At 45.6% G+C, this 40,502-nt stretch carries 38 protein-coding genes and 1 pseudogene; 16 read left to right on the top strand and 23 right to left on the bottom strand.

The features are described 5' to 3' along the window. A partial coding sequence (locus DMB44_RS09520; RefSeq protein WP_237265185.1) for a hypothetical protein occupies positions 1-227 on the bottom strand: 227 nt, incomplete at its 3' end. Then, positions 224-808, bottom strand: coding sequence for an IS607 family transposase (locus tag DMB44_RS00275; protein ID WP_110640066.1), 585 nt, complete (start codon positions 806-808; stop codon positions 224-226). The genes DMB44_RS09520 and DMB44_RS00275, both read right to left, overlap by 4 nt. A 633-nt stretch (positions 809-1,441) precedes the next feature. Between DMB44_RS00275 and DMB44_RS00270 the strand changes: the two genes are divergently transcribed. Beyond that, positions 1,442-2,197, top strand: coding sequence for an enoyl-CoA hydratase/isomerase family protein (locus DMB44_RS00270; RefSeq protein ID WP_110640065.1), 756 nt, complete (start codon positions 1,442-1,444; stop codon positions 2,195-2,197). A gap of 25 nt (positions 2,198-2,222) precedes the next feature. Here DMB44_RS00270 and purH read toward each other — a convergent pair whose 3' ends face one another. After that, positions 2,223-3,698 (bottom strand): bifunctional phosphoribosylaminoimidazolecarboxamide formyltransferase/IMP cyclohydrolase, encoded by a 1,476-nt coding sequence (gene purH, locus DMB44_RS00265; RefSeq protein ID WP_110640064.1) that lies wholly within the window; start codon positions 3,696-3,698, stop codon positions 2,223-2,225. Positions 3,699-3,832: 134 nt separating this feature from the next. On the opposite strand from purH, the gene DMB44_RS00260 reads away from it, so the two are divergent. Then, entirely contained in the window at positions 3,833-5,035 is a 1,203-nt protein-coding gene (locus DMB44_RS00260) for a methionine adenosyltransferase (protein ID WP_110640063.1), read from the top strand. Between the two features lie 380 nt (positions 5,036-5,415). Here DMB44_RS00260 and rimI read toward each other — a convergent pair whose 3' ends face one another. Both rimI and DMB44_RS00250 read right to left on the bottom strand, forming a co-directional pair. Next, positions 5,416-5,871, bottom strand: coding sequence for a ribosomal protein S18-alanine N-acetyltransferase (gene rimI / locus DMB44_RS00255; RefSeq protein ID WP_110640062.1), 456 nt, complete (start codon positions 5,869-5,871; stop codon positions 5,416-5,418). Positions 5,872-5,923: 52 nt separating this feature from the next. Next, positions 5,924-7,786, bottom strand: a complete 1,863-nt coding sequence (locus DMB44_RS00250; RefSeq protein WP_110640061.1) for an ATP-dependent DNA helicase — start codon at positions 7,784-7,786, stop codon at positions 5,924-5,926. A gap of 165 nt (positions 7,787-7,951) precedes the next feature. Here DMB44_RS00250 and pyrE point away from each other — a divergent pair, with 165 nt between their 5' ends. After that, entirely contained in the window at positions 7,952-8,467 is a 516-nt protein-coding gene (gene pyrE / locus DMB44_RS00245) for an orotate phosphoribosyltransferase (RefSeq protein ID WP_110640060.1), read from the top strand. A 135-nt stretch (positions 8,468-8,602) separates the two neighbouring features. Here pyrE and DMB44_RS00240 read toward each other — a convergent pair whose 3' ends face one another. From DMB44_RS00240 to fdhF, 9 genes are all read right to left on the bottom strand, one after another. Further along, positions 8,603-9,253 (bottom strand): translation initiation factor IF-6, encoded by a 651-nt coding sequence (locus DMB44_RS00240; protein WP_110640059.1) that lies wholly within the window; start codon positions 9,251-9,253, stop codon positions 8,603-8,605. 46 nt (positions 9,254-9,299) lie between these two features. Then, positions 9,300-9,569 (bottom strand): 50S ribosomal protein L31e, encoded by a 270-nt coding sequence (locus DMB44_RS00235; protein ID WP_110640072.1) that lies wholly within the window; start codon positions 9,567-9,569, stop codon positions 9,300-9,302. Positions 9,570-9,579: 10 nt separating this feature from the next. Beyond that, positions 9,580-9,735 carry a 50S ribosomal protein L39e gene (locus DMB44_RS00230; RefSeq protein ID WP_110640058.1) on the bottom strand — a complete coding sequence of 52 codons (156 nt, stop codon included), beginning with the start codon at positions 9,733-9,735 and terminating at the stop codon, positions 9,580-9,582. Continuing rightward, positions 9,732-10,079, bottom strand: a complete 348-nt coding sequence (locus DMB44_RS00225; protein ID WP_110640071.1) for a DNA-binding protein — start codon at positions 10,077-10,079, stop codon at positions 9,732-9,734. Before DMB44_RS00225 ends, DMB44_RS00230 begins: the two co-directional genes overlap by 4 nt. A gap of 171 nt (positions 10,080-10,250) precedes the next feature. Continuing rightward, complete coding sequence (locus DMB44_RS00220) at positions 10,251-10,703, bottom strand: 30S ribosomal protein S19e (RefSeq protein ID WP_110640057.1); 453 nt, start codon at positions 10,701-10,703, stop codon at positions 10,251-10,253. Positions 10,704-10,859: 156 nt separating this feature from the next. Further along, complete coding sequence (locus DMB44_RS00215; RefSeq protein WP_110640056.1) at positions 10,860-12,290, bottom strand: MFS transporter; 1,431 nt, start codon at positions 12,288-12,290, stop codon at positions 10,860-10,862. Positions 12,291-12,447: 157 nt separating this feature from the next. Continuing rightward, positions 12,448-13,239, bottom strand: coding sequence for an FAD/NAD(P)-binding protein (locus tag DMB44_RS00210; RefSeq protein ID WP_237265184.1), 792 nt, complete (start codon positions 13,237-13,239; stop codon positions 12,448-12,450). After that, on the bottom strand, positions 13,220-14,140 hold the full coding sequence (locus tag DMB44_RS00205; protein WP_110640055.1) for a 4Fe-4S dicluster domain-containing protein: 921 nt from the start codon (positions 14,138-14,140) through the stop codon (positions 13,220-13,222). Before DMB44_RS00205 ends, DMB44_RS00210 begins: the two co-directional genes overlap by 20 nt. Beyond that, entirely contained in the window at positions 14,137-16,146 is a 2,010-nt protein-coding gene (gene fdhF / locus DMB44_RS00200) for a formate dehydrogenase subunit alpha (RefSeq protein ID WP_110640054.1), read from the bottom strand. The genes DMB44_RS00205 and fdhF overlap by 4 nt, the downstream gene beginning before the upstream one ends. A 270-nt stretch (positions 16,147-16,416) precedes the next feature. On the opposite strand from fdhF, the gene pyrG reads away from it, so the two are divergent. The 4 genes from pyrG (at position 16,417) to DMB44_RS00180 (ending at position 19,755) form a co-directional block, all read left to right on the top strand. After that, positions 16,417-18,057, top strand: a complete 1,641-nt coding sequence (gene pyrG, locus DMB44_RS00195) for a glutamine hydrolyzing CTP synthase (protein ID WP_369907606.1) — start codon at positions 16,417-16,419, stop codon at positions 18,055-18,057. Then, positions 18,017-18,346: an SCP2 sterol-binding domain-containing protein gene (locus tag DMB44_RS00190; RefSeq protein ID WP_110640052.1), complete on the top strand. Its 330-nt coding sequence runs from the start codon at positions 18,017-18,019 to the stop codon at positions 18,344-18,346. Before pyrG ends, DMB44_RS00190 begins: the two co-directional genes overlap by 41 nt. Before the next feature lie 507 nt (positions 18,347-18,853). Continuing rightward, a complete protein-coding gene (locus tag DMB44_RS00185) occupies positions 18,854-19,141 on the top strand; it encodes a hypothetical protein (RefSeq protein WP_237265183.1) in 288 nt (95 codons plus the stop codon). Beyond that, complete coding sequence (locus DMB44_RS00180; protein ID WP_110640051.1) at positions 19,138-19,755, top strand: DUF99 family protein; 618 nt, start codon at positions 19,138-19,140, stop codon at positions 19,753-19,755. Before DMB44_RS00185 ends, DMB44_RS00180 begins: the two co-directional genes overlap by 4 nt. Here DMB44_RS00180 and DMB44_RS00175 read toward each other — a convergent pair. Further along, entirely contained in the window at positions 19,752-20,243 is a 492-nt protein-coding gene (locus DMB44_RS00175; protein WP_110640050.1) for a type II toxin-antitoxin system VapC family toxin, read from the bottom strand. The two genes, DMB44_RS00180 and DMB44_RS00175, sit on opposite strands and share 4 nt — an antisense overlap. 129 nt (positions 20,244-20,372) lie before the next feature. Between DMB44_RS00175 and DMB44_RS00170 the strand changes: the two genes are divergently transcribed. Beyond that, positions 20,373-22,745, top strand: coding sequence for a valine--tRNA ligase (locus tag DMB44_RS00170; protein WP_110640049.1), 2,373 nt, complete (start codon positions 20,373-20,375; stop codon positions 22,743-22,745). Between the two features lie 190 nt (positions 22,746-22,935). Beyond that, entirely contained in the window at positions 22,936-23,640 is a 705-nt protein-coding gene (locus DMB44_RS00165; RefSeq protein ID WP_110640048.1) for a tetratricopeptide repeat protein, read from the top strand. Between the two features lie 71 nt (positions 23,641-23,711). Here the strand turns inward: DMB44_RS00165 and DMB44_RS00160 are convergent, their stop codons facing one another. Beyond that, complete coding sequence (locus DMB44_RS00160; RefSeq protein ID WP_110640047.1) at positions 23,712-24,488, bottom strand: ATP/GTP-binding protein; 777 nt, start codon at positions 24,486-24,488, stop codon at positions 23,712-23,714. A 1-nt stretch (position 24,489) separates the two neighbouring features. Beyond that, positions 24,490-27,750, bottom strand: coding sequence for a DNA polymerase II large subunit (locus DMB44_RS00155; protein WP_110640046.1), 3,261 nt, complete (start codon positions 27,748-27,750; stop codon positions 24,490-24,492). Positions 27,751-27,976: 226 nt separating this feature from the next. Here DMB44_RS00155 and DMB44_RS00150 point away from each other — a divergent pair, with 226 nt between their 5' ends. Continuing rightward, positions 27,977-28,522 carry a hemerythrin domain-containing protein gene (locus DMB44_RS00150; RefSeq protein WP_110640045.1) on the top strand — a complete coding sequence of 182 codons (546 nt, stop codon included), beginning with the start codon at positions 27,977-27,979 and terminating at the stop codon, positions 28,520-28,522. A 68-nt stretch (positions 28,523-28,590) separates the two neighbouring features. Further along, a complete protein-coding gene (locus DMB44_RS00145; protein ID WP_110640044.1) occupies positions 28,591-28,875 on the top strand; it encodes a ferritin family protein in 285 nt (94 codons plus the stop codon). 30 nt (positions 28,876-28,905) lie between these two features. Here DMB44_RS00145 and DMB44_RS00140 read toward each other — a convergent pair whose 3' ends face one another. Continuing rightward, a complete protein-coding gene (locus DMB44_RS00140) occupies positions 28,906-29,505 on the bottom strand; it encodes a regulator (protein WP_110640068.1) in 600 nt (199 codons plus the stop codon). A 215-nt stretch (positions 29,506-29,720) separates the two neighbouring features. Between DMB44_RS00140 and DMB44_RS00135 the strand changes: the two genes are divergently transcribed. Beyond that, positions 29,721-30,218, top strand: a complete 498-nt coding sequence (locus tag DMB44_RS00135) for a hypothetical protein (RefSeq protein ID WP_110640043.1) — start codon at positions 29,721-29,723, stop codon at positions 30,216-30,218. On the opposite strand, the gene DMB44_RS00130 is transcribed toward DMB44_RS00135, so the two are convergent. Further along, positions 30,219-30,683: a Zn-ribbon domain-containing OB-fold protein gene (locus DMB44_RS00130; RefSeq protein WP_237265182.1), complete on the bottom strand. Its 465-nt coding sequence runs from the start codon at positions 30,681-30,683 to the stop codon at positions 30,219-30,221. 10 nt (positions 30,684-30,693) lie between these two features. Next, positions 30,694-31,866, bottom strand: coding sequence for a thiolase domain-containing protein (locus tag DMB44_RS00125; RefSeq protein ID WP_110640067.1), 1,173 nt, complete (start codon positions 31,864-31,866; stop codon positions 30,694-30,696). Between the two features lie 472 nt (positions 31,867-32,338). Between DMB44_RS00125 and DMB44_RS00120 the strand changes: the two genes are divergently transcribed. From DMB44_RS00120 to DMB44_RS00105, 4 genes are all read left to right on the top strand, one after another. Continuing rightward, entirely contained in the window at positions 32,339-33,178 is an 840-nt protein-coding gene (locus DMB44_RS00120) for an aldo/keto reductase (protein ID WP_237265181.1), read from the top strand. Positions 33,179-33,320: 142 nt separating this feature from the next. Further along, complete coding sequence (locus DMB44_RS00115; RefSeq protein ID WP_110640040.1) at positions 33,321-34,271, top strand: pyridoxal-phosphate dependent enzyme; 951 nt, start codon at positions 33,321-33,323, stop codon at positions 34,269-34,271. Beyond that, the gene (locus DMB44_RS00110; protein WP_110640039.1) at positions 34,271-35,305 is read left to right on the top strand and encodes a DUF1611 domain-containing protein; all 1,035 of its coding nucleotides are present in this window, start codon (positions 34,271-34,273) and stop codon (positions 35,303-35,305) included. Before DMB44_RS00115 ends, DMB44_RS00110 begins: the two co-directional genes overlap by 1 nt. A 27-nt stretch (positions 35,306-35,332) precedes the next feature. Further along, positions 35,333-36,757 (top strand): metal-binding protein, encoded by a 1,425-nt coding sequence (locus tag DMB44_RS00105; RefSeq protein ID WP_110640038.1) that lies wholly within the window; start codon positions 35,333-35,335, stop codon positions 36,755-36,757. A 4-nt stretch (positions 36,758-36,761) separates the two neighbouring features. Here DMB44_RS00105 and DMB44_RS00100 read toward each other — a convergent pair whose 3' ends face one another. The 3 genes and pseudogenes from DMB44_RS00100 to DMB44_RS09450 form a co-directional block, all read right to left on the bottom strand. After that, the gene (locus tag DMB44_RS00100; RefSeq protein WP_110640037.1) at positions 36,762-37,253 is read right to left on the bottom strand and encodes a DUF367 family protein; all 492 of its coding nucleotides are present in this window, start codon (positions 37,251-37,253) and stop codon (positions 36,762-36,764) included. Beyond that, positions 37,250-38,020, bottom strand: coding sequence for a D-aminoacyl-tRNA deacylase (locus DMB44_RS00095; RefSeq protein ID WP_110640036.1), 771 nt, complete (start codon positions 38,018-38,020; stop codon positions 37,250-37,252). The genes DMB44_RS00100 and DMB44_RS00095 overlap by 4 nt, the downstream gene beginning before the upstream one ends. Before the next feature lie 441 nt (positions 38,021-38,461). Next, positions 38,462-40,294: pseudogene (locus tag DMB44_RS09450) on the bottom strand (acetate--CoA ligase). Between the last annotated feature and the right edge of the window lie 208 nt (positions 40,295-40,502).

Raw genomic sequence — 40,502 nt, 5'->3', positions numbered from 1 at the left:
TGTTTGGCGTAATCAATATTGTTATCATAATATTTCTTTAATGATCTTCTAAGGGTAATGGGGGATGGCAGTTCATTGTTGTTGGATTTGGCTATCGAGTATGCATTTATTATAGCCTTATTTATTAGATCCCTCATATCCTCTAGATATTTTATAATATTATCATCTGGATTATAATAAAATGAGATGGTTCTTTTATCACCTTTGGATTTCCATAAATGGCTCATTCTTTTAGTGCCCCCAGTATGTTTTTCATTTTATGTGACCTCAATCCATACAGTCTTGTTGAGAACGATGTTATTATGGATATCAAATCCATTGTGAGCCCCTCGTTGGCTGATAATATTTCATTGCCATCTGTTTCTATAATATTTGTATTATGCATTTTGCATATACTTTCTATTAAATCAAAGCCGAATCTTGCCAGTCTATCCTTGTGTGTAATGTAAATATTATTAATCTCATCGTTCTCTATTCTATTCAATAATTCATTGAATCCCTCTCTGTTGAACTTTAATCCTGATCTTATATCTGAATATACAATAGCATCGGGATATGATGATCTTAATCTGTTTATCTGATTGTATAAATCATTCTTCTGGTCATTTGATGATACCCTTGCATATACTGCATCTACTCTATTGTTTTTTATTCCCAATATTCTGTCTATTTCCTTCTTTGGTACTCTCCTGAAATTATTTGATAATCTTATGCAGTGTATTTTTCCTTCACGATCCCATCTCATTAATGTGGTTGCATCTATCTGCAGTATATCGCATGCTTCCCTGATTGTGTATATTTTACCCATATATATTGCATAACAATATATAACTATATATAAATATTCCCATAAACAGTTAAAACCCTCTCATCTCTGAAAGGATCGAGATTCCTGATCTAAAAAAGCGTAGCTGACAACATCGCGATCGAGTATCACACTATCTGGTTATCGTGGAGGATAAAAACCTGGGAGGCTCGTTTATAAATATATCCATTGAGTGTTTCGTGCATCTCCTCCCCGAAGGTGGGAGTTTTACAGATTCCCTCAATATCCTGACTTTTCTATAAAAGCATGTGATCATGGACAACAAGCTTTTCATGCGGTTATTTTCAATTTCACCCCATAGAATTCGAAACCGTGGGAAAGATCGTCAAGATCAGATAATTTTCCATTTAGTAATAGAATTCTCTCTTCTGATACAAGACTTACGGACTTCTCATTTGGAAAGATTTATAAATTGTCTTTCTGTTTTCTTCTCTGTATCCTCCGCAAAAAGCAAGCGGCGTGGTACTTGAGTAGGATCGATGAGATCCGAAAATATGCCTGTGGAGATTTCCGCATTGGGCTTGTACGAAATATATTCATAGAGCCAGATGCCGATCGTTGAGGCAGGAGGATCCGGAGCTCAAGCGATGGGCGGATATATGATGGAGGTGCTGTATGTCTGATGAGGTTTATAGGGAGATAAAGATACAGGATGAAGGCAATGTAAGAATTGTACAGATAAAGAGGGAGAATCCTTTAAATCCCCTCACCATTGATGTCCTGGACGAGGTGGAGAAGGCCATCAGGGAATCTGGGAAAGTTGTTGTTCTGAGGGGAAGTGACCGTGCGTTCTCCGCTGGAGCTGACATAAACAACTTTCTGACGATGGATGACCGGGCCGCCTATCATTTCTCGGATCTGGGCCAGAATGTTATGAACAGCATAGCGACCTATGAAAAACCAGTTATCGCGGCTGTCCATGGCTATGCGCTTGGTGGAGGCTTTGAGCTGGCGCTTGCATGCGATTTTCGCATATCAGACGTTAATACGAAGTATGGATTTCCTGAGGTTGGCCTCGGTATAATGCCCGGTTTCGGCGGAACGCAAAGGATAATAGATCTGGCCGGCCCATCTTATGGAAAATATCTTGCTCTGACCGGGCGTGTGATAGATGAAAAGGAGGCCCTTTCGCATGGAATAGTGAATATGGTATCTGAAAACTATCTTGATGAGGCCATAAAGTTGGCCAGGGATCTGGCGGAAAAACCTGCAGTTTCAGTCAGATATATAAAAGAAGTGATGACCTATACGAGAAGGGAGGGCTACGAGATGGAGAAGGAAAAGTTTGCGCTTACGTTCAGAACAAAGGATGCTAAGGAGGGGCTCACCGCATTCAAGGAAAAGAGGAAACCTGTTTTCAAGGGAGAATAAAATTTTTGATTTATAATTATAAATTTTAATGGAGGAACACTCTTTTTCCTGTGAAGTACATGGGTATTCCGAGCTCGTTGCAGCGTTTTATAACTTCATCATCCCTTATTGATCCGCCTGGCTGGATTATGGCCTTTATTCCAGCATCTGCTGCCACATCGATGCTATCAGGGAACGGGAAGAACGCATCAGAGGCCATCACTGATCCCTTTGAACGATCACCGGCACGCTGCGCAGCTATCCTAACTGCCTCCACCCTTGAGGTCTGACCGGCACCTATACCGGTTGTCACCAGATCCTTCGCGAATACTATAGCATTGCTTCTCGATCTGGCCACCACCTTCCATGCGAACAATAGATCCTCCAGCGATTTCGGATCGGCGGATCTCTCCGTAACTAGCTTGAGGGAAGATGCATCAATGGAGGCATGCATCGGTGTCTGAGCCAGAAATCCTCCCGATACTGACCTTATGCGCAGCCTTGTGTCCCTCTGCCAGTTCACCCTGAGAACACGGAGGTTCTTCTTCTTTCTGAGCAGATCCAGCGCCTTATCTTCGTAGTCCGGAGCAAGAACAACCTCTATGAAGTAAGGCTTCATGGCAGCGGCCAGTTCCTCCGTGACCTTTCTGTTAACTGCTATCACAGAACCGTATGCGCTCTCAGAATCGGCATCCCATGCCTTCCTGAAGGCAGCCACTATGTCGCCGTCTTGCGCCACGCCAGAGGGTGTGTTATGCTTCATGACAACCACTGCAGGATCTTGAAACTCAAGCGCGGTCTCGAAGGCCGAATCAGCATCCAGTATATTATTGTATGAAAGCTCTTTTCCGTTGAGCTTTTCTGCCCCTGCCACACCGACATGCGCACTATTCATGAACAGATATCCTTCCTGATCCGGGTTTTCACCATATCTCAACTTTTCTCCATCATGGCCTATGACAGCGTATGAATCTGGATCCATGCCGAAAACCCTTGAAAGGCCCTCATGTATCTTCGCATCATATTCGGCCATCCTTATGAAGGCCTTCATGGCCATTCTCTTTCTGTATTCTTCCGGTATGGATCCGGAGTTGATCACCTTAGCGGCTGCTGCATAGTCATCAGGAGAAGTCAGTATCAGTATGTTCCTGTAGTTCTTCGCGGCTGCCCTGGTCAGCGAAACGCCGCCAATGTCGATGTTCTCTATCATTTCGTCCTCGCTCTTCATATCAGTACTGAATGGATATAGATTTGATATGACAACATCGAATTTTATCTGGTCTCCATCATTCCTGTCCCTGTATAGAAGGCCGGCGTACAGCATCGGATGAAGCGTCTTTACCCTTCCACCTAGAAGGTCCTCGAAGCCGGTTATCTCAGATGTCTCATGAAGTTTCAGGCCCAAGCCTCCGAGCGATCTGTAGGTACCGGATGTTGCGTATACCAGATCGATCTTGCTCTTTATGCTCGAGAGAAAATCGATCAGGCCAGTCTTGTCATAAACACTTATGAGGAAGTTCATGGGTGTTATTCAACGGAGGGCATAAATATTGTTCTAATTACTAATAGTAATATTATTTTCAGATGCCGTAATATTTGGAATTTGCTTACAAAACATTTAATAAACCATAAATATGGACTATCCAGAGGTTAATTATGGAGAGAAATATCTCAGTCGAGGAGCTGCACCAGATACCGACTCCAAAGAAAGAAGTTGAAATAGTGGAGAGGAAGGGTATCGGGCATCCAGATAGCGTTGCAGACGGTATTGCAGAGGCAGTTAGCAGATCCCTATCAAAATATTACATAGAGCACTACGGTAGGATCCTGCACCACAACACGGATCAGGTTGAGGTCGTCGGCGGGCAGTCGGCACCCAAGTATGGAGGTGGGCTTGTTCTGGAGCCGACTTATATACTTCTCAGTGGAAGGGCAACGACCAAGGTTGGCAATGACCGTGTGCCGTTCAAATCTATAACGATAAAGGCTGCCAGAGACTATCTCAGAGAACATTTCAAGCACCTGGACGTTGACGCAGATGTCATGATAGATTCAAGGATAGGCCAGGGGTCCGTTGATCTTGTGGAGGTCTACGACACAAAGAAGCTTGAGGCCAACGACACATCATTCGGGGTTGGTTTTGCACCTCTGTCAGAAACTGAAAACATGGTTCTGAATACGGAGAAATACCTTAATGGAGAGCTCAAGAAGAAGATGCCCATGGTTGGCTATGATATCAAGGTCATGGGATTCAGGCAGAAGGACACTATAAACCTGACTGTGGCGGCAGCAATGGTGGATAAATACATCCACGATGCCGACGAATACTTCAATATAAAGGATGAACTTAAGCAGCTCGTCCTGGACAACGCTGTTGAATACACCGACAAGGAGGTAAAGGTTTTCATAAATACCGCGGATATAAAGGAAGATGGCAAGGCCGTTGGATATCTTACGGTCACAGGCATGTCCATGGAGAACGGCGATGATGGATCAGTAGGAAGGGGAAACAGAGTCAATGGATTGATAACACCGTACAGGGCCATGAGCATGGAGGCTGCCGCAGGAAAGAACCCGGTCACGCACGTGGGAAAGCTCTATAACGTTCTGTCAAACAAGATAGCGAACGATATAGTGAAGGAGGAAGGCAACGACATCGCTGAAGTACTGGTCAGGATAGTTTCGCAGATAGGTAGGCCCATAGACGATCCACATGTGGCAAGCGTACAGGTCATATATGAGGGGAACGTTGATCATTCAAAGCACAAGAACAACATAAGAAATCTCGTTGACGACAGAATTGCCCACATATCGGATCTGACTATGCAGTTTGTCGAAGGCAAGATCCCTGTATTCTAAGCGGGATGACCACATCTAGGTGGCCAATTTTTTATTTTCAATTTTTATTTTTGGATTTACGCCAAGTTTCTGTAAAATATTATATCGCAGTTGATTTCGATGGCCAAAACATCATAATGTGAAGTCATGGTGATCTATCATTCAGCTGAATCTTCTAAAATTCCTTTCAGTGAATAGCCCTTTGCCTGTGCATCTGATTCAGTACAAGACCGTATCATGATGCAAACACTCTTGTATGAGGCCTGCATAAGCCCGTTCTTATGAATTTTGCAAACTAAATATTAAACATTTCCACCGGAAAAATCCACCCATATCACATCTGAACATCTGAATTTTAAAAACTTCCTCAAACTTCTAACTTTTCAATAAATTGAATGCATTCATATGATGCGCCACATGGTATATGCATTTGAAGAATCGCTGTAATATCCAGGAAGCAATGCCGTTATAACAAATCCATATTTCTTATAGAAGCGTATGGCCTCATCATTATCCGTTCTGACCTCCAGCCGCACACTCAGCATGTTCTCCTCTCTGCACAGCTGAAGGAATCTGTCCATCAACGCGGAACCTACTCCCATTTTCCTGAACCTCTCATCAACCGCAAAGAGAAGTATTCTGGCTTCGGTTCTGGAATACTTTGAGCCCACTATGAAACCAACAACCGTATCCGTTATCGTATACACCATGAATGATTCAGGCCATTCCCTGTGAAGATCCATTATCAGGGACTGGGTATAGAACTCTGTCAGGGAGTTCTGTGCTATCCTGTAGACCTGATCAATATCCTTAGGAGAGAACTCCCTGATGAAGCCAGCCACAGCGTTTATAGCCATATAAACCAGATTTACATATCAAAACAGGCTTAAAACATTTTCCACGGATGGATCATGCGCTGTATTTTTCTCTAGCTTTAAGCGATGAAAAGAAATTGTAGATATCTGAAGCCGGATCGGAAGTCTTCCTGAGATCTGGTATGAATCTCCTGAACTGCCCAGATCTTTTATCAAGTATGACACACGCACCCACGTCATCAGCACTTCTGATGAGCCTCCCTATTTCCTGCCTTATCTTTATGGCCGTTGGGTACACCACGCTGTATTCCCAGCCCTTGCCGTATTTTCTCTCGTAGTAATCAAAGAGTGATCTGTTCAATGCGTCAGGCCTGGGGAATGGGAGACCTGCAAGTATTATCATCTCGAGCTCATTTCCGGGGAAGTTTATACCCTCCGATAATCTGCCTCCGGAGACTGCAAATATGGTACCATTTCCCTTTCTGAATTTTCGAAGCATGGCATAGAGATCCTTCTGATCTATGCCCCTGTATTCCTTCATATGATCAAATGAGACCCTGTTCTCAACCTTATCCATCAGCGAGTATGAAGGAAAATAAACTATGGTGTTTCTCCTGACCTTTGTCACTATCTCTTCTATGATGGTTGCCATCTTGTCCAGTTCTCTTTCATCCAGAGTGTCATACTTGGACGATACACCATCATAGTATGCGATGTACCTGTTTTCCGGCGGAAATATTTCGCCTATCTTCTTGAATGGGATTTCAAAACCAGTTATGTCTGAGTAAAAATCAAAGGGATCGAGCGTACCGGACATGTGTATGGTCTTGGATTCCTTCAGAACCTCCAGGATTCCTGATGGATCGAGGCAAGCTGCCTGGATATACCCAGACTCTTCTGGAGAAAGAATGGCGGCGTATCTTTCCTCATCCTGATCCGAAAACGCAGACAGCCTGCTGGCAACGGATGAGCAGTAACTGAACGGTACCTTGCCCACCTTTTCCTTCTCATTTTCAACGTACTCTCCGAAAAGATAGAGATAGTTGAAGAGAGAACGTATCTCCCTTTCTCCCTTCTTGTTCATTATCATCATGTACTCCATGAATTCCTGGAATCTGATCCTGACGTCCCCCTTCTGGCATCTCTCGCTCACCATGCTCTGAAGGGCGCTTCTTACCATCTCTATGAGATCAGATACATGTATCTTCTGTGAAAGTTCTGGATCGCCGTAGGCCTGTGCCTCCTTGTCGGCCCTGTTGAGCGATTCAATGGATATCCTGAACGATCCTATTGATCGGCCTATATCCGGAAGATTGTGCGCCTCGTCGAGGATGATCACGAGCTGGTTTCTTGATACACCCCAGTGGCTGAGAAACTTTTCAGCTATGTTTCTGTTGAGAAAATAAGCATACGGCGCCACAACAATCTCTGCATCAGGCAGTGCTGCCTTCATGCTCTCGTACGGGCAAACGTTGTTTCTTTCTCCGTATTCATAGAACTCCTCTGCGGTTGGGAGTTCTTCGAATATATATCTCTTAGTTTCGTCCGATCTTATCTTGAAGTTGAAATATGGGCAGGCAGATTCGTTGCCCGCCATGACCTCGCGTTTCTTCATGTTGCAGAATTTGGCCAGCGATTCTGCATTTATCTCATGGAGATCCTCGATCATATGGTAGAGTATGCACATGTTAACTCTACCCTGCATCGGTATAGCCCTGACCTTTGTCGCAGAAGAAATCGCGCGAAGCTCTCTGATGACCTGTTCCTCTTGAGAATTTGTGCGCACGAGATACAGGATCTTCAGCTTCCTTTCGCTGGCATATTTCAGAGCAGATCTAAGAGCCATTATGGTCTTTCCAGATCCTGTTGGCGATTCCAACGCCACGCCATAATGATCCTGGAGTGATTTACCGAGGAAATCTATGGCCTCTGCCTGATACTGCCTGTTCTCGTACATTGTCCGCTGAAATATGCTATGCTGGTTAATTAACATGACCTCCGAAATCGTCTCAATGAGGTTCCGGCCTCATAACACCCAGAGATGATGTTGATCATCTGTGGCCTGCATAATTCAATATGGAAACCTTTTTTTCTTACAAGCCCATAGCCCTTATGATATTATATGGTTGGACTTGAAGAGGATCTACTGAGAGTTGGCGCGATAAAATTCGGTGATTTTGTATTAACATCTGGAAAAAGATCCACATATTATGTTGACATAAAGGAGGCGGCGACAGACCCATCTCTGCTGAAAAATATAGCATCTGAATTTTCTACCATGATAAGATCAAAGAAGATAGCTGGCATGGAACTCGGTGCCGTTCCGCTTGTTGTCGCAACGGCCCTGCAGCTTTCTGTACCCTACATAATCGTGAGGAAGGAACGATCGCATGGAACCATGAGCCTCCTTGTTGGAAAGCTTGAAAAGGGGGAGGAGATAGATGTCATAGAGGACGTTGTCACCACAGGAAATTCTGTGCTGAAGGCTGTGCAGACACTGCGTGAAAATGGCGCGATTGTTAAGCGCGCTTTCTGCGTCGTTGACAGGGAGGAAGGCGGATCCGAACTTCTCAGGGAAAACGGCATAGAACTCAAACCCATAATAAAGATATCTCAGGTCAGAGGGTTCAGAAGATAGATCCTGGCAAGGAACAGCGTAATCTTGAGGACGATATGTTATTTCAAATATTCCATCGCCAGATGTCATTACCTCAATTCTAAGCCTATTGCCATTCAGCGATTGCCTAAGGATCCGGATGGATTTAGCATACGTTCATGAAAGTACGTCGTCAATCCTATCCATTTCTATCGGCGTTGTATCTTTTCCCACAAGCACCCCCTTCGAATTTGCCACTATCGAGGCGCCCACATAGATGCTTCCGAAATTTGCCGTTCCTGATTTTACGGACACTTTGAAGAAATCCTTGAGAAACTCAAGTTCGTCCTCATCGGTTTCCGGATTGACGAGCATACCCTTGGAGGTGAGTATACCGGCTGAACCAACGGTCAGGATATTTCCTATTGTCGTCCGTATTGTTTCCACGCCAAGCGTGTCTTCTATCTCCTTCCTGGATCTGTTGCTGAAATTTTTATGGATTATTGCGCCGTGATCGTTGGCTATAATGTCGTTTCCAATGGCGTTTATCTTGTCCTTCAACTGTAACACGTTCCTGCCGTCGAGATCTCCAAGGCCAGCTATCTCTGAGCCATAGGGTACGATGAGGCCGTTTGAGTTCATCACCATCATCGTTCCTATCAGGCTGGAGTTATCTATGCTTATTTTCCTGACGTCGACCTGCAGGACTTCCTGAAAATCGGCCACAGTCTTATCATCGGCCATCATTGTGATGAAGGCAACGTCATCCCAAGCCTTGGCATATATACCGATAAAGTTACTTCTAAGCACTGACGTCTTCCTTATCACAACACATCACCGCAGACTGTGAATACAAAAAATGATTGAACCGGAATCAAGGCATTATGATTTCGGTGGTTCCCTCTTCTAATTTTATTACCTTCACCGATAACTTTGATGGGATATGTTCCCTTCCTCTTTCCCATATCTTTTCACTTACTTTCGGGTCGATCCATATCTTCGACTCATCGATCTTCATCTTTCTGGAGATAAAATTTCTGAGTACAGATACAGCAGTATCCGCTCTCCTCTTCCTTGAAGAGGCTTTTGCATCCCTAAGTGGGACGTTTATTATGACCTCCTGAGTGACCGTTTCATCCGCCATTTCATTCACCTCATATCTTTAGACTGCCGCGTCTCCAGTTTCTTCGCAGCGGATTCTGCGTTACTTTCCTGGCGGTCTTCATCATGACCCAGCCAGGAACTCTTCTGTTCTGCTTTACCTTCTTCATCAATCGTATCTTTCTTCCAAGTTCCTTGTTCCGGCTCATTTGCTTCTCCTCTCTATCCTTGGTTCTCTCTTATTTTCGGTAAGCTTACTTAATATATCAATTATATCCCTTTCTGTCAGCATGCGGTTGATCCTTCCCATGCTGGCAAGCTGTATGAGCTGATTTTCGACATTATCGGCCAGATCGGGTCTAACAAGCCTCACGTTGTTAAGACGCTCCCTTGCAGATGGATCGAGTATCTGTCTCAGTATCTGCTGACGCCTGGCCTTCTCTGCCTCTCTCTGTTTCTCCTGCTCCTCACGCATCTGTTCCTGCATGGCCTGCCTTTGCATGCTCTCTAATTGCTGTCTTCTTATTCTTTCAAGTTCCTCGTCATCATCCATATCCATCACTTTCGGATGAGATGCCATGTTTCATCAGCAAGATCACGGATATACCACCTGAAGATATATCCGCCAAGCAATCATATCCACTATGTTACCTATCTCCATTTAACTTATAAGTGTTTTGCACAGGCATTGGCGCACTCAATACGCCAGATCCAATCATCTGCTTCAGATGAACTTCTGAAACGCTGGATCTTTCTCTGCAAGCTGCTTTATTATGTCCTTGCTTGCGTTATCCAGCAGGGACATGCCTTCAGGAGATAGTGATCTGCCCTTCGGAGTCTTCTGCACATACCCGGCCTTCTCCAGTTCATGGAACAGATATCTCACTATGGATCTGCTTCCCTGAGATGCATGATATCTCTTCGATCCTCTGTCTACCTTGCCACCGTATTCGCTGCTCATTCTGGATATACCTAGATTTCCATTTATGTAAAGTTTTCTCAGCATTGCGGCAGCGCGTACATAGATCCAGTCCCTGTTAACCGGTGATTTTTCACGGCTTATACCGGTCTTGACATATTTGGACCAGTCTGGCTCTGCTATCTTCTTTTCGTTCTTTAACTTCTCAGAGACGTAATTGATCAACAGATCGCTTGGAACGTATTTGACACTAACCATATTACCACAGGATGTGGGGCATATTTAAACTTGATTAATAATGTTTTCGTCATGCGGATATCTTCGTTCTCTTGGAATGCTGAAATTCTTTCCAACAATTTTGAAGGAAAACGGATGAATGAGAGATAAAAACCTGAAAATGGATATGACTGAATATCATTTTCTTGATCCGCTTCCGACGGATCTCTTAAAATCCCTCTCTCCGGATATGTCCTCAAGAGTCCTTCCAGATGTTTCTGGCAGGAAAAATAGGGTCAACAATGCTCCAAGTAGTGATATGCCCGCAAGGATCAGAAACAGATTATTCTCACCGAACGCTGCGAAGATCACAACGTTGAGGGCAGTGCCTATGAATGCACCCAGCTTTCCACCTGCAGACGAAAGCCCTGATCCCATGCCTCTCAATGCAGTCGGGAACATCTCAGGGCTGTAGATGAACGTGGTAACGTTAGGACCAAATTCCGTGAAAAAGTAGCTGAGCCCATATATTATCATGAACCAGACTATGTAAGAATCGGCGTATATGAATTTGAGCAATCCCAGAACGAGATATGATATGGCCATCATTGAGAATCCCAGTATCTGCAGTGGCTTTCTGCCTATTCTGTCCACGGTGAATGTAGCGACCCAGTACCCAGGAAGCGCTGAAACGGCGAAGATTATAAGCGAATATAAAGTTGTGATCTGCACCTTTGCAACTCCACCGATGTATGCTGGCACGATGGCAGAGAGCATCTGGTGGCTCATTATTGAGTTCCCATAAAAAGCCCAGTCAAGAGCAAACCACGCTCCTGCGGTTCCTATCAGCGTCATCAGGAACTGACGCTCCGTAAACATTTCTTTCCAGCTTATCTTCTCTGTGATGACCTCATCCGGTGCGGTGGTTATTCTTGAATTTCCAGATATCCTCTCAATGACCTTCTTTGCAGAGGATACGTCGCCAGAAACATTTATTGAGTACCTCGGGGTTTCACCAATGGTTCTTCGTCCATAGAGCACTATGGCTGCAGGTATTGCTCCGATCATGAGCAGCAGCCTCCAGACAAGATCCATATCCGGTATGTATCTTATCATCAACAGCGCCATTATCGGCCCAAAAACAAGACCAAAGCCCTGCATGGAAAAGACCATACCTATAAGCTGCCCCCTGTTCTTTGCATTTGAAAACTCAGCCATTATGGTTGAACTGCCGGCATAATCACCGCCAATTCCAAGACCCAGTATAAACCTCCAGATCAGGAGATAAATGACGCCATTCACCGGAACGAGAAACGCGCTGCCTATGGCGCCGATGATGAGCAGCATGAGTTCAAAACCGTAGACCCTGCTACGCCCCAGCGCGTCCAGAAGCCTGCCGAAGGTAAAAGCACCGATGACCGAAGCCAGAAGTGAAACCGAAGATATGAGGGACACGTAGGCTGTCGTCAGATGATTCCAGCCTGCAAGCGGAAGAAGAGTAACAACAGTACCTATGATGAAAAGATCATAGGCATCGGTGAAAAATCCCATTCCAGAGATGATCCAAGCCTTTAGATGAAATTTACCAACATTTGAATTATCAAGCTGCTGCAATAGCCCTTGTGCCATCTCTGTTTCCTCAGATCAACTGAGATATTCCTAAGATATAGTTAAGGGTCATCTAAATATAATATATAGATATATATTCTCATATTTTCCATTTTTATCACGCAATGGGCTTAACATATAGGCATTTTTCCTTAACGGCAGGAAAATTCATGGATATTCAAAGAAAAACCTCCGGTTCGTTCATAACATCTGAATACCTGAATATAGGCCCTGATTCGCACACATACCACTGCCCTATATTGCAGTGCCCGCAAACTCCAATTCCGCATTCCATCCGGCGTTCAAGGGATAGGTAGATGTTTTCAGGACTGAACCCATGCTTGATCAGCTCCTGGACAGAGAACTTCATCATTATTGGCGGACCTATCACAAATGCCGATCCATTTTTGTACCGCTCTACTCCAGGTATGAGCGTAGTAACCACTCCAACATTGCCCTTCCATGATGGATCTCCGTTATCAACGGTTATTCTAAAGTCAAGTTCCTTTTTCCATGCCTCTATTTCATTCTTGTAGACTATATCCTTAGGAGATCTGGCTCCATAGAGAACCGTGAGATCGCCCAGGTTACCCTCGGATTCCATATCTTCAATCAGCGCCTTTATGGGTGGAATTCCTATGCCACCTGCAATGGCAACGATATGATCAGCGCCCTTCCAGGGCCACGCATTTCCATATGGGCCTCTAAGGCCTATCGCAGAGTCTCGATGATCCATTATATATTTCGTTACGGATCCTACCGCTTTGATTGAGAATGTGAGGGGATTTCCGAAGCCTGATGCAACTGATATGGGTGATTCGCCGACGCCATCAACAGACAGCATGTAGAACTGCCCAGCATGGGACATGGTTCTCTTCGAGAACACTATTGTGTATGTGTCATCCGTCTCCATTCTGAACCTTATCGGTTTCATCTTTTCCGGCAGATATTCATTCTTTATCGTAATCATGCGTTATCACCTCCTTTATATCTATGTCCACAGGACAGTCATCAACGCATCTGTTGCAGCCGGTGCAAAGATACTCGCCCTTGGAAAGTTTGTAATATTTGAACTTGTGATAAAACCTCTGCCTGAGCCGATCTGATAGATCCGGCCTAACATTTCCTGCGGCGGTCCTCGTGAATCCTTCCAGTATGCACGAATCCCACTCCTTCTTCCTGCCGGTTTCATCGTCATAGACATCGATGCAGTAGCAAGTGGGGCATGAGTAGTTGCATGCGCCACAGGATATGCAGTAATTCGCAAACTCCGTCCAGAGCTTTGAAGACCACTTCATCCTCTTCTCAATGCCGTTCAGTTCGATCTTTCCGTACTTCCTGTTGAATTCTTCGGAGTGCTTTACGAAGACGTCCTGATCCAGAGCTGGCCTGAAGCCTGCAAGATATCCTTCATATCGTGGATCCGCCTCAACAAAGTATGATTGGCCTATGTGGAGTACCTGTATATCATAGTCATCAAGCACAGGCCCACCGAATGAGGTGCAGAAGCCGCCAGGGCACTTCTCTGTGCATACAAAGTTGATGAACAGCGTATTCTGTCTCCTGACAGTATAAAAAGGATCCTTGTTCAGTATCTGCAGATCCATCAGGTAAAATCCGCGCAGATCGCAGCTCTTCACACCGAACACAGCCTTCTTTTCCACCCTCGGAATCTCAAGTATATTCTCCGATCTCTTTATCAGAAAATCCTTCGGCGAATAGCTGCTCTTTTTCTCCGATACCTCGCTGAATGATGATATCTTAGAGAATACGACCTCACCAAGTTCTTCCTTTGATCCAAATACATCGTACTCTTCCCCTATCTTCTGAAGCAGTCTCTCCATATCCTTTTCGGTGAGCTCGTATATCATGCGATCACCCTAACCGCAACTACCTTGAATTCCGGTATCTTGGAATATGGATCCAGGTTTTCTCCCACCAGTAGATTTACCCTGGCCTCCTTGAAATGGAATGGTACAAACACTATCCCGTCCGGTATCTTGGAGGTCACCATAGCAGGCAGCCTTATGGATCCATGCCTAGATTCCACCGTTATACTCTGTCCATTCCTTATAGACAGCTTCTTTGCGTCATTGACACTTATCTCCACATACGGATTCGGAGATTCCCTTTCTAGTATATCACTGCGCCTCGTCATAGTGCCTGAATGCCAGTGGTAATAATTCCTTCCAGTGGTGAGGATGAATGGATACTGATCGTCTGGCGTTTCAGATGGTGGCTTGTACGGGATAGCCATGAATCTGCCCAGCCCCCTTGTGAACCTCTCCACATGCAGTATTTCAGTCCCTTCTGGATGCTGATCGTTTATCGGCCACTGCTTTCCGTCAGGATAGAGGTTTTCATACTTGGCTCCAGAGTAGTTTGGAATTGCCACCCTGATCTCGTTGAATATTTCCTCCGGAGACCTGTACGCCTCACGATGGAACAGCCTTGAATAGAGCTGGCTCAGTATCCACCAGTCTGGTTTTGCATCTCCCGGCGGATCCTTCACAGCAACCACCCTCTGAATCCTCCGTTCAGTGTTTGTGAATGTGCCATCCTTTTCAAGTGCCGAGGATGCCGGAAGGATGACATGTGCGAATTTTGCCGTCTCCGTCATGAATATATCCTGAACGACAAACAGATCTAGGTTTTTTAGGCCCTTTTCAACATCAGACAGATTCGCTTCTGTTATCACTGGGTTTTCACCCATGAGATATATCGCCTTAACCCTCCCGTCTATGGCCGCATCGAACATCTCTGAGAGCATGAGACCGATATTTCTTGGAAGTTTGGCACCCCATATCTTTTCAAACCTTTCAACCCCATCCGAATCTGCCGGAATGTATCCGGGGTAAAATTCCGAAAGGGCGCCCATATCACTTGACCCCTGGACATTGTTCTGGCCTCTAAGCGGAAAGATGCCTGACCCGTATCGGCCTATGTTTCCGGTCATAAGAGCCAGATTTGAGACGCTCATGACATTTTCAGTACCGTGTATATGCTGAGTTATGCCCATACCATAGAGTATGGCCGATGGCCTGTTCCCAGCATATAGTTCTGCTGCTTTCTCCAAAAGATCGGGAGATACTCCGGTGATCTGTTCGGTTATCTCAGGCGGGTACTTCTCAATCTCGGCGGCAAAGGCATCAAAATCGGTCGTCCTTGTTCTGATGAACTCGGAATCAATGAGATTCTCCTTGAGTATGACAAACATCATGGAGTTCAGGAGCGCCACGTCGGATCCTGGCCTGAACTGGAGAAAAACGTCCGCTATGGAGGCGAGCTTCGTTCTCCTTGGATCGGCGACGATCAGCTTCTTGCCAGCCTTTTTCTGCCTTATTATCGTTGTGCCTATTATTGGATGCTGCTCCGTTGTGTTTGATCCTATAACAAAGAAGGTTTCGGTGGACTTCAAGCTCTTTATGGAACCTGTCGCCGCGGCTGTCCCAAGCGTACGTATGAGTCCTGCAACGGTAGAGCTGTGGCAGCTTCTTGCGCAGTGATCCACATTGTTTGTTCCCATCATGCGTGCTATCTTCTGGATCAGATAGTTCTCCTCATTCGTACACTTCGCTGATGCCTGAAACGCTATGGAATCCGGACCATATTTATCCCTGATCTCGGTGAGCCTCCTTGCCACGTAATCCAATGCTTCGTCCCAGCTCACCTCTGTCCATACATCCCCTCTCCTGATCATGGGAGAGGTTATCCTGTCGCGTGACCCTGCATAGGAAAGCCCCTGATATCCCTTGATGCATAGCTTTCCCTCATTCACGACGGATCTTGTATAACCATGCACAGTGTAATGATCCCCTGAATAATCGACCTCTATCTGACATCCTGTCCCGCAGTAAGGACAGATTGTTAGAGTCATGATTATAATATTCCATCTTGTCTTAAATAAATTTGCCATACAATCTCGGCAAATTCAATATTATGCGTAGTTATTATCACATGATAGTTAATTTATATCTATAACAATTTATAAAAAATGCACGTAGATCACAGATCTATCTGCATCTGTTTGAACAATACAATTAAGATCATGAAGATGCGACATGGCCATCATCATATGTGAAAAAACGCTGAATATACCGCTTTTGGAGTAGATTGAAAAATTTAATTAACGAGTCTGTGTTTATCTATAATGCAGTACATAGTTGTGACTGGTGGAGTTATATCTGGTCTCGGAAAAGGTACAATTACCTCCAGCATCGGTCATATTTTGAAGGATTCCGGTATAAAGGTATCCGCAGTTAAGATTGATCCATACATAAATTATGATGCAGGCACGATGAATCCTTACCAGCACGGTGAGGTCTTTGTTCTTGATGATGGGGGTGAAGTTGATCTCGATCTGGGCAACTACGAGCGTTTCATGAACATCAACCTCACGAAGAACAACAACATAACAACGGGCAAGGTTTACCTTGAGGTCATACAGAAGGAAAGGCATGGAGACTATCTGGGGAAGACAGTACAGATCATACCGCACATAACGGATGAGATAAAACGGAGGATAAGGGACGTGGCGAAATCCAGCGGTGCTGACATAGTTCTCATAGAGGTTGGCGGCACTGTTGGTGATATAGAATCTATGCCTTTTCTTGAGGCTCTGAGACAGCTCAAGCGCGAGGAATCGAATGTTGTCTTCGCCCATGTTACGCTCGTTCCTGAGATAGGTCCAACCATGGAGCAGAAGACAAAGCCAACCCAGCACAGTGTTAAATCGCTAAGAGAAATAGGCATTCAGCCAGATATAATATTTGCAAGATCAAAGAGGAGGCTGACCGATGAAACAAAGGCGAGGATATCGCTCTTTACAGATGTGCCTGTTGAGGGTATTATAAGCGTGAGCGATGTGGAAAATGTATACCTCCTGCCACAGATCATGGTGAAGGAAGGCCTGATAACGAGGCTCTCAAAGCTCCTGAACATGGATATAAACTACAGGGACTCTTGGTCGGAATACACAGAGAACATAAGGAATCCCAGAGAAAGGGTAAAGATAGCCATCGTCGGCAAGTATGTGGATCTGCATGATGCGTATATCAGCCACAAGGAAGCTTTCTCGCATGTGACTGGCAATACAGGCATTGCAGTTGACATAATGTGGATCGACTCCGAAACGGTAAGGTACGATCAGAGCGTTCTGGCTGAAGCGGACGCCATTCTGATACCTGGAGGATTCGGATACAGGGGGGTGGAGGGGAAGATAGCGGCCACAAAGTACGCTCTGGATAATGGTATTCCATTCCTTGGAATATGCCTTGGTTTCCAGGTGGCTGTGATCGCAGTGGCAAGATACGTTCTTGGTCTTGAAGGCGCCAACAGCACCGAATTTGATGAGAAGACAAAATATCCTGTCGTGGACATACTGCCAGAACAGAAGGGCATAAAGGATCTGGGTGGTACGATGCGCCTCGGATCAAAGAAGGTCATAATAAAGAAGGGTACCCTGGCGCACAGGATATACGGGACAGACGTCATATACGAGAGGCACAGGCACAGATACGAGGTCAATCCAGATTATATCGACATGATCGAAAAGGCCGGTTTCCGGTTCTCGGCGACAGATGATGAGGGTATGAGAATGGAGATCCTGGAGAAAAACGGTGATGATAGCTTCATAGCCACGCAATACCACAGTGAATTCAAATCAAGACCGCTTGATCCATCAAAGGTCCATCTGCATCTTGTGGAACAGGCGTTGATTTATAAGCAGAGAAGGATCAGGGAAAAACATGAAGGATACGCTACAGCAGCTAGTGGTCAAAGTCAATAAGAAGTTTGAGAATGATCCAAAATACAGGGAAAAACTCAAGTCCCTGAGCAGGAGCATAAACCTGGAGTTCGATGGCAAGGATAACTACCACTTCTATCTCAAAGACTCGCATCTAAGCGATGTTGAGGAGGGAAAGATAGAGGCGGACATCAATGTGATGGTTTCATCGGATGTGTTCAATAAGATACTTGCCAAGGAGATAGATCCGCTTACGGCCTACCTGACCAAGCAGATAAGGATAAAGGCTTCGCTCATGGATAAACTGCTCATATCTGATCTTCTGAAGTAATCCATATTCTCCAACAATTTTTTTCTGTGCGGGTTTACGATATCGTAGAAACTGGCTATTTGCAGTCTCGGATGTGCACGAAATTTGCCTCAGATCTAAAGTACGATCTTACAATGACAGGAAAGTTTATTGATAATTTTGCACTGATCTATGTGGAATCAGCTCATTTAAGGTGGCAACATGATGTCGATCGGTGGGGCTGGTGAACTTTCACTTCAGATCTGAGAAGACGCCTTTGGCGCAATATCCACGATCATCTGATATACCCCATGCATCTTTGCATCGTGGCGATAAGAAGATCCGTCGGGATTAAAATAATGGATGTGATGTTAAAATATGTCTGGATGCATAAAAGTGATGATATCTGGGCACGTTGAATACAGGTGTCCTTTGTGCGATTCAGTATTCAAGACCGAGGAAGAATGCCTGGAACATGTCATTGCGAAACACACAATGAAAGCAAGATAGATTGCTAAAATGATGTTTGAACTTGATGAACATTGAGTGATGATTGATATGCCAATGATATCTTCATCTGGTGCCGTTAGGGACATATCTTCGATGGTGAGAAAATTAAAGCCGGGATATGAAATAGAGATGAAGACCTTCAAGAAAGATCGGGGCATAGAGATAGTCAAGATGGATGATGGTAGCCTGAGTATAAACGAGTTTGGTTTCAGAACGGCCGAATACCATACCTCCGCTGATGATTTTGATCGGCTGTTCAAGGATATCTATCAGCGCGAATTTCCGCGCAGTCATGAGATCAGATATTCTATCAGGAGGAAGAGATGACCGATGGAATGGACGATCATCCAAGGAACAGTTTATCGCTTGAATATGAGCCTTTGCCGGAGAAACTCAGGATCAAAAGGGGCATGAGGATACTTGGCGTCGATGATTCCCCATTCAGAAGAGGCGACAGTGAGAGCAGCCTTATAGGCGTCCTGATGAGGATTGATGGCTATCTTGAAGCCATACAGAAGGATCGCGTGCATGTGGATGGAAACGATGTCAATGAGGCCATAGCCAGGCTGTTCAGGAAAACCGGATCCCTGGCGAAGGTAATAATGATGAGCGGTATATCGTTTGCAGGTTTCAATATATGTGATATAGATTCCCTCCATCGAGAACTTGGTGTGCCGGTTATATCCCTGTTTGAACCCGGAGGAAGCGTGGAGAAGATGATACGGGCCATAGAAAAACACCTCAGAGATGAGGAAAAGGTGAGGATACTGAGATCCCTGAAACCGGTGGAGATAAGAAACAATGGATACGTAATAATGGCAAACCTTTCTGGCATAGACCCGCGGAGCGCCCAGGAGATCATAGAGAGAAACACGCTGAGGGGAAAATTTCCTGAGGCAGTGAGAATAGCTGATCTTGTGGGAAGGATCTCTGTAACCTAGACCTTCTTTATCATCGATCTCTTCTTGTCGTAGTGCCTCTTAACATCATGCCCGCATATATCGCATACCTTCACGGGTACTGAGAATACCTTCTTGCATCCTGTGCACCTGTACACCCAGGCTATCTGCTTTTCAATACGTTTTATGTTTGCGTTTACAAATTTCAGGTTCAGGTATGATGCTACGTTCTGTATTGAATAATCGTCCGTCACTATGGTACCGCCATACTGCAAAGCCAGGGCAAGAACATCCTTGTCGGTCTGGCTCAGATTCATCAGATCTCCGGTTTTAGCTGCGGTATCTTCCACCACCTTCAGATATTCCTGGCCAGGGCTGACAACCCTGATCATGGGAAGCAGCGCATCGATCATGTAGCGCAGTTTGCCTCTCTTGATCTCGCTGATCACTGATGACGGAAATATGAGGTCTCCATCCAGCAGATTGAGGTTCCTGGAGATTATGGCGGATGTGTCTATAACATATATCATTCATCAACCTATCAATAATGAATATAAAACGTTTGACAATGATGCTAAACAAGCCGGACTTTTTCAAGAAACCGCTCCCATATTCCGCGTTCGAGTAAATTAATTAAGCGTGTCATAATTACAATTCGGATGGACATAGACATAAATCAGATGGAAGAAAAATGGATCAAATACTGGGATGAGAATGATATCTACAGGTTCGAACCTGATAAACGGAGCAGGGTATTCGCGATTGACACCCCACCACCTACAGTATCTGGAAAGATGCATATGGGGCATTCATTTTCATATCCACATATAGATTTCATAGCAAGATACAAGCGCATGCGCGGCTATCATGTGTTCTTTCCATGGGGCTTCGACGACAATGGCCTTCCGACTGAGAGGTATGTTGAGAAGGAAACCGGCGTGAAACCCAATGAAAATAATGTTGAGGAGTTCATAAGACTTTGCAAGGATCTGAGCGAGGCCAGCGAAAAATCGCTACTTGAAGGGTGGAAGCGCATAGGAATGAGCTGTTACTTCAAGGATTATTACGTCACCAGCTCGCCTGAATCCATAAGGATATCGCAATCCATGTTTCTCGATCTTGTGAAGAAGGGGAGGGTTTACAGGGATCTGGCTCCATCCATAAGGTGTCCCACATGTAAGACCTCCATCTCGCAGATCGAGATGAAGGATCAGGAGATGCATACAAAGCTCGTATACATCAACTTCAGCGTGGAAGGTAAAACTCTTACCATAGCCACAACCAGGCCTGAGATGCTTGGATCATGCGTGGCCGTATTCGTTAATCCGCAGGATGCGAGATACAGCCAGCTCATAGGCAGGGAGGCAACCGTTCCGATCTTTGACAGGCGAGTAAAGATCATGGCCGACGATACGGTTGATATGAACTTCGGCACGGGCGCAGAGATGGTGTGCACCTTCGGCGACCAGAACGACCTTGATCTCTGGAAGAAATACAACCTGCCGCTCCGCATGAGCATAGACAAGGACGGTAGAATGACGGATGAGGCAGGCCCGCTGAAGGGCATGACCATAGGCGATGCAAGAAAGAAGATCGTGGAACTGCTCAAGGAACAGGGCTATGTGGTCAAGGAGGAGAGCATAAAGCATTCCGTGAACACGCATGAGAGATGCGGAACTCCCATTGAAATATTCATAGAGAAGCAGTGGTTCATAAAGTATCTAGATATGAAGGATGCATTCATCGATAACGGGCGCAGGATAGAGTGGATACCGGATTACATGCGCGTCAGGTATGAGAACTGGGTCAATGGCCTCAAATGGGATTGGCTCATATCAAGGCAGAGGTATTATGGCGTACCGTTTCCGGTATGGTACTGTGCAGACTGCGGAAACACCATATACGCCGATGAAAAGGATCTCCCGGTGGATCCACGCATACAGAAACCAAGCAAAAAATGCGATAAATGTGGTTCCACAAACCTCGTACCGGAACGCGATGTTATGGATACGTGGGCCACGTCATCGCTAACACCAAGGATAGCGCTTACGCACTTTGGATACTTTGACCGTTATTACCCGGAGGATCTGAGGGGACAGGGACATGATATAATCTCGTTCTGGGCTTTCACTACCATAGCCAGATCGAAGATGCACGATGATAAGATACCGTGGTACAAGATCATGATCAGCGGCAATGTCTACGACATGTATGGAGAGAAGATGAGCAAAAGCAAGGGTAACATAGTGGACATATACACCGTCATAGAAAAATATGGGGCTGATGCCCTGAGATTCTGGGCTTCAACTGTGTCGCAGGGTGACGACATAAGGATAAAGGATCAGGACTTTACCAGAGGACGGAGAACGGTCATAAAGATGTACAATGCAAAGAAGCTCATAGACATATTGAAAGGCCAGAGAACCGTGCGCGTATTCGACGACGTCAAGAACCCCGTTAACAGGTGGATACTCACCGAGGAGTCAAAGATCCTGGAAGCCCTAACAGAGTACATGGAAAATTATGAGGTTGCAAAGGCCAGGACGACGCTTGACACATTTTTCTGGAACGTGTTCTGCGACAATTATCTTGAGATGATAAAGCCCATAGTTCAGAGATCATCAGAATCTGGAAACTACGATGAGGTGGATGAAACACTTTACACCGCTTCAAAGGTCATGCTTGACGTTGCCAAGGCCTATGCACCAATAATGCCATTCATATCTGAGGAGATATATCAGACCATGGATTTCCCCGGAAGAAAGATAAGCGTTCATGTGGATTCCTGGTCGGAGGAAAAACGCCGCTACAGCGATGCAGATGAGGTATCTTACCTGGTGAGCGTGATCGACGCCGTAAGATCTGCCAAGTCAAACGCAAAGGTTTCGATCGGAACGAGGGTAAAGAAAGCCACTATCAGTGGAAAACGCCAGACATTGGAAAAATATAGGGATCTCATCGCTGCAATGCTGAGAATAGACGATGTAGAAATTTTTGATGGGGATACAGTTGGGGCCACGGTATTCCCATGAATACCACTTAGAACTGCCATATTCTTTCAATCATGAATATGGACAGTGCACGGCCTAATACCATGCATGACCCATATCGTAGATGCAAGCGAAGCGATCGCTTTCATTTTTTCATGTGAGTTTTAATTTAGTTTTTTAGCAGAAAACAAAAACATTGTATAATAGCTTCGTTATAGGACAAGGATGGAACATGGCTGATGAATTTAAGCTCAATAACAAAGAACAGCGTGCTGATGAATACAACGAGAGGGGCATTTCATATTTCAACATCAATAAGTATGATAAGGCAGTAGAGGAATTCACAAAGGCGATAGAGATAATATCGGATGATCCGGATCTTTACCACAACAGGGGCATGGCCTATTACTCCATGAAGAAATATGAAGAGGCCATAAAGGATCTTAAGAAAAGCATAGCCCTAGACGGATCTGTACCTGATTATCACAACGTGCTTGGATCTGTATATGAGGACATGGGCCTTGTGGATAAGGCGATACAGGAGTTCACGGAAGCGATAAAACTGGAAGGTGATATACCGGACTACTACTACAACAGAGGAAATGCATACTGGAAGAGAGGCGAGGTCGATAAGGCGCTTGACGATTATTCGAAGGCAGCTGATCTTGACTCAACAGATCAGATATTCGTATACAAGAAATACGAGGCCCTGATGGATCTTGGCCGGCTTGAGGATGCACTTGCAACGGTCGATAAGGCGATAAGGATAGTTCCTGCGAATTACAATTATCTGCTCATGAAGGCGGATGTACTGATAAGGATGGGCAGAAGGGAGGAGGCCTCTGCAGTCCTTGACGAGGTGGAGAAGCTCGATCCTGGAAATCAGGAAGCAGAAAGGTTGAGGAAAATGGCAATGCAGGGTGATACGGTTCGCTGATCCGTGTATTAGGCTTCAGTATTCGAAAATATATTTTTCAAAAATCTGATCTTATTCAGCGGCAGGCCGAATCATTCCTCTTTGTAGGTGTCGTTATCCTCGCCTCCAGCAAAATATAACGCCATCTGCGAATATACATCTTCAAACCCGAATGAATCCTTTGAGGATACTGGATATATTTTTGTCATTATGTTGCTCTCCTTGAACGCCTGAAGCAGGCCGATGAAGTAGTCCTTTTCCATCTGGCCCTTTTCATCCATAAAGGCCTCGTTCAGAAGATCGGGAGAGACCTCCCATTTTTTGATCTCCCTTATATCGTCATCGGAGACCAGATCAACCTTGTTGATCACAAACATCATCGGCCTGAAGAATCGTGAGAAAACCGAGGCATAGAGCATCTTCTGTGCTATGAAGCCCGATGGATAGGTTGAGAGCGGGGCATCTGCTATGTACGCCATCATGGATCTCTGCCCGGATACTTTTTCTACGATCTCCGTTGACGACGTGCGGAATGTGAACAGCTCTATCTGCCCTGGCGTATCGATTATCACATAGTAATCGTCAAGATCCTCAAGGAACTCCGATATCTTATCAGTGTAGCTCACGATCATGTCCGCAGCAACTATCTGCGATCCATTTGGACCCAGATTGTAATCTGACATGATGGAATCCAGCGATATGTATTCCCTTATATCAAAATCCGGTTCATACGGCAGATAATCTGCACCCGGATCAAGATTTATTATCGCTGAATCGAATTCCATGCGTTTGAGCCATTCGTTCAGCGAACCTGAGAATGTTGATTTACCTGTTCCAGCCGGACCTACAACGTAGAGTGCACCTAGCATATCAGTACATATCAAGGTCGGTTATTTTAACTTCCCTGGCCTCATTCTTTTCATCCTCTTCATCTTCGTCTGGAAACGTCTCCTTTATGGTCCTTGCCAGATTGTCTATCCTTGCCCTGAGGTAATCAGGTAGCCTGTAGTTTTCGGCTATCTTCAGCGTTTCGTTGAGATATTTCACCACGCTCCCCTTGTGTATGGTGAGCGTTAGGCTGTTTGATCCGCACTTCAGACAGCGGCCTGATAGGGGTATGCGCCTGTATTTTGCATTGCACTTGGTGCAGCGGAATTCCTGAGAGAAGAATCTCCTGAAATTTCCGTACATGTCTGGGAGGAAATGCGTCGATATGACCCTTGCAGCGACGTCATCAGCATCAACTGCCCGGAGCTTCTTTGCAAGGCCGAGCTGTTCGCTGATCTTCTCGTCCATCGTGCCAAGGGTCTTGTAGGAAGAAACGAGTACACCGGCATTTATGTCCGATGTTTCCATGGTATATGATGAACCCATGTACGTACCTGTCTTCTTTATCCTTACCTTCATGGTCATCATCGTCTCCTCCACCTCAGATGGTGACGCATGGCGCTCCGCTGCCTCATAGAATATGAGCGGATATCTAGAAAGCGTATCAACATTCAGAGCCTCCTTGTCTATCTCGTCTGGGTTTATGAGCACAGATAGGACAAGCGGTGCATCCATGAGGCCTCCTCTTGTGGATGGCAGGTATCTTGCCGAGAAATTGAGGAAACCGTCCATAAGCAGCATTATACTGTCCTCATCGCCATCGCAGTTTCTCCTCTTTGCGGCATGGAAGAATGGATGCGCGTAGAATGCATTAACATCGCTGAAGCCTATTATTCTGCCCACGACACCTCCTGATGTGTGAGGTGCGAGCCCAATCACGAGATGGCCTATGAGGTCTTCCTCGCTTTCCAGTGAATAGAACGGGGGCATATTGTAGTATTTCACAAGGAGATCGTCTATGAATTTTGAAACGTTGAAGAGATACTTCGCCGCCTTCCTTGGTATTATAACGTCCTGCGGGAAGAGCTCGTTCACCTCCTTCGCCTCATACCCGAGTTCCTCGATCTTCTCAGCGCTTATCCCTATCTCCCTGTATCTGAAATGCGTTATCGGTATATCCGACATGTCAAAGCGGCAGGTTCCATCCTTGTTGACAGAGATGTCGTGTATCGAGCGGAGTATGCCCTTCTCTATGGGTTCCGCCACCTTCTCCCTAGACATAAGCTTCTTGACCCCCTTGAACTCCTTTAGATCGTCCAGAGATATGCCCAGTACGTTTTCTGCCCTCCTGAGTATGGATTCCAGATCTATATTCCCCGTCCTCTCCCCCTCTGGATTGCAGTGGCTCCCGCACCTGGGGCACACCGGAGTTGGCGTTTCAAACCCGCATGATGTACATCGATAGAAGAACACCTCCGCCTTGTACATTCCTTCGCTGTTTCTGTTTGCACCTATTATTGATCTTCTTGCCTCACCGTAGCTCTCAACCGGAAAGAGTGCATGAACCATGGGCTTCATCTTCCTGTCCCCAGCCTTCTCAGGTCTGCCCAGCCTGGATCCAACCCTGGTGGGCGCCCTAGGCTTTATCTTTATGCCAGAAAGATAATTCACGGTGTCCAGAACGCTTTCCTTCCTCTCATAATTCCTCACGCTGACTATCCTCCCTCCATCGATGTCATAGCCAAGCGATACGAGAAGTGGATAATAGTCCCCTACGATCAGATCATCTCCGGATCTTCGAAACTGGATGCCAAGCCTGATCAGCACATCAGAGGCATTATACGGCATCATGGCGCCCTCATCGGTTATCCTGCATTTAAGCACGATGCTCCTGAGGAATTCAAGATCCTCAAAGGAGATGTCATGCCAGTAATAGTCGAAATCTGGGTGCAGTGGAACACCATACTTTCTGCACAGTTCCACAGCCGAAAACTGATCCACCTTCGTTCCCCTCAGATCCTCAGGCAGATACTGATTCCACCATTCCACGGTGAAAGATGGCGTCGGAAGCGGATAATTATTCTCCAGAAAATCGCCATATGCTATCAGTATTTCACCAGCGTCAGTTATCTCGACCACGTCATCGTAAAGTTCCCTTGCAGTTTCCATATCGTTTATCCTTACGTGATCCCCATTCTTTAGGAGTACAGTGGGACCATCAATGGTATCGCATGGAGTCACGGCAGCAGCCTTTCCCGGTAGCTCAACCTTTATCTGCGACCCAATGGCTATGAACTTTCCCATTATGTACATCGTGGCCGGATTCAGAGATGCAGCCGCAAGGCCTGATACCCGGCTCCTGCCATATCTCAACCTGAAACCTCCAGGTCTCGATGGATGTGAAAATACGGGCCTGCCAGCAACTATATCCTTTAGGAATTTGTCTGATTTCTTTGCCGACTTACCCTCGGTCTTTCCTCCAAGATTGGCGAGAAAGTTCCAGTCATCAAGGTGCATGGAACTTGTGTACTTCAGTATCTTTCTTGCCTTCTGCACAAGACCTTCACACAGGACCAGACACATGCCACCGCGTATCCTGTTTGTCTTGATCCTGTCCATGTCCCTGTGCCCGGATACCTCTTCCTCCTCACTGCCCTCGCCGTCTATGCATATTGGGGAATTCCTGACGACCAGCTTTATCTCGTCCGGCGTGGGCAGATACTGAAGATGCTTCACACGGTCATAGCTCTCTATTTCCTCTATGTATCGCTCAACTTCGTCGTCGGTGGGCTGGAACCTCGAGATGCCAAGCTCCCTTCTGACAACGTCGCCTATGAGAACACTCAGCGCCTGAGCGGTTCCACCAGCGCCACGTATTGGCCCAGCATATGATATGCCCACATATTCGCTTCCATCGTAGTTCTTCCCTATGTAGACATCTGCTATGCCTTCGAGCGGAGCGACAAGTATACCCTCTGTCAGAATGGCCAGGCCTACCCTTATGGCCTTGTCTAGGGCCTCCTTGCGGTTATCCCTAAACATGGCTGCTATTCTCCTGGACATCTCAAGGGAAACTTCCTCTCTGGACATTTTGCTGCTGAGGTCCCTTATCTCCTGGGCTATGCCCTTTATGCCTATAAGCGCCTCTATCCTCTCCGCCATATCCGAGGCAAGAGGTATTTCCACGTGATCAGAAACGTCAAGCCCCTTTGACCTAGCCTCCTGTGCAATGTCATAGGCCTGCTTAACCTTTTCCGATATGTATTTCCTGTAACCTTCAAGATCAAAAATCTTTGAGGGCATGATCAACTTACAGTAAAGCGAACCGGAGTTAATAAAAATAGCCGGTCGGATCAAAGCACATATTTTTTATGGGATTTTCCTGAACATGCAAGGATCTCAGATACACATACCGCACCTGCGATCCACTTTCATCATATCGATCGTGCATCTGCCACATGTGGCGAGTTATTGCATTCACGCTTAATTAATCCGGAACAGTTATAATGCCCGCAAGCAATGTTCATGCATGGCTGATCTGTCCGAATTGCTGATGGTGGAGCACTCCGCTATACGTTTGCTCGCAAAGGTATCCTATGGAAAGGATTCGCTGGATATCTTTGAGGATTTCAACGATTATCTCGTGAAGGATCATGTTGAGGTTGAGGAGAGAATTCTCTTTCCAGCCATAATGGATTTTGAATGGGAAGACAGGAATGAGTTCGAAAAAACCGTAAACAGGATAAAGGCCGACCACAAGCTAATAGAAGCGCTGGCAAATAACCTCATAAAGTGGAAGAGATCCGGAGACGAAGATCTTTTCAAACTCAGGCTGCCTCTCTTTTATAAGACTCTAACGGAACACAATCTCTCTGAAGAAGATCAGATATTCCCAAGGTGGAAAAGGATCGATGATGAGGTGAGGAACAGTACCCTTTGTGAGGCGCTGAATTTGATTGAAGAAACAGGAATTGAAAGGTATTCTCGGAATACAGGAATTTCAAAGGAATTCATTGCTTACATAGATCCGAAGAATTCGGCAGGAAAACCTCAGAACTTTGGGCCACATGAATAAGAACGAACGACACTCATGTTATCAGGGCACTAACACCATCTATTTATGCCATCAAGCGTTAGCAAATTATGCCAAGATATGAAGTTTCGGAGGATCTTTCCGAAAAGATAAAGGATCTGAGCAGAGCCAGGCAGTCCCTGATAGAGGAGATTGAAGCCATGATGTTCTATGACGAGCGTGCAGATGCCACGAAGGATGCAGATCTCAAGCACATAATGGAGCACAACAGGGATGATGAGAAGGAGCATGCCGTGCTGCTGCTGGAATGGATCAGGAGGCACGATCCTGCCCTGGACAGGGAACTGCACGAGATACTCTACTCCAACAAGCCCATAAAGGAGCTTGGAGACTGAGCGGGATCTTAATCTGATCTGGAGATCATTTCATAGATCTCCAATTTCCTCTTTTTCGACGTCTGATATGTATTTTGTGGGGCATATCTTTATATCGCAGTTGTTGCAAAGGATCTGATCGACGTCTGTGCTGACCCTCACTTCAAGGGATTTCACGCCATCTATCTTTCTTATCTGGCCTATTATCTTATCCGGTATAGGCCTGTAAAATATGATCCTTATGAAACTCTCCTCCTGGCTTATGTTCCTGGAAAAGATCTCTCTTATGTAGCATCCGTATTTTGATATGGCGCTGAATATCTCCCTGAAAACATATGGAAAATGCCCGAGGCTGGTATAAGCCGTTATTATCTGGTTTCCGGTGAGCAGCGCCACATCTGCTATATCGGCCATGGGTTTTATTGATGACATCACCTTCTTCAGCGGTTCGCTGGATTCAACAAGCTTTATTGTTTCGTAAACTGTCTTGCGGTTGACGTCAAATGCGTTTGCTATTTCGCTTACAGATATCTCCACATCGTTAGTGAAAAATCTTCCGTCTCTGATGGAGATTCCGGATCTGTAGAGGCCGTCTATTATCCTCAGCTTAATTGGATGTTCCTTGAAATATTCGTCGAGGATAAGCAGCATATGCGTGTACATTTTGATTATGTATAAATAGGTATCCAAATCTGACCAGCGTAAAAACTTCCGTAATATTCTGTTCCGCTGACAATAGTTGTTCATGCATCCGGATGATCCTATGAAGTCCGACTATCCATCTATCAGAAATGACTAGAGGAAAAATCGTTATACCTCTTCTATGTATATGATAGAGTATCTGATTAAGATCGATGAGGTGATCAATGAACCTGAAAATTCTCTCCACCGTTGGAGCCGTAGTGATAATATTATCTCTGATAATATTCTCCATTTCTGTGTTATCGATATCAAGAGACACAAACGTGTATAACGTAACGCTGAGCCCGCAGCAATCAGAGAATATATCAAGATATGCCGGAATTAACGATTATCTGACCTACAGGATAACATTCGTGAACGTATCCAGCGCAATAGCATCCTATATATTATCACCAAATGGTATCCATAAAGCACAGCATCAGAACCCCCTCAACACCACCGGCAGCCTTGTGACAGATGAGAGCGGAACCTGGTCTCTGTTAATAATGAATGCCGGAAACCGCACGGTTTATCTAACCGTTGAATACACCATAGTGCCTGAAACCGTTATATTTGCTCTGATATCTGCCTTCACCCTTCTTCCTCTGGGAATAATAATGATGATCATCAATCCCATGAAAAACCGTATAGATAAATGGAAAAGGAAGAGGAGAAATTACTGATCACGGTTTAGAAATGAAGTAAACCGTTGCGTTGTCCTCCTTTCTCTTTTCAACCTTTATTGATATTTCCATGCCAACCTCTGGCTTCTGTATGGCGTCATCGATCCATGCCAGCACATTGATGTTCTCTCTGTCCAGATGTGCTATTCCAACGGTATAATCTCCGAAGCCTGAAAACGATTTTGGTTTTGCAAATATTCTTGTGAACGTGAGCAAATGCCCATGAGTATCCAGCGGATAGAATTCCATGTCTCCGGAAAAACCGCATTCAGAACACCATGCCTGAGGCGGAAAGAACCTTGAACCACAAACAGGGCACTTTGTTCCCATTATTATGCCCTTATCAAGGCTTTCGTAAAATTTTTCTATCCTGGAAACAGGTATTCTGTATCTTATGTTGAGACTGCGCATATCCACCAGCAGTGGATTCCCGCTCTTTTCATCCTTTGCTATGTATTCCGGCATTTTCTTCACCTCATATTGAATATATGGTCACATAGGCGTAGTGACCGGTACCGCCAACATTGTGCGCCAGAAACCTGCCGTTCCTGACATCGATCTGGCGTCCATTCTCCGCCTTTCTCAGCAGCTGCTTGGATGCTTCTACCGCCATTGAAACGCCCGTTGCACCGATGGGGTGGCCCTTGGATATCAAACCTCCGTCCACGTTTACTGGAATTTTACCTCCAATGTATGTCTCATCGTTCCTTATCATGTCCAGCGCCTTTCCTCTCTCCGCAAAGCCCAGATCTTCGTATGCCATCAGTTCGGCAATTGAGAAGCAGTCATGTACGTCTGCCCCGTCCAGGTGCTTGTATGGCTTCTCCTGATCTATCTTTGCCATCCTGTACGCCTTGGCCGCAGCTTCTCTTGCCGCCTCTATGTGCAGGAAGTCGCTCCTTTTGCTCAGGTTTGCAGTACCGAGGTTCGATCCTATTCCATCTATCCAAACAGGGGTGTCGGTATACTGCTTTGCCACATCCTCAGATGCAAGCACCACTGCTGCGGATCCATCCGTAATGGGCGAAGAGTCGTAGAGCTTCAATGGAGATGCTATGTACCTGCTCTTCATCACGTCTTCCAGGCTTATTTCGTTGTTGAAATGGGCAATCGGATTCAGATGCGCATAATGGTGATTTTTCACCGAAACCAGCGCCAGATCCTCTTCTCTGCCACCATACCTGTTCAGGTAGGCTGTGGCGTAGAGCGCATAATAGCCCGGAAATGTCAGACCGAAAAACTCGTATTCCCAGAGGAAGTCACCGGCTCTGCCTATCAGCTCTATGGCTGTTTCACTTTCGACTTCACTCATCTTCTCTATGCCCACAGCTATGGCTATCTTTGAACGTCCCGATCTGATCGCATCATATGCAGATGCTATTGCAGAGCTGCCGCTGGCACATGCGGCCTCAACCCTGTGCAGCCCCGCATTCTTTATTCCGAGTACCTCACCTGCCACAACTGCAGCCAGTTCCTCAGAGCTGAATATGCCCATGTTGGATACAACCATGTAATCTATGTCCTTTTTATCTACACCGCTGGATTTGATAGCCTCAGATCCAGCTTCCCATATTAGATCGTACATTGAAGCATCTGTTCGTTTGCCGAATTTGCTGATGCCGTATCCTATGATTCCTACCCTGTTCATCCTCATCATATTTGTTGCGTATATTTATATCTGACATCCTCTCATCCTTGAAGGGGCCCATATCATAATTCAGAATGTGTGGTTGATGCAATAACGAATCAGGCATCACACCAGAGGCATCTCTAGGCGTGAATTCTGGAACGGCATTTCCTGCCTTTATCGACACAATACTGGGAACGCTTCTCCTCCTTGAATGTCGGATATTTCTTGCTCATTTTTCTGCAAGTCAGTGAGTCTGGAGAAGGAGTAAAACCGGCAGCCTAAGCGATGATGCATGCTTGTCTCCTCCAGTGGGAAAAGGCATGATATCGATGCTGATCAATTCATCAGATCCACCTTTGATCATTGTCTGCAGGCTCATAAAAATGCATTCAGAGAAGTGAAGATCTGTTCGCATCGGTCTTGATTTGATCTCCTTCGAAAACCTTATCGGTGCTTTTAAATTCGATTTTTTCATGCATATGATATGCGAATGGCAGAATTCGACGGAACAGGAAGGAATGTATCGGTTATCGGAGTGGGGACATGGTCCCTGGAGGGGTCCAGATCCGATAACATAAGATCAATACGCTATGCCATAGATCATGGTATAAACTTCATAGACACGGCGGAGATGTATGGAACAGAAGACATCGTGGGGGAGGCCATAAAGGGTTACGATAGGGAGGATCTCTTCATCGCCACGAAGGTGTGGCCGACGCATTTCTCCTATCATGATGTCATAAGATCATGTGAGGAAAGCCTGAAAAAGCTGAAGACCGATTATATAGATCTTTACCAGCTCCACTGGCCCAACCCCTCCATAAGCATAAAGGAAACTATGAGCGCAATGGAGCATCTGGTTGATGAAGGCATGATCAGGTACATAGGAATAAGCAACTTCTCAGTAAAGGAGACCGAAGAAGCCATGAAGGCCATGGCAAAATACAGAATAGTTTCGAACCAGCTGGAATACAACGTTGCCACCAGAGAGATAGAGGATGACGGCGTGTACGACCTATGCAAAAAGAACGGCATGGCCATAATAGCATACAGCCCACTATCGCATGGAAAGATCTTCGATAATGAAGTAATATTAGATAAGCTGAAGGCCATCGGCAGGAAATACAACAGGAGCCCAGCACAGGTTGCCTTAAACTGGATCATAAGCAAAGGGGCATTTCCCATACCAAAGGCAAGCAGTATCGATCATATGGCTGAAAATGTTGCGTCAGCAGACTTCACCCTATCAGATGAAGACATGCGGAGTCTGGATTCGATCTATAGAGATCATCCCATAAGATCCATAGCGAGAAGATACAAGAATCGCTGATAGCCGATCGATTCAGAGATCAGTTATGACATTGCATGCATGCAGGATCCGGAAGCGTGCGAAATTTCGAACTTCGTAGATAAAAATTTTAATACTGTATTGCATTAACTTGTCGTACCAGTTTCAAGACTGGTAGATTGGAATGGAAGAACTGCTAAACGTTGAGGCAAAACCCCCGGGGCGTACGCCCACAATAAAAGCGTATGCACTTGGGAATGAGCTCCATTTGAACAACCTTTTTTTGAAGTTCGAAGGAGCAAACGCAACAGGGACTCAGAAAGATCGCATCTCTGAGGCGCATGTTATAAATGCTATGAGAGGAGGATACAATGGAATAGCCGTAGGCACATGCGGTAACTATGGTGCGTCCATTGCCTATTTTGCTCACAGATATGGCGTAAAATCCTACATCGGTATTCCGAAATCCTATTCTCATGACAGAACGGACTTCATGGAGGCTGAACATGCGGAGATCATCTACTATGATGGAAAGTATGAGGAGACAGTTGACTACGTCAGGGATTTCTCAAGGGACAATGGACTATATGATGCTAGCCCTGGATCTGCAAATTCTGCCATAGATAAGATGATGTACGCCACAATAGCCTTCGAGATCTATGAGGCGCTGCTCAGAGTTCCCTCATATGTAATAGTTCCTGTTGGGAATGGTACCACACTGGCCGGCATTTACCATGGCTTCAGGAGGATGTACGAGGAGGGAGTGATCGATCATCTGCCGAGGATGGTTGGCGTAAGCACATCAGGAGGGAATCCGATAGTCGATTCATGGAGGCACGGATACAGCAGGGTCATCGATCTGAACCCAGATGAAATAAGGGAGACGGCCGTAAATGAACCACTCGTTTCCTACAGATCCTTCGATGGGCAGGACGCCCTGAATGCCATAAGGGAGACGCATGGAAGGGCCATGTACGTTAGCGACGAAGAGATGATCTACTACTCCAACCTGATCTACAGGGTGGAGGGTTTGAATCCGCTGCCAGCATCAGCTTCAGCTGTCGCAGCGATAAACCATATCAGGATCAAGTCTGATGAAACTGTTGTCTCTGTAATAACGGGGAGGCAGATATAATGGAAAACGCAACAATTTTATCTGAAGGTGTTTTTGGAACAACATACGGAAAGACAGCAAATGGTCTGGTGAGATACAGCAAGCGCTACAAGATACTATCGGTGATAGACTCCAGGCTGGCCGGTCAGGATGCCGGCAATGTGCTGATGCACAGGTATGCAGGGATACCCATAATCTCTGGCGTTGAGGAGGGCCTAAGGGGCGGTGCAGAGACCCTGATAGTGGGTATCGCATCAGATGGTGGAGTTCTTCCGGACAGCTACCGCCCATACATAAAGACTGCTATAAACCATGGTATGAACATTGTCAGCGGCCTTCATGACTTCATAAGCGATGATCCTGAATTTTCAAAGCTGGCCAAACGCACCGGATCAAAGATCACGGACGTCAGAAAACTGTTCAAGGAGAGGAGATACTTCTTCACTGGAAACATAGAGAAGGTCAAGGCAAAGAAGATAGCTGTGCTTGGAACGGACAGCGCAATTGGAAAACGCACGACGGCCATATACCTGAACCGCGCTATGAAGGCCATAGGCAAGAAGAGCGTCATGATCGGTACTGGACAGACCTCATGGATGCAGGGATTCAAGTACACAGTTGTCATAGATGCCATAGTTAACGACTTCGTAGCTGGTGCACTTGAATCTGTAACCTACGAGGCATGGGATGCCGAAAGGCCAGATTACATGTTCATAGAGGGGCAGGGATCGGTTCTGCATCCAGCCTATCCTGGAAGCTTCGAGATCATAGGCGCTACCAGGCCGGACGCGATCATACTACAGCATGCGCCCATGAGGAAGTATTTCGACGGTTTTCCTGGCTATGAGATCCCGCCGCTGGAGAAGTTCATAAATATACTTGAGCTTCTTTCCAACAAGCGCGTGATAGCCATAGCTCTCAACACCGAAAATATGGATGAATCGATGATAAAGGAGGAGAAGTCAAGGCTTCAGGCAAAATTCGGTATACCTGTCTTTGACCCGCTCCAGAGGCTATCTTCGGTGACTAGAGAGATAGACAGCTATAACATCTGAACATTTTTTTAAATTTTTGGTGATATTTTGAGCGTCAGTATTGAAGGTTCAATGAGTTATTATGAGAGAGTCAGGCATTTTGATTCCATCGAGGTAAGCCTGCAATCCGTGACCAACAGGCGGATAAAGGCAAGGATATCGGCAGACGATCTTTCCTTCGATCTATACTTTGATTACGATGAGGATGTTCCTCTGGACGAACGATTGGCCGGGATGATTGCATCTCTTCCTGTGGTCAACTACGCGTATTTCACCAGGGAGATAAGGCTTAATTTTCCGGTATCAGAGAGTTTTCTGAGGCAACTGAAAGAATTCGTCAGGATTAACAATATAGAAACGTTCGTTAACAGCATAGTCAGGAGAAGATATGAATTCTTCAGGAAGGAATACCTGCCGCGCGACGATGAGATAACGCCGGAAAACGCAGCGGGAAATACGGTTGTGAAAGCAGAGACGGTCTATACCGATGGGTTCCGTTTCACAGGCGACAGGAGGAAGGTCGCAGTAATGTCATCTGGCGGCAAGGAGAGCCTCACCACTTTCGGCATGCTCAATGAGATTGGATCGGATGTATTTCCGATATTCTTCAACGAATCGGGTGGCCACTGGAAGACAGCAAAGGTGGCCTACGATCACATGAGGGAAAGATACGGAAACGTGCATAAAGTATGGTCTAACGTGGATCGCTTCTATTCATTCATGAACAGAAACATGAAGATGCTCGATCAGAATGCTATAAGGAAGACGGCCGACAGCTATCCTATACAGATGTTCATATTTCCTGTATATGTGTTCTCTACACTTCCATACATCCTGAAATACGGGATAGGAAACATAGCGCTTGGAGACGAATTCGATGACCCAATATATCAGGAAAACTACAGAGGGATAAAACATTACTATGGCGTCTATGACCAGACCAATGAATTCAACGATGCGGTATCCGATCTTCTCAGAGAGAACGGCATTCCAGTGAGAGTGTTTTCGGCTGTATATCCGATATTCGGCACGCTGGTAGAAAAGATACTTGTGAAGAGATACCCCGATCTGCTCAGGATACAGCGGTCATGCCATCTCTGCCATTATGAAGGTAAGGAAATCGTTCCATGCGGTAGGTGCACCAAATGCCTTGGTGTTCTTCTGTTCATACTCAATGCGGGTGGAGATCCAGTGGTAGCTGGCTATAAGGAGGATTCTGTCAAGAACCTCCAGAAGAATCTCGCTGAGGCCAATATGCGCCTGGATCCAGTTGAACTTGAATATCTAAAAGCCTCCGTATTCGATGGAAAAAAGGAAGAAAGCCATGTGGAAGGCATTCACATAGTTCCTGGAGAGGCGGATCCATTCTCAAAGGTACCTGAAGAATTCAGAGATGGCATAATGAATATAATAGAGCAGTACTCAAATGGCGTTTACAGGATAGAGAGTGGAGAGTGGAGGAGAATTTCCTGACCCCTCAGAAATAGGCATCCTCTATCTCTGGAATTTTTTCCGGTTCCGCTTCGCTGTATTCATCCAGAGGATTCCTGTTTAGCTGTATGAAGTTCATGCCCCAGTTGTACTTTGAGAGTATGGCGAATGCATCGTCTTTATGCCCGATGATGTAAAGCGCTGCAGCAACTGCCTCGATCGAAGAAAGCCTTTCCAGCTTGCCGTAGTTGACAGGATTGGCGGCAAGCAACTTAGGGAGCCTCCTTGCATTCAAGAACTGCATATGGCGGAACGTTTCTTCCCTGTTCCATGATCCCTCTATAACGCATATACCATGCCTTTCGGCAGCAGGCCGATCCATCTTCGATATCCGCACATCTGTGAATGGGGTGAGCACAAGCTTGTATCCAGTGTTTCCATAGGATATCCGCCTTGCAAGGCCAAACCTTTCAAGCTTTCTCATGGTAGATTTTTTTGGATCATCCTGTTTCAGATAGATGAAATATATGGGGATCATATGGAGATGAGTTCCAGAGAGTTTTCGTCTGCGTACTTCTTTATCATATCCCTCACAGCGCCCCTTGTACCCTTCCTGTCCATTATGAATCCTTTGCAACCTGGAGTTTTCTTGACGGCCATATCTATCTCCCAGGGCTCAAGTGCGTCATGATCATGCTTTGAGATTATGTGTCCGATATTCACGCTGTTTTCCCTGAAATACTGCTTTATCTTTGGAGCGTAATGCCCACCGCCAACGCCTACAAAGTTATCGTATTTGCGAATGTCCGGATTCATCACGGAATCCACGGTGACCCTCAGCGCATCCGGATCGTTCCACTCATTCTCTGTCGTACCAATTTCAACATAATAGTTTGGAATGTCGAACAGGGGCCCGTGATGGGTCGCTTCGAATGTGACCTCGAACTTATCGCCAGAATACAGCTCCATCATCCTTCGAAGGGTTCCGGACATGACAACGGGGCACGAGATGTTTATGGTTCTTGGTTTGCCACCAAGATCTGCGGTCGGCCCGAAGTTTCCCGTGGGATGAGCCGTCAGCGACCTTATATTGGCGGCAGAGGAATGCCTGGATAAAACCACGGCATAATCATATCTTCCTGACAGCGACATATCATGGAATATGTGCCTGTCCTCTATTATCAGCAGGTCAAAATCACCGTGGTTCATAACCCCATTTTTTTCTGTGAAGGTGTATTTTTCAGTGAGATAATTGAGCATGCTGAGGCTGGCCGGATCTGATCTGGAAGATATTATAAGATGCATTGTGAAGCACATTTTTGTCTGCTATAAATATATTATCAGCTTTTTTTGAATGACCGCGCTAATTTCAGTCTGAAAAATTAAAATTTATCTTCCATCGATTTAAATGATTTTCTTATTTCTTTCCATATTAAATGTTTTGTGAGCTACTCCTAAGCTAAAGCATCAGAGCTTCCTGATTCATTGACGCTTGGCTAATGCCCTCATGGATCAGGCATCCCGCCAGAGGTATCTCCACAGGTGTGTATTCGGATCTCATCGATCCTACTCAGTTATCATTCACTTGGTTATCGTGGATGATACGGAAGAATGTGGGAAGACAATTTATGAATATTTCCGTTGAGGGGAGTCCGTGTATCTCCTGTCCGAAGGAGGAGAATTACTGCTTTCCCTAAACCCATAACTTCTCTTTAAAAAAATGAATGTAGCGCTGCACATCTATGATCAGCTTGCCTTCTTCAATATTGCAGATTTCAGCTTTTCTATGGAGGATGGATTCTCGAGCCCTGTCCTGTCTCCGACTATATCTCCATGCACATATACCTCCCTTAGGAATCGTCTCAGTATCTTTCCGCTGGGCGTCTTGGGCATTTCGTCCACAAGTATGATGCTTGACGGCCTGGCAAACCTGCCTATACCTTCTTCGATCTTTCTTGCAACCTCCTCCTCTATCCCGTCTATCCTTGCATTGTTCTTTGGCATAATAAATACAACAGGAACAAGGCCTTTTATTTCATCAGGTACCCCTATCACAGCACATTCTGCAACCGAATCTATCTCTGCAACGACGCTCTCCATCTCCATCGTGCTTAGACGATGCCCTGCAACGTTTATTACGTCATCGTTTCTTCCAAGCACCCAGAAGTGCCCATCTGAATCCTTCAGCGCCACATCGTATGTGTAATATACACCAGGTATCTTTCCATAATACTCCTTCAAGAACCTGTCATGCTCGTTCCACAGATCCCTTATCATCATTGGTATCGGTCTCCTTATGACCAAATTTCCTGGAACTCCTATCAATGGATTACCCCTGTCATCAACAACATCAACCTGTGAACCAAGGAACTCTATGCCGCTGGATCCAGGCTTCATACCGGTGGCGAATGCAGAACCTGCAAGCGGAGTTCCTGCAGTTTCCGTCTGCCCCCAGGTATTGTTTATGTATGCAGATGGGAAGTGATCATGCATCCAGCTCCAGGCCTCTGGATTCAAAGGTTCCCCAACAAGTCCTATCACATTGACTGAGGAAACGTCATACCTTCTCTATGGATCCCCATATCTCATAAGCATCCTTATGAGCGTTGGCGCTGTGAAAACCTTTGTCACCCTGTATTTCTCTATTATCCTGTAAAATGTATCAACAGACGGATAATCCATTGCACCTTCATAGAACAGCGTTGTGGAACCATTTGATAGAGCGCCGACTATGCCCCAGATATGCATAGTGAGCCATCCTATATCGGCTGTGCACCACAATATGTCTGAAGCTTTCAGATCCAGATGGTGCCTGGCATACACGTAGTTGTTAACCAGAAAGCCTGCACCCGACAGGACAACTCCCTTTGGCTTTCCTGTCGTTCCTGAGGTGTAGAATACAATACTTGGATCATTGGCTTCAACGTATTCGCTCACGTTTTCATCTGGTGCAGATTGCAGGGCCTCATTGAAATCGATATCCCTGTCTTTCATCGTAATTTCGTTTCCAGCGTTCCTTACAACAAGCACCTTTTCTACAGTCACCGATCTTATCTGATCCACCTTATTCTTAAGTTCAACTAATTTTCCTCTCCTGTAGGTGCCATCCGCGGTTATCAGGATCTTTGGTCCGAAATGTGAAACTCTGTTCTCCAGCGCCTGGGCTGAAAACCCTGAAAATATGGTATTGAAAACAGCACCGATTCTGTAGCAGGCAAGTACGCTGAACAGGGTTTCGGGAATATTTGGCAGAAAAATTGAGACCCTGTCTCCTCGCCTCACTCCCAATGAATGCAGCGCACTCGCCAGTCTATCCACAATGGATTGCAGCATGCCGTAGGTATAGGCAGAGCTCTTTCCAGTCTCGCTTTCGAATATCAGTGCGAGCCGGTTATAGCCGTCATTAAGATTTCTGTCTATCAAATTCTCTGCAACGTTCATGTAGCCACCGGTGAAGAATTTGAAATCTGGCAAAGACCCCTCCATCACGGAATTCCACCTCTTCTTCCATCTCAGTTCGGACGCGATCTGATCCCAGAACCTGTCTGGATTGCTCTTTGAAAATTCAAGCAATTTCATGAAGTCTCTGCTTTTATTCTCATCCACCATCTTTATTTCTTCACTTTTTATGATAAAATCCGGTACGTCATAAGACGTGGCAATAGATAACATGATACTCATGTTATTTAAATGTTTTCAAAATCTTATATTTACATTTTACCATAGGATTTACGATTGGAGCGATATTGATCGTTGCTCTGTCTCTCCTGGCTTTTTCAGTAGCCGG

Origin of the sequence: Thermoplasma sp. Kam2015 (assembly GCF_003205235.1) — an archaeon.
GTDB lineage: Archaea > Thermoplasmatota > Thermoplasmata > Thermoplasmatales > Thermoplasmataceae > Thermoplasma.
The sequence above is the reverse complement of the archived record's forward strand: the minus strand, read 5'-3'. Positions and strand labels throughout refer to the sequence as shown.

What these genes read in the sequence shown, in the direction of transcription:
- DMB44_RS00095 (WP_110640036.1), bottom strand. Translation starts at nt 38,020, where the DNA reads ATGCATCTTATAATATCTTCCAGATCAGATCCGGCCAGCCTCAGCATG.
- rimI (WP_110640062.1), bottom strand. Translation starts at nt 5,871, where the DNA reads ATGGCTATAAACGCTGTGGCTGGCTTCATCAGGGAGTTCTCTCCTAAG.
- DMB44_RS00160 (WP_110640047.1), bottom strand. Translation starts at nt 24,488, where the DNA reads ATGCTAGGTGCACTCTACGTTGTAGGTCCGGCTGGAACAGGTAAATCA.
- DMB44_RS00250 (WP_110640061.1), bottom strand. Translation starts at nt 7,786, where the DNA reads ATGTACGAGAACAGGCAGTATCAGGCAGAGGCCATAGATTTCCTCGGT.
- DMB44_RS00260 (WP_110640063.1), top strand. Translation starts at nt 3,833, where the DNA reads ATGGAGAGAAATATCTCAGTCGAGGAGCTGCACCAGATACCGACTCCA.
- DMB44_RS00230 (WP_110640058.1), bottom strand. Translation starts at nt 9,735, where the DNA reads ATGAGCCGGAACAAGGAACTTGGAAGAAAGATACGATTGATGAAGAAG.
- DMB44_RS00210 (WP_237265184.1), bottom strand. Translation starts at nt 13,239, where the DNA reads ATGATTACGATAAAGAATGAATATCTGCCGGAAAAGATGAAACCGATA.
- DMB44_RS00190 (WP_110640052.1), top strand. Translation starts at nt 18,017, where the DNA reads ATGAAGGATACGCTACAGCAGCTAGTGGTCAAAGTCAATAAGAAGTTT.
- DMB44_RS00220 (WP_110640057.1), bottom strand. Translation starts at nt 10,703, where the DNA reads ATGGTTAGTGTCAAATACGTTCCAAGCGATCTGTTGATCAATTACGTC.
- DMB44_RS00275 (WP_110640066.1), bottom strand. Translation starts at nt 808, where the DNA reads ATGGGTAAAATATACACAATCAGGGAAGCATGCGATATACTGCAGATA.
- DMB44_RS00175 (WP_110640050.1), bottom strand. Translation starts at nt 20,243, where the DNA reads ATGATATATGTTATAGACACATCCGCCATAATCTCCAGGAACCTCAAT.
- DMB44_RS00270 (WP_110640065.1), top strand. Translation starts at nt 1,442, where the DNA reads ATGTCTGATGAGGTTTATAGGGAGATAAAGATACAGGATGAAGGCAAT.
- DMB44_RS00130 (WP_237265182.1), bottom strand. Translation starts at nt 30,683, where the DNA reads ATGCCGGAATACATAGCAAAGGATGAAAAGAGCGGGAATCCACTGCTG.
- purH (WP_110640064.1), bottom strand. Translation starts at nt 3,698, where the DNA reads ATGAACTTCCTCATAAGTGTTTATGACAAGACTGGCCTGATCGATTTT.
- DMB44_RS00185 (WP_237265183.1), top strand. Translation starts at nt 18,854, where the DNA reads ATGATTGATATGCCAATGATATCTTCATCTGGTGCCGTTAGGGACATA.
- DMB44_RS00150 (WP_110640045.1), top strand. Translation starts at nt 27,977, where the DNA reads ATGGCTGATCTGTCCGAATTGCTGATGGTGGAGCACTCCGCTATACGT.
- pyrE (WP_110640060.1), top strand. Translation starts at nt 7,952, where the DNA reads ATGGTTGGACTTGAAGAGGATCTACTGAGAGTTGGCGCGATAAAATTC.
- DMB44_RS00155 (WP_110640046.1), bottom strand. Translation starts at nt 27,750, where the DNA reads ATGCCCTCAAAGATTTTTGATCTTGAAGGTTACAGGAAATACATATCG.
- DMB44_RS00110 (WP_110640039.1), top strand. Translation starts at nt 34,271, where the DNA reads ATGGAAAACGCAACAATTTTATCTGAAGGTGTTTTTGGAACAACATAC.
- DMB44_RS00115 (WP_110640040.1), top strand. Translation starts at nt 33,321, where the DNA reads ATGGAAGAACTGCTAAACGTTGAGGCAAAACCCCCGGGGCGTACGCCC.
- DMB44_RS00170 (WP_110640049.1), top strand. Translation starts at nt 20,373, where the DNA reads ATGGACATAGACATAAATCAGATGGAAGAAAAATGGATCAAATACTGG.
- DMB44_RS00225 (WP_110640071.1), bottom strand. Translation starts at nt 10,079, where the DNA reads ATGGATGATGACGAGGAACTTGAAAGAATAAGAAGACAGCAATTAGAG.
- DMB44_RS00165 (WP_110640048.1), top strand. Translation starts at nt 22,936, where the DNA reads ATGGCTGATGAATTTAAGCTCAATAACAAAGAACAGCGTGCTGATGAA.
- DMB44_RS00215 (WP_110640056.1), bottom strand. Translation starts at nt 12,290, where the DNA reads ATGGCACAAGGGCTATTGCAGCAGCTTGATAATTCAAATGTTGGTAAA.
- DMB44_RS00125 (WP_110640067.1), bottom strand. Translation starts at nt 31,866, where the DNA reads ATGAACAGGGTAGGAATCATAGGATACGGCATCAGCAAATTCGGCAAA.
- DMB44_RS00140 (WP_110640068.1), bottom strand. Translation starts at nt 29,505, where the DNA reads ATGCTGCTTATCCTCGACGAATATTTCAAGGAACATCCAATTAAGCTG.
- DMB44_RS00100 (WP_110640037.1), bottom strand. Translation starts at nt 37,253, where the DNA reads ATGATCCCCATATATTTCATCTATCTGAAACAGGATGATCCAAAAAAA.
- DMB44_RS00235 (WP_110640072.1), bottom strand. Translation starts at nt 9,569, where the DNA reads ATGGCGGATGAAACGGTCACTCAGGAGGTCATAATAAACGTCCCACTT.
- DMB44_RS00180 (WP_110640051.1), top strand. Translation starts at nt 19,138, where the DNA reads ATGACCGATGGAATGGACGATCATCCAAGGAACAGTTTATCGCTTGAA.
- DMB44_RS00145 (WP_110640044.1), top strand. Translation starts at nt 28,591, where the DNA reads ATGCCAAGATATGAAGTTTCGGAGGATCTTTCCGAAAAGATAAAGGAT.
- fdhF (WP_110640054.1), bottom strand. Translation starts at nt 16,146, where the DNA reads ATGACTCTAACAATCTGTCCTTACTGCGGGACAGGATGTCAGATAGAG.
- DMB44_RS00120 (WP_237265181.1), top strand. Translation starts at nt 32,339, where the DNA reads ATGGCAGAATTCGACGGAACAGGAAGGAATGTATCGGTTATCGGAGTG.
- DMB44_RS00135 (WP_110640043.1), top strand. Translation starts at nt 29,721, where the DNA reads ATGAACCTGAAAATTCTCTCCACCGTTGGAGCCGTAGTGATAATATTA.
- DMB44_RS00205 (WP_110640055.1), bottom strand. Translation starts at nt 14,140, where the DNA reads ATGATATACGAGCTCACCGAAAAGGATATGGAGAGACTGCTTCAGAAG.